Here is a 57671-nt window from a genome sequence, read left to right on the forward strand (position 1 = left end):
TGGCACCCAAACCTTATCGACAAGTAAGCGAGCCATTCGTTAAAACCGGGCGCTGACGCCTAACTCCTGACTTAACTCCTTCAGTTCCTCTATCATCGATAGCGGATATTGAATCCCTTCCTCCATTTGCTTTTTTGCTTTCAGCGCTTCGGGTTCTCCCGGAACATAAATCCGCTCGACTCCTTTTGCTTTCGGAGAATTGTGCATATACTCGATGGCTTCATCTATTTGTCTTTTGAACAGCTCAGGATCAATAAAGCTCGCAATATCGATTGCCTGCATATAATGTCCGATATTTTGCGGGATTGTAAACTCTTCATATAAATCTGAATCGGTCAAGTGCTGGCCAAATGCCGCTCCTGACAATATCGAAGAAAGAATTCCTGTAATAAACGTCAGTCCATAGCCTTTATAGCCCCCAACCGGCTGAACCGTGCCATTGTATCCATCGGTAGCGTCCGTCGTCGGTGTGCCATCTGGCGCAAACGCCCAGTCATCCGGAATCGGTTGATTTGTTTTCTTGGCGAGAACAATCTTTCCCCTTGCCACGACACTATTCGCCATATCGAGCACGATCGGCTCTTTTGTCAATGCCGGTATCGCGATCGCAAAAGGATTATTGCCGAGACGCCGATCCGTCCCACCCCATGGAGCCATAATGTTTCCGCCAATTGTTCCCGTCATTCCGATCATATCCTCTGATAAAACCATTTGCGCAAAATGAGCTGAAGCACCGTAATGATTACTTCCCCTCACGGCGACATAGCCGACGCCGTATTCCTTTGCCTTTTTAGCGGCCAGATCCATAGCGTGCTTCCCTACAACCTGACCCATCGCGTTATGTCCTTCAATCAGAGCTGTCGCTTTTGAGTCGCGAATCACCTCATATTTTGCCGTCGGACTCGTCACATTCACTTGTAAGCGCTTAACATAAATGGGAACACGCATGACACCATGAGAATAAACGCCACGTAAATCAGCGGTCACTAAATTATCGGCCGTTATTTCTGCATCTTCTTCATCCATGCCGACAGCCTGAAACAATGCTTGCGACCATTCTTTCATATCAGAAAAAGGAACCTTTACATTTTCCACATTTTCAACAAAATTTTCTGCTTTCATTGCAAAACCTCCCGCTTAAGATTGGACAAACACGAACATATAATTCTAAATATTACTAATAATCAGTCTTTAAATGCTATAAAAAAGTGCTTATTTCCAGCTGTTCGCCTATTCCCTTAAAGAGTCACTCCGGCATCGATTGTTGCCACCGTACCGGTTATCGTATCGGCTTCAATAAAAGTACGCACTTGCTTGACACAATCCTCAAGCTTAGGAAGCGCTTTCAATTGTGAATTCGCTACATACTGTTCAATGACAGCATCACTGTGCCCTTTCGTCCACCTTGTATCGAGGATTCCGGGAGCAATAGCATTAACCCGGATTTCAGGGCCAAGCGCCTTCGCCAGACCTTTTGCTAAATGAATGGCTGCTGCTTTTGAAACAGCGTATGGCAAAGAGCTTCCACTAGGGCTTAATCCGGCAATGGAAGACGTAATGACAACACTTCCTTTCCCTTGGCTTTTCATATAAGGAGCGGCCGCTTTCACCGTCAGCCAAATCCCCTTCACATTCACATTCATAATCCGATCCCAATCTGCTTCGCTGACACCTTCAAGATCTTCAAACGGACGAAACACCGTCGTCCCCGCATTCGCAATGACAACATCAAGCCTGTTAAACCGCTCAACCGTTGACTGTACCATCAAGTCTACCTCGTCCTTTGACGAAACATCGGCTTTCAAGGCGATCGCCTCGACACCAAGGGCCGTTAGCTCTTCAACAGTAGTCTTTGCCTCATCTTCAGATCGTGAATAATTCACCCCCACATTCATCCCGGCGCGGGCCAGCTCAAGACTGATTGCCTTTCCAAGTCCTGTTGCTCCCCCTGTCACTAAGGCAACATGTTTTTCATTCTTTCCTGCATCAACCATCGAACCATCCCTTCTGATCATTGTTTTTCTTCCAGTAATTCAATAATCACCCCTTCAGGAGACTTTAAAAACTGCATTCGCAAGTCGTTATTGACAAGATTGTCTATCACCTCCCAGCCTTCTTCCCTGAACTCCTCAGAGACCTTATCAAATTCCTGACTTGAGATCCCGAGATGATTGATCCCCGGCGGTCTCTCTCCGTTTGTTGGTGATAATAACAAGCTGACCCCGTCAAACTTGAGGTGAAGAATCTCCTTTGATCCCACGACCGTTCTCTTGATAAATTTTGCTGACCCGACTTTTTCAAATAGATTCGCCATGCTGTTAATATCATCAACATGTAAATGAATATGATGAAATAAAGCGCTTACATTATTGTCCTTCATCTGCTAGCTCACTCCTTAAGCCGGGGAGCATACTTTCCATCTCCCCAGCATTCATTTTATTTATCAGCCTTGATACTATATATTTGCTTTCGCGTTAATTAAATGAGTTTTTAATTCCTTAATTGCTAATTCTTCATCTCTTGCTTTAATAGCTTCGACGATCCGGGCGTGCTCTTCAATCCGCTTTTGTGTCGTTTCCGGATATTTTTGACGCGAAATATCAAAGAAAAAACGTGTCCTAATATACGACATCGTATCAATGAACAGCTTATTATCATTGATTTTAATTAAATGCTCATGAAATTCCCCGTCAAGCATTAGAAATTTCACGAAGTCCTGGTCCTTTAAAAACCCTTCTCTTTGCTGCTCAACATTTCGCTCCAAATAGTGAATTTGCTGATCGGTAATGGAACGAAAAATTTGCCTTAAAGAAAAGGTTTCAATCGCCAGCCGCATATCAAACATATTGTTCAGTTCCTTCAGAGAAAGCTCCTGAATCGCAATGCCCTGATTCGGGATGATCTTGACGATTCCATCGTGCTGAAGTCGTTGCAAAGCTTCCCTTATCGGCGTCCTGCTCATTTGCAGCAATTCTACCAACTGATTCTCTGACGTATGATTATCAGTAAAATAATCCCCCTGCAGAATCATTTCAATAATTTTTTTATATGCCACATCTTTAAGGAGAATACGAGGGCCCACCACAACCACATCCTTTTCCACAAAAAACACGACCTGTAGGCAACTTAAAGCATTCTATCTGTCGAAAACCTCCTTTCGCATCTTCCTCCTTTCACAAATAAAATAAATATACAAGTTTACATACAAGTTGTATACAAGTGATTATATTCTGACTTTTTCGAAATGTCAAATGGATTTCGCAAAAAAAAAAATGCGTCGATTGTTATCAACGCATCTTTCCAATTAAGTCTTCCCCATTCATTTTCTCTGCGGCGGGACGGTGCCCTCCTTCAGCCCCCTGAACAGAATGCACGGATAGCCGGTGTCCCTTTTCTGTTACCTTTTTTTAACTGCCTATATGGACGTCGGCCTGAGAAAGCTGCTTTTTGTATGCCGGCAGATATTGATAACCGGCCCAATAAAGAAATCCTCCAACCGGTAACGCGACCATCCACGAAATCTCCAAGAAAATAATTCCAATTATCCCACCAATGACTAAAGAGCCGAGTCCTAATATATTGTATTTTACATTATCGCTATATAATTCATCGATATTTAACTTCTGCTTTCGGACAAGATAAAAGTCTGCCAGTAATATTCCGAGGAGTGGTCCGAGGAACGCTGAATAGAATGCAATAAATGTATTAAATGCCGTACTCGAAATTAGCAACCATGGGAATGTGATAATACTGAGGATACCTACGATAATAACCGAGGTGCTCCATTTCAAGTTAAATACTTCCATCAATACGATTGCAGGCGGTTCGATATTAATCGTAAGGTTACTCGTAAACTGGGCCATGACGATAAAAATCATTAATGCGACGGCAACTATTGGATTTGGAATAACGGAAACCAATGCCTGTACCGGATCCCAAATCCCCGTTGCTGCCGCAGAAAGAACTCCAATGGCGAGCATAAGGACAAACATTGGAACAACACCAACGATATGACCAATCCAGTTATTTTTTGGTTCATTTTTTAAATAGCGACTTAAGTCTCCGTTATTAATCGTCGCGGTAATTAAAACTCCTACGGATGCGGTGATCGCTGCATAAAAAGGCATGCCCCATGTACCGGTAGTCTGAAAGCTGCTGAGCATATTATCGCTTCCCACCCGAAATAACTGCGCCACGATATAGATTAAAAATCCAAGGATAACAACAGAAAGCGCAGAGTCAAACCATTTAATTGATTGAATACCATAATAAGCAATCAATGTTTGTAATACTTGGAACAGAATAAAATAAAGCCAAATATTTCCCCATCCCCAAATCGTAACTGTAATAAAATCCATTGCACTGGCACCAATCCATGAACCAATTCCATACCAAAATACGGCAGGAAGGACACGGATTAACGAAGCAATCCTTGCACCGTTATAGCCAAATGCTGTTCGGGCCTGGACAATGAACGGAATCCCGTACTCCATTCCCGGTTTTGAGTTTAGAACAAAGAACAGACCTATTAAAAGAGCCGCAATAACCATTACAACGACGGCCTGGGTGATGTTAAGCTGCCCGGCAGGAGGAAGGAATGACTGTCCGACCATAAAGATTTGAATAACAACCATAGAAGAAATCCACAATGCAATATAACTTGGTAGGCCAAAGATTCTGCCACTGTTTGGTACAGGATTTAATGATTCGCGCCTTGAGTCTTTGTTAAGCTCAGTACTCATAGTAACCACTCCTAATAATTGAATTTTCCGAATTTTTATTTTGCAGATAAGGGTGCAGTTTTAAGGAAACCGCACCCTCTCTTCCTTAAATATGTTGAAGAACAGCCTCTAATAATAATTCAGTGCCTATTGCAATATCCTCTTCTGTAGCAAACTCATTAGGCTGATGGCTGATACCGTCTTTACATCGTACAAACACCATTCCAATATCGGTTATAGCAGCCATTAACATGGCGTCATGTCCTGCACCACTTATCATGATCGGAGCATTAATGCCCTTTGCTTTACTGACGTCGAGAAACGTTTTGACTAATTTTTCAGAGCAGGGAACCGGGTCGATTTCCATATTCGTTTCTATCGAGTAGCTGAGTTTTCTCGCAGCGCAAACGTTTTTGATTTTTTCTTTGATTTCATCATATCGGTTTTGTCTTCTTTCTCTATCGATATCACGCAAGTCGAGCGAAAATTCTACCTTAGCCGGGATAATATTGCTACCACCGGGGAAGGATTGAATCCTTCCAACCGTGGCGACGGTATCCGCCTCTGGATCCTGCTTGCATATCTTCTCAATTTCGGTGATGATTTCAGCGGCACCGACCATTGGGTCTTGACGCATTCCCATCGGAACTGTCCCCGCATGACCTGCAACACCTTCAAGTGAAATCGTGTACCAAGCAGGACCGGCTATACCTTTGACGATTCCGACCGGTTGATTCGTTTCATCTAAATAAGGTCCCTGTTCAATGTGCATTTCAAGAAATAATTTAATTTCATTTTTTTTTCGTACAGATTCATTTATTTTATCGGGGTCAATCCCAAAACCAAATGTCTTAAGAGCTTCGTATCGGGAAATTCCATTATCATCGACCCGCTTTTTTAAACTCCCTACGTCAATTTGCCCAATCATCCCTCTGCTCCCAAATAGACCATCATTAAATCTTGAACCTTCTTCCTCACAGAAAGCTACAACTTCAATTGGATGATCATGGGAAATGTTTTCATCAGTAATCGTTTGAACAACCTCGATGGCACCAATGACGCCAATGATACCGTCAAATCGTCCACCATTTAGCACAGAGTCAATATGAGAGCCGAGCATCACTGAGGGGAGGGAAGGATCCTTCCCTTCTTTTCTTCCGATTACATTTCCGAAATGGTCATGGGAAACGGTTAAACCGGCTTCTTCCATCCACTTCGTCGCAAGTAGTTGTCCTTCTTTATCCTCTTTTGTTAGGGCAGGCCGCTTAACCCCCGTGTCGCCAACTTTTCCAATCTCAGCCAGTTCCATAATTCGTGAATAGACTCTTTTGCTGTTAATCTTATAAAACGTCTGCATGTCCAGCCTCCTTCGTTTCCCTTACTTCCCTCTCTTTTCGGCAGTTTTGCCAAAATCAATTTCATTGGCATCCGTGATAAAAACGCCATAATCTTCGTAGGCTTTCTCTTTTGTAATATAGCCATCTAACATATCACTTAAGACTTTCTCTGGATCACGCTCTAATGGATCTCCATAGCCTCCCCCGCAAGGACCAACTAATTGAAGTACACTTCCCGCTCTAACTGGTGTATTTGCTAGTTTAGAAGGTAACTTTTTTAAAGCGCCCTCTTCAGAATCGCGAATCGAAAGACCACCAACCGCTCCGCTTTTTCCACCCTTAAATCCCCAAGGCTCGTATTTATGTCCATCTCCTTCGACGGAAACACTACCGCCTGAGATAAAACTAATTTCGCGAATAGAACCGATTCCGCCGCGCCACTTTCCAGGAGCACAGTCGTTATCGCGAAGTTCGTATCGGTTCACCCTAAGTGGATAATGGGATTCTATATCTTCAATAGGGTTGTTCCTTGTATTCGCATATAATGTATCGACCGCATCCATTCCGTCTTTTCCATATCGACCACCATAGCTCCCCTCCATAATATCCATATAGACCCAATAGTCTTCATTCTCTGTTTTTCCACTGAAAGCAACCACTTGTAAATTTCCAACACCCGCACTAATTTGCTGTGGTACAACGTTCCCTAGGGCTTTCATTAAAGTGTCTGCAATAATATTACCAGAACAAAAACGTGCAATTGTCGGTGCCGGGAATGTAGGGTTAGCCAGCGTCCCTTTTGGCGCAATAATATTGACCGGACGCGTTAAACCAGAGTTTTGTGGAAAGTTGCCATATGTCTCTGAATCGAGCAGGATTGATCTTAGTGTTAAATAGATCGCAATGTCGACTGTACCCATTAACGGCATATTGATCGGTCTGTCTGGAACCTGTGGGGATGTTCCCGTTAAGTCTATTGTGATGTCGCTGTCTTTGACTTTTACCGTCACAACGATTTTCAAGTCTTTTCGGGCTGGGTCGTCACTGTCCTGATAGCCATCCAAATATCCTTCAGCCGTATATTCACCATCAGGCAGTTTTTTAATAGCATTTCTCAACATCGTTTCTGAATAATTCATTAGCTCTTCTGTCACTGCTTCAATGACATCTATCCCGTATTTTTCAACGATTTCAAGGTAGCGCTGTGCTCCAATTTTGGCAGAGGCGATCTGCGCCTCCATATCCCCTACAACCATGTCTGCCGCACGGATGTTATCGCGAAGCATATTCCAGATGTATTGATTTTTTACGCCTTTTTCATAAACTTTAATTGCTTTAAATTGCAGACCTTCTGCATAGGCATCGACCGCATCAACAATTCCGCAACTTCCTGGTGTAGAGGCACCGATGTCTAAATGATGGGCAGTTGTCACCGAGAAGCCTATTAATTCATTCTTATAAAATACAGGTATGCAAAAGCCAACGTCAGGCCCATGGGAACCTCCATGATAAGGAGAGTTGTGCATAATAATATCCCCTGGATTAATGGAATCCCCTCTTTCCTCCATAATTTGCAGAATCCCTTTCACATATCCTGGGATAGGGCCGGATTGAAGAGGTGTACTATGGGTAGACTCACATAATTGCTGCCCTTTAATATCAACTAAGGCACAACCGAAATCTTCGGATTCGCGAATAATACTGGAGTAGGACATCCTAGCTAATTTATGGCCCATTTCGACAGCGACATTTTCCAGTGCTCCCAGTACAACTTGAACTGTAATAGGATCCATTTTCTTTGTGTCAGTGTATGCCATTTTTACACACCTACCTTAATGATGATATTACCGAATTTTTCCACATGCGCAGTACAATTAGGAGGAATCACAGTTGTCGTATCTTTTTGAAGGACGATACTAGGCCCGCTAAATTCAACTCCAACAGGGAGTTTGCTACGTTGATAGAAGGTTGTTTCGAGTTTTTCAAGACTTCCGCCTATATTAAAGGTTGCTTCGCCCTTTTTCACAATCGCGTCGTCTAATTTATACGGGTGACTCACGTCCTTCTTTTCAATTTTCGGCATTTCACCAACACCTGTCACGCGGATATTAACAATCTCAATTGGACTCTCCAAAAAATGGTGTCCATACTCTACTTTATGACTCTCATGGAAGGCTTCAAATGCTTCCTGAATCGTCTCTTCATTAATCTCTCCAGTCGGAATATCCACACGAAGCTCATATCCTTGTCCTACATAACGACAATCTGCACTGCGGTTTATTTGGATGTGTTCTTTCTTAATTCCGTCTTCAATTAACTGCAGAACCAACTGAGCGGAAAGAGCATCATAGTCGGCATTAAGCTGTAGAAAATCAAGTTCTGTACTTAACATGAATTCAGTCTTAATCACATCGTATTTCAGGTCTGTTGTCAGTAATCCAGCTCCTGAGTTAATGCCAGGATAAAGTGGCACAAGAACTTCAGGAATACTTAAGATTTGCGCGACTTCTACTGCATGAAGAGGACCTGCTCCACCGAATGCTACTAAAGTAAATTCACGAGGATCCTCGCCTTTTTGTATCGTTTTTTCTCGAATCGCATTCGCCATATTGTTATTCATGATTTGCAGCACACCCTCGGCTGTTTTTTCGGTACTCATGCCAAGTTGCTGAGCTAACTCTTCAATCACTTTATATGCTGCGTTTGTAAATATTTGCATTTCGCCACCAAGGAAGTTTTCACTATCAATCCGGCCCAGAACCACATTCGCATCGCTAACTGTAGGCTTTAAGCCACCATGGCCATAACAAGCGGGTCCAGGGCGGGATCCGGCACTTCTTGGTCCAACTTTAAAGGCTCCTCCTTCATCAATATGAGCGATACTTCCACCCCCTGCCCCAATTGTATGGATATCAATCATCGGCACCATTACGGGGTAACCGGCAATCCATGTGTCGCGGGCGGAAGATTCTGCATAGCCACTATCCGTGATAATTCCAATATCTGCGCTAGTACCACCGACATCAAAGGTAATAAGCTTGCTACGGTTCGATAATTGACCAGACCAAGCTCCTCCAAGAATCCCTGCTGCCGGCCCCGATAATAACGTATTTACCGGTTTTTCTGAAACTGTTGTTGGCGTTGCGACGCCACCGTTTGAACACATGATATGTAACTCAGCTTCTATTCCACATTCCTTTAAATTCGCTTCAAGGTTTTTAATGTAGTTCTTAACTTTAGGGCCAACAAATCCGTTCACCGCTGCCGTTGTAAAACGCTCAAACTCTCTAAACTGTGGAGAGACATCTGATGAAATCGTTACAAACGCCTCCGGATATTCCTCATTAATAATTTCTTTTACTCGTTGCTCATGCTGCGGGTTAATATAAGAGAACAAGAAATTGACAATGATCGATTCTACGCCTGCTTTTTTCAATGTCGCTACCGAACTCCGCACTTCCTGCTCATCTAATGTGGTGATGACCTCCCCTTTTGCCGGCCCTTGCCTCTCAGTCACAGGAAGACGATTTCTTCTTTGAACTAACGGTCTGTCCTGCCAAGGAATTTCCTGCATGATTGAATAGTTATGAGGTCTTTGATGGCGTCCGATGTGGATAATATCCCGGTACCCTTTTGTTGTTAGCATCCCAGTTTTCGCCCCGTCATACTCTAAAATTGCATTTGTAGCAATTGTGGTTCCATGAAAGATATGATCGATTGTTGTCTTATCAATACTTTGTTGCTCGCATAATTCCAATATTCCACGTACTACACCTTTTGACGGGTCTTCTAAAGTGGTAGGAACTTTATGAATTTCTGTTAACTTGCTTTCCGTATCATTGAAAATGACATCAGTAAAAGTGCCTCCTACATCTACACCGAATAATTTCATATCCTTCCTCCTTATACTAGTAGTAAAAGTAGTAACGCAAGTATCGTGCCAACTTAACAATCCCTCTCTAACGAAGCTGCTGAAAAAGGACGATTTTCACTTTTTCAGCAGCTTTTTCGTAATGAGCGTATCCGTTTCCTGATTTCAAAAGCCTTGCTACGAGTGGGCTTCTCGAAGCGAGGCGCGCAACGTGCGAAACTATTACTCTTCTTCGCTTTACGAAAAAGGGTGTTTTTCAGCGGCCTCTCTATAACAAGCTTTTACAAAAAAACAGCTAGTACCCTCCTTGCAATATTGCAACCCATAAAATAACAAAACATTATAAATAATCAGAAACAACCGAAAAATAAACATTCTACTAAAATTGCGAAATCACAATATATGTTGCAATTTCGCAATTTCAATAGAATGCTTTTTTATTTTTCTTCCAATTGTTGACGGATCAATGCCTAGTTTTTCGCTAGCTTCTTTTAAAGTTGACGAGGATTTTAATGCTTCAATAATTAGTGATTTTTCATATTCATCCATGGCTGACTTTAAATTCAGATTTCTTGTAGAAAAGCGCATTGGTTTTTCTCCTGCAAGATTCTCGGGCAGATGATGAATTTGTATCCGATTTTCCGGAACGGTTACGACCAATCGCTCAACCGTGTTCTGTAATTCGCGGACGTTCCCTTTCCAATCCAACTCCATAAAAAACTCAATCACATCTTTATCAAAGCTCTTCGCTTGCTTGTATTTCTGATTATATCGTTCAATAAAATGATTTAATAAAAAAGGGATATCCTGCTTTCTTTCTGCCAAAGGAGGGATTGTAATCGGAATGACGAACAGACGATAATATAGATCTTCACGAAAGGTTCCTTCCTTCACCATTTCTTCTAATTTCCGATTGGTAGCAGTGATAAACCGAACATCGACGTTTATATTCTTAGTTGTTCCTAATGGAGTAAATTGTTTTTCCTGTAAAACTTGAAGTAACTTTGCTTGAAGGTTAAATGGAAGTTCCCCGATTTCATCAAAAAATAACGTTCCGTGATTAGCAGCCTGGACGAGCCCTACCTTCCCATTACTGTTTCCACCTGTAAATGTCCCTTTTGCATAACCAAACAACTCCGACTCTATTAACGTTTCAGGGATAGCCCCACAGTTCACCTTTACAAACGGCTTGTCCCGTCTTGAACTTAAATTATGAATGGTCCGGGCCAATACTTCTTTCCCCACACCGGTTTCCCCTTGAATTAGAACCGTCGCATCGACGTTAGCGATCCTGCTGGCTAATCCGTATACTTCTTCCATGGATTTTGATTTAAAGATTAAATCATTTCCCTTATGCTGAAGTTTTAGCAACTCCTCCTGATAATAGGTTAATGTACGATTCGTTTCTTCCAGCTTGGCTTTCAAGTCACCAATTTCAGTTATATCCTTTGATATATTAATCACTTTGCTTAGTTCACCGTCATTATGAAAAATCGGATAGCCATTAACCAAAAGCCGTCGCCCTGATTTTGTCACTTGCTGAAGCGTTACCTTTTGATTTGTTTCTAACACTTTGGCCGTTGATGATAAATTAACCACCCCTGATTTCTGTAAATCAAGAACAGACCTTCCCACAAAATCGTATTCTTTTATCCCCATGATTTTTTCACATGTATTATTAACGCGAAGTACGATTCCGTTATGGTCGGTAATGGTCACCAATTCTCCTGACAAATTCATAATTGATTCCGTTTCTTGTAAAAGGGACGTATACGCGGGTGACTTTTCAATAATATTCTGGAAGATATTCTCAGGCACGAGAATAATAACTCCCCTATCACCTTTTTCCAGTGGGAACTCTAAAAGATAATAAGAATCGTCCAATTCAAGCTGGTTCACCTCGTGTCTCCCATTTTTTATGACACGAATAATATTGCTAGTTGGTAGTAGGTGTTGAATCGTCAACATTGAAGGGTTTTCTACCTTCATTAACCTTATTTGTGCAAACTTATTAGCAAATAAAATAGTACCTTTACAATCAACCACTAGTACGCCTAAAGGAAAATCCAGATCTAATTCTTTCCATTTCATTGGATCAACTCCCCTGCACAAGTAAGATTATTAAGAATATTAATACCATAATATACTTTATTTTTTTCTATCACCATTGCTCTGCAAAAATCATGTAGAGACTTTCCTAAAATTATTTTTACCTATTAATTGCCTCCGCTCCATCAAGATAAGAATCCTTTACATCTTACGCTATAACTATCACCAGCACCCTGCCTCATTAAAATCGCTCTATCCCCATTCATTTGCTCTTTTTGACTCATACTGCTTTTGCAACGTCTCTTTTAAACTCGCTGACAAAGCATCAACCGCTAAGACGGTCTCAAGCTTGGCTTTATTAAAGCGGTCAAAGAATTTCACATCATTTACGGCTGCCACGGAAACCTTCGCACGATCTGGCTCGACAAGCACGAGATCATCCTGCGGCGTGACGGTTCCCTCCTGCAGCACCCGGAACAGAAAACCCGTATAGCCGGTGTCCCGCATACGCTTCACCATATCGGGCACTTCATACTTTGCCGCCAGCTTGTAGCAGGGATTTCGCGGCTCTGACACTTGGATCAGCGCTTCACCAAATGCGAAGACATCCCCGATATGAGCGTTTTGCTCTGTTAATCCTTCAACCGTGATATTCTCTCCGAATAAGGCAGTCTCGCTGAAATGCTGAACAATGCCGCGCCAATACGGGTAATAATCATAAGGATATAAGCATAGCGCCTTATCAACTCCACCGTGATGCTCATATGCCTGCTCATCAGCTAGTAATCCTGTTTTGCTCACATAAATCGGCTCCTGAATGGCTTTTTTCCTGATTGCCGATTGAAATGTTCTTTTGCCATAGGTGAGTGTTTCAATCTTTCCAGCATTCAATGATTGTACTTTAAAGCTGTGCACTTGCATGAAAAAACCTCCATTATACATCATATCATCAGATGTTTCAGAATAGAATTTGGAGTTATTTTCGCTCCAAATTGGTTCTTGCACATGTTTCAGCTTCGTCCGGATCCTGCTCTAAAATAGCACGGAAAAGCCGAAGGTGGATCTCTGTATTATCCTGATAGCGATCCGTTTTTAAAATAAGTCCGCTTAAAATATTCCGCAGCTTCGGCGTGATCGTTTGATAGAGCTCGTATAGAAGGGTATTTTGACTTGCTTTGGCAATCGCTGCATGAAACTCGATATCAAAATCGATATAGGCTGAATAGTTTCCTTCCTGTAGAGCCTGATTCCTTTTATCCAGATAGCCCTTCAGCTGCAAAAGATCTTCTTCCGTTCGTCTTTTGGCCGCCAAACGGACGACTTCAAGGTCAAGCATTTTCCTTACTTCAAAAATATCCTCCTGCTTTGCTTCATTCAGCCGCTGTTCAAATTGATTGGACGAAAAATGAAGCGAGCGGATGTAAGTGCCAGCCCCTTGCTTCACTTCGAGCACGCCAGCATAGACTAATATTTTAATGCCTTCCCGTAATGTTGAACGGCCAATACCCAATTCCTCCATCAGCTTCGGCTCTGTCGGAATCTTATCGTTCACTTGGAATTCCCCTGAAAGCAAATATTGCTTTAATTGCTCTAACACTTGATCAACCAGCTTTCGGTGCTGAACCTTGGACAAAGATTGCTTTTCTCCTGAATTCATCAGATCATCTCCTGTTTATATTTTAACGGGAGAATGATCGGATGTAAACTACTCTTTCCCCATGGAACATGCCTATAAGGGGAATCGCCTGTCCCAAAGGGTGCACATCCCGGGGTGGATTCAAAGTGAAAAAACATTTCCTCTTTTTGAGCATTTATGTTAATTTATATTTAACAAATATTAAATTATATTTTTTATTCATTTCATGACGTGGCGAGGAGTGAGAATTCTTTCCGTTTTTACTGTTGACTTTATTTATCGTCTTGAGTCCCGGGATTGATACAGCGCTTATAACAAAAAGAACCATTGCCGACGGCAGACAACATGGCTACAAAATGGCGTTAGGAATAACGACAGGCACATTAGTTCACACATGTGCCGCTGCTTTTGGCCTTTCTGTTGTTTTGATGCAGTCAGCCCTTGCCTTTGAAATTGTGAAATATATTGGAGCAGTCTATTTAATTTATCTAGGGGCTTCTTCATTTTTCCAGGCAAACAAACAGGGGCATACAGGTCAGGAGTCCAAGCAGGATGGTCGAACGAGACGCCGCAAATCCGCCTTTAAGCAAGGGCTGATGTCCAACGTTCTCAATCCTAAAGTGGCGCTGTTTTATCTTACTTTCCTTCCGCAGTTTGTCAGCAGCGGCAGCGCGATTCCAGTGCCTGCTCAGCTCATGATTATGGGGATCATCCACACCGTCTTATCGATCACGTGGTTTCTTCTCTATGTATTTTTTATAAACTATTTACGCAATTGGCTGATGTCTGTCAAAGTTCAGCGTCTAATGGATAAAGTAACAGGTGTTATTTTAATCGGGTTCGGAATTAAATTAGCACTGGAAAAACAGCAATAGCAAATTCCCCCGAAAAGGATGCGCGGGAAACAGGAGAAACCCTACTCGGAACAGAATTCCGTCATTCCTCTCTTTTGCTGCCAATTTGGATGACATACGGAACGACTGGACCTCTGTCTACTTTTGACAGAGGTCCAGTCGTTCGCTCATGGGCTTACCTACTTTTCAATGCTTCATACTGGCGAATCACCTCTTGCGCCACTTCGCTCTTTTCATCCAGCCCGCTTACCGTGTTCAGTACATAGGCAGGTCCATTCTCCTGAATCATTTTCTGAAGCTCCTGCGCTTCCTGATCTCCGGGATCATCAAACAACAACGCGGCAGCGATCGCCTTAGCGAGATTATGATAAGGCAAGCCGGCTTTTTGCGCCTGCGTTGCCGGGCGAATCAGCCTGTCTTCAGGGCCCAGCTTGCGGATTGGCGCTCTTCCAACTCGCGTTACGCCGTCATTCAAGTATGGATTTTTAAATCGTTCGATGATCTTGTGAATATAGGCAAGATGCTCCTTTTCATCAAGACGATACTCTTTTACGAGATAAGCCCCTGTCTCCTTCAATGTCTCCTCAACCTGCGCCTCGATCTTTTCATCAGCCAATGTTTGATCAATTGTCGCTTTTCCTTCGAGATAGCCGAAGTAGGCGATCACCGCATGGCCGGTATTGACCGTAAATAATTTGCGCTCAATAAAAGGGGCCAGCGAATCGACGATTTTCATTCCATCAACAGCGGGAATTTGCTCGTTCGTTTCGACTACCCATTCAAAATAAGGTTCAACGAGCACATCAAGAGAATCTTGCACCTGAATCGGCACGATCCGGTCTACGGCAGAATTGAAGAAGAACACTCTTCCTTCGAGCCTGCTCTTCGTTTTCCCATCAAGCTGGTCAATAATATGCTGCTTTAATAGATCTGTCGCCCCGATTTGATTTTCACAGGCGATCACATATAATTTTTCATCGGTGGTAGCGACTCGCTTTGCAATTCCGCGGGCGATTAACGGCGCGATTCTTGGTAAAATCGTCGGACCAATCGCGGTAGTTAAATAGGTGGCGTTCCCAATCGCCTCGATGACTTCCTTTTCCTGACTTAGATTATTTAATCCAGATACCTTGTCAATCGTTACCGTTTCTTTCTGTTCCGTCGCCAGCATGACGTCGTAATGCTTTTTTTCATTTAACTGGTTAATAATTTGTTCCGCAATATCGACAAAGATCACATCGTAGCCGGATTGCGAAAATAAGGCACCGATAAATCCTCTGCCAATGTTTCCGGCTCCAAAATGGACAGTTTGCTTCAAACTAAATCAGTCCTTTATCAATTGATTTTGTAAATAGTCTAAAAATAGATCTTCCAGCTTTTGGCGGATCATCGTTTCATTCGCGGACGAGAAGATCATCATCGCCCGGTCACTCTCAATTAAGCTCGTACTAATCATGCTCAGTATTTCCTGCTCTCGTTTATTCATATTCTCCGGCGCAAGCATTAACAGCAAGTTCTTAACCGGCATCTCTTCCCCATCCATTCCTTTCATCCGACACGGCTGGCCAAAATGGGCGACTTGAAAAATCAGCTCACGGACCCCGTCCGCCCGGCAATGGTAAAGAGCCATCGTCGTTTGCGGGATGCCAAGACCTCCCGTGTGCTCCCGCTCCTTCAGCCGCTCGATAACATCCGCCGGATTCGTGAGGAGTCCGTCCTGCTCCGCCCGTTCCACCATCTCTGTTAACACACTCCAATAATCGTTGCCGGCATGATGAAAGACGTTAAAATGATCGAGGATCGAATCCATGCTGGAATAGACATCTTTGATTTCCTGCAAAAGAATCCGGATAGCGGGCAGCCGGGTAGCCTGATGCGCCGCAACAGGCTGATTGACAGGAGCCAAATACTGCTTGTTTCTCGTTACACGCTCTACATTACGCTGCAAATGCTGCTGAATGATTTCAATGTCATGATCATCAAGCAACGGGCTCACCAAAATGTAATCAATATTAGTAAAAGGCAGCCTCACCGTGGAAATAACAAGGTCATATTCTTCAAGATCCTCCGTCTGAAAATCCTTAATCGACAATATATCAACCGTTTTAATTTCAGCTACTTCGTTTTTGATCCGGCTTGCCAGCATTTTCGAGGTACCGATGCCCGTCGGACAGACAACAACTGCTTTTATGCTGACCTTTTCTTCTCTCATCAGTAACGCCGAACCAAAGTGGAGGACGATAAAAGCAACTTCATCTTCGGGAAAGGGAATATCTTTAAAATGTGTCTCCAGGCTTTGTTTGACGACCATAAAAAGGACGGGGTATTTTCTTTTAATGTCCTCAGTCAGCGGATTAAAGGATTCGAGCTGCTGCTTCAGCCGATAGATGGCAGGAGCCATATGGGCAAGCAAGCCGCGATACAGGGAGAAGTCGTCCGATAAATTAACATGCAGCTTAGCTGACACCTCGTTAATAACAGCTTTTATCAGCTTTCCGAGCACGATGCTATCATAATAGACCGACTCATCCGTCTGTACTTTCGAGCCTCTTAAAATCACTGTTAAAAAATGAATGTCGCTTTGTGTAATCGGAATCGACAGCTGCTCCTTCAGCTCCCGGCATATTTTTGCCACCCATTGAAATTCGGCTGTCTTTTCACTTTCAGCAGGATAATCAAGCTCTAACAGGAAACGCTGCTCCGTCCGTTGCATCGTCAGGCAAATATGGACAATCAAACCGATATAATCACTGTCTGCCAGACTGATTTGCGCTTTCTTAATTTCCTGCTGGAGCAGCTCGTCAATCGCCCCGAAATACTCAGGAACAAAATAGCCGAGAATGTGATCCGTTTTAGTCTTTCCTTGCTGGAGCAAATACAAACTTTCCAGCAAATCCTCATAAAAATAAATGAGGACATAACTGGCTAAAGCATGGCGCTTGTTCTCTTCATGCGCCACCAGTTCAATTCCAACTCCTCTTTTTCTCGTTACCGTGATCGAAAATTTACTTAGCCAGTCCGCTATATCGTCGAGGTAAGAGGTTAACGTCGCCCCGCTGACCCCAAGCTGTTGAGCGAGAACCTGTTTTTTAAAAGAAGGTCCTTCGTGCAGCAGGGTAACGAGCAATCTCAACTTGCGCTCCTCAGGTGTCTCATCGGTTGGATCGACGTTCGCCAAATGCTGAATCAACCTGTAAATCTGTTCATTTTTCCCCTTAATAAACAAACCTTCATTTCCTGTACGGTCTAACCCTAATTCAAATTGCCGTAACATTTTCTCTATTGATTTCAGATCCCTTTGAATTGTGCGCACACTAACATTTAAAAATGTCGACAAAGAATGAACGGTATGTTTTCCTGATGTTTTGACGATGAGATCAATAATCGACTTTTCCCTTGAGGTAATAAACATTCTTCTCACTCATTTCACTTATTAGATGTTTCTTCCAAGAGAAAAAAAGTAACAGTGGAGTGGAATTTGCGTGCTTAAGCGCGCCGTTGCCTTCCTCCTCCCGTCCGGCCCCGGCGCACAAACGCATTTATTTGCGGTTAATTATTTCCATTAATTCTTTAGCTGATTTCGCTTCAACCATTTGATCGACATTTTCCTGCTCTGCACAAATGACAGCAATGCCTGAAAGGATCTCTAAATGCGTCCCGTCTTTCCCGGCGATACCGAAAATCAGCTTAGCCTGCTCACCATTAAAGTCAACGCCGTCCGGCACTTGGACGATCGTGAAACCGGATTTAATGACCGCCTTCTTCGCTTCTTCCGTTCCATGAGGGATCGCGACATTATTACCCATGTACGTCGAGGTAATCTCTTCCCGCTCCAACATCGCTTCTACATAGTTGTCTTCCACATATCCGGCTTTCACCAGCGCTTCACCGGCAAAGCGAATCGCTTCTTCCTTCGTCGCGAACTTCTGCCCGATAAAAATGTTCTCTTCAAGCAACAGATCATCATCTTGATCGAGATTCGGCTCGACGTCCGCCGCTTCTTTCTCAGCCTGTTCGATTAGCTCCGCCTGCTCTCCGCTAATGCCATTTTGCAGGCCGGCGATCAGCTTATCGTACTCCGGACTTGATAAGAAGTTATCAACTGAAATATGGTAAGCGTCAGGGACCTTATTGCGCGCACGCGGCGTTAATTCTTCCTGCGTGATCACGACCTCGGCGTCGGCCGGAATATTGCTGATCGCCGTATTCGTAACCGTCACGTCAAGCTCTGCTTCTTTTACTTTCTTCTTGAGCAGCGAGGCGCCCATCGCGCTTGATCCCATTCCGGCATCGCAGGCAAAAACAATCTTACTGACCTCTTTCGGCAAAGTTTTGTTATTTCCTGCTCCACCTGTCACCTGTCCAGCAACAGAGCTCTTCTTGCCCTTCATTTCCTCCATTTTCTTTGTTGCTTCGTCCAGATCCTCTTCTGTCTGCTTGCCCGACTTCAGAACAATCGCCGAAATGACGAACGACACGACAGTTGAGACAAGGACAGCGGCATAGTTTGCGACATATACCATCCCTTCTGGAGCCGTGACCAGTGTAATCGCAATAATACTACCCGGCGAGGCCGGTGAAACAAGTCCCCCTCCTAAAAGGACGAGGGTGAAAACCCCACTCATACCACCAAGAATGACCGATACTAATAACATCGGCTTCATTAATACATAAGGGAAGTAAATTTCATGAATCCCGCCGACAAAATGAATCAGCGCCGCACCCGGTGCAGACTGTCTGGCCATCCCTCTGCCAAACAGCATGAACGCGAGCAGCACCCCTAAACCAGGCCCCGGGTTCGCTTCGAGCAGGAACATCACCGAGCGGCCCGCTTCCCGCACCTGCTCCAGCCCGATCGGAGACAGCACACCGTGGTTGATCGCATTGTTTAAGAATAAAATTTTCGCCGGTTCAATCAGAATACTCGTTAATGGCAAGAGCCCGGCATCGATCAGCCAGTCAACACCAGCCACCAGAATTTGCGTAAAGCCGTTTACGGCTGGACCTACCCCAAGAAAGGCGAGAATCGCTAAAATCCCCCCGAGAATACCAGCAGAGAAATTATTGACGAGCATTTCAAAGCCTGCCCGGACCTTTCCATCAATCGCCTGATCAAATTTCTTAATGACATAACTCGCGAGCGGTCCCATCACCATTGCTCCTAAGAACATCGGTGTATCCGGCGCGCCGACGATCACACCCATCGTCGCAATCGCCCCGACAACCCCTCCTCGATGATCGTGAATCAGCTTTCCTCCCGTGTAACCGATTAAAAGCGGCAGCAGGTAGGAAACCATCGGATCTACCAAACTGGAAAGGCTTTCATTTGGAAAGAAACCAGTTGGTATGAATAGAGCTGTAATCAATCCCCATGCAATAAAAGCACCAATATTCGGCAATACCATTGAACTGAGGAAGTTACCAAACTTCTGCACTCTAACCTTCATATTTGATTGTGCCATTTCATTCTTCCTTTCAAAAAATAATCATAACTGCTAACTCAATCATAGAGCAGCCTCAAACAGGGATTCAACGACAATGAAAACTAACTTTGTCGTCCTGCTTATGACAAACCTGTTGTTTCTCAAGTTATAAGTGTCTCCTTATAGTGGAATAACTATCCTTCTTTTCAGAAGAAGATCTCCCAGCTGCCATGACAAAAAATGAGCTTGAGGTTTCTCAAGCTCAAAGCAGTACTACATACAGCACCAACGTAGTGAAGTCTAATTAAGAAGTGGTATTTAGTTATTCCCCTCCCGATAAAGCAATTCCCCATCAGTGGAATAAGCAAAAACCGTGTCTACTCCTTCATTACCGTCATCTTGTTCCGAAACAAGATACCAATAGGTTCTCCCGTTATTTCGTATTAGACTTGCATCACGTTTCCTATCGTTATATTCAATCGTCATTTTATTAATTTCAGCGTCACTCACTTCCCCGAAAAATACAGTTGTATAGGAGCTTTCACCTTCCATGGAAACTTCCCCTTTATGCCACGTCGACTGCCCAAAAGAAAAAGGCTTTCTTTCCTCATCAGTAGCGTAGCCTGAACTCCCTTGATAATCCCAACCGTCTTCTTTCAATGAAAAGTGCAGAATTCCATACCCCTCCGGAGACTGGTAAAAAGCAAATGCCGTTTCATTTAATTCTTCAGTATGAAAAACATCAGCTGCTGCAAGCTCACTTTCTAATGCCGCTTCCTGTACCGTTTTAAATTGAGTAGTTGTATCCTCCTCAACGATAGGGCTACAACCTGAAACTATCGTGATAAAGATGGAAAGTATCACAAATAACAGGAACTCTCCTTGCTTGATTGCCTTCATTACATCAGCCTTTCTTTTTTATTGCATGCTAAACAGCTGGAGTCACAGCTTAGCTTTTCCCCACCCTTTTGTTGAAGAAAGCTTTATTCGGAAAGTCCTAATATGTCTGTATTTTTAGGTATGTAACCAAATAGACGTAGCATTGCTACAATTTGTCCTTTATGATGAAATTCATGCGTAATAGAATGGGTCAGTAATTGATGTGGTGTTTTTCTAACAGTTCCACTTCCTTCTTTCCAAGAAAGTTCTTTTTCGATATTATCGTCAAATGTTACAGTAAATCGTTCAAATACAGCATTTACATATTTGTCTGCTTGTTGAAAATAGAGTTGAATATCACCTATCTGCATCTTTTCTATTGCTTCTTTTGTTAATAGTGGTGATGTTGTTTCTGAAAGTACGAAGGAACCAAGCCAAGCATGATAACAACCAGCCACATGGACTAATGTATCCCTTATACTCTGAAAACCAAACCCACTTTCTCTTGTGAAATCATTTTCCTTTATTTCTGTACACTGTTCTAATAAAATCTGCCTTGTTTGTTTTACCCACTCATATTCATTTTTTTCCACTAAATTCCCCCCACCCTCTTAAAAATAGCAACTAACAGAATATTCCTCCGATTATACACTAATTCATACCCTTATCAACACTCTGTGCTAATCATTTTGGTTAAACTATTCTGCTTCGTTAGTGCTAGAATGCTTAAACAACTTTATTATACTTGCACATTTACCTCAAGCACTATGCATATGAAAAGGGTCCTGCAAAAGGTGAAAACAACCTTTTGCAGGGCCCCTAGTATAGCTGCCGGTTTTGTTTCAGTCTTCCTCAAATAAGCAGCCTATTTCCGGAATTTGACTAAGCTCTTGTTCAATTCCTTCGTATTCAAATAGACAGCCTGATAAAGCCGGAATAGCTCCTTGTACTGGGCAACGTTGTCTTGGACAGGCTGAAATTCCTTTTCGACCTTCAAGAATGCATCTGCACATTGGCGCAGGCTCGTAAACCAGCCGCAGCCGACAGCGGCCAGCATCGCCGCCCCCATCCCCGGTCCCTGCTCGCTTGAGAGCTTAACGATGGTCGCTTCAAAAATATCGGCCTGCATTTGCAGCCATGTTTCGTTCTGCGCGCCCCCGCCGATGGAGACAATCGTATCAATCCTCTTGCCCTGCTCACGGAAAATTTGCACCGATTCATGCAAGGAAAATGTAATTCCCTCCACGATCGCGCGAACGAAGTCCTTCCGTTCATGCGAGCTGTCAATGCCGATAAAGCTGCCGCGGATCACCGAATCAGCATGGGGTGTTCGTTCCCCGGCCAAATACGGGGTAAACAGCAGTCCATTGGCGCCAGGCGGAACCGTATCCACTCCTTCGAGCAGTTCGGAGTAGCTTTCATCCTTCGCAAACACCTCTTTAAACCAGCTGAGGCTGAAGCCGGCGGCCAGCGTCACACCCATCGTATAAAAGCAGTCAGGGGCGCCATGATTAAAATAATGAACGACTCCCTGAAAATCTTTATCCCCGCTTGATTCATAGGAAAGCACAACGCCGGACGTTCCGATACTCGCCAGCGTCTTTCCTTCCTCAAGAATGCCTGAGCCAATCGCTCCGCACGCATTATCGGCCCCGCCGGCAAATACGCGCGTTTGCGCAGATAACCCGGTACGTTCAGCCACCTCTGGCAAAACGGTGCCCACCTCTTCATGCGAACCGATCAGCGGCGGGCAAAAGTCAGGCGCCAGCCTGAACAGGCGGCAAAGCTCGGGACTCCATTCTTTTTTGGCGATGTCGAGCAATAGCGTCCCGGCCGCATCGGAATAATCGATATGAAGCTGTCCGCTCAGCTTTAGCCGGACGTAATCCTTTGGCAGGACAAATGTTTTCGCTTTTTGAAAAAGCGCAGGCTCATGCTTTTTCACCCATAAAATTTTCGGCAGAGTAAATCCTTCCAACGCCGGGTTTTTCGTTACCTGGAGAAGCCGCTCCTTGCCGGCCGTCTCATAAATTTCCCGGCATTCCGCCGTAGTCCGCGTATCATTCCAGAGAATTGCATTGCGCAAAGGCTTCTGCTTCTCATCCAACAGCACAAGCCCGTGCATCTGGCCGGAGAAGCTGAGTCCCACAATTTGTGAGCGGTCTCCGGTAAACTGATCGAGCAGCTCGCTCAATCCGGCAATCGTCTGCTTTACCCATATGTCCGGCTCCTGTTCGCTGTAGCCTGCTTTCTGCTGGATCAAAGGATAAGCTTTGGAAACCTCTGCCGCCACTGCCCCTTGCTGATTGACGAGCAGCAGTTTGACGGCGCTCGTTCCTAAATCAATTCCGATTACATAGTTCATCACATTCCCTCCCCCTTTGTTTGTTTATTAAACGAATAAAGCATTATATAATAGATTCTGTATCTTCATTGCAGGGAGGCCGATTATGGGGCGCGCATTATACAGTATCCTTGAATGGATCACACGTTTTGCCTATTTAAATGTGCTGTGGATTTTCTTTACGTTAACCGGTGGGATCGTGCTAGGATTATTCCCGGCTACCGTGGCGATGTTTTCTGTTATTCGCCAATGGCTAAAAGGGAAGAGCGACCAGCCTGTCTTTCCTGCATTTTGGAAGCTTTACAAGCAGGAATTTTGGAAAAGCAACCGGCTGGGCATCATCATCTATCTCATTTCGTTTATCTTCGTCTTCAATCTCTTTTTTCTGCAGGCTAATATCGGCGAGCTGCTGATCTGGACAGCCGCTCCGTTGCTTGGCGGGATGCTATTATTTGTTCTTATACTATTTTATCTTTTCCCGGCCTATGCGCATTTCGACTTACCTGTTTTTCAGTTGTTCAGGCATGCCTTCTTAACGATGCTCGTCAGCCCTCTTCATACATTGTGTATCATCCTCGGCCTCGGCGGCTTTTATTTGCTCGCCACCGTCATTCCGGCGTTGGCTGTCGTATTCGGTGCCAGCTTCTATAGCTTCATCACGATGTGGGTCGCCCTTGATGCGTTTCAACGAATACATAAGAAAAACGCATAGCAGTTTTTATTAGAAGCGGTGTGCGAAGCCGACGCCCCGCCCCGAATCACCTCGAAAATTTTTATACTTTCTTATCTTTATCAGAAAAACGCGTAGGGGTTTTTCTTAGCTCACCCTTTTACGGCGCTGGACGAAATTCCCTCGACGATTTTGTTGCTGAAAAACAGAAAGGCAATCAAAATCGGCAGCACGCTAATGACAAGCGTCGCTCCGATCGCGCCCCAGTCCGTCATATATTGGCCGACGAAGTTTTGAATGCCGACGGTCAATGTTTTGTAAGCATCAGAACTGATAAACGTATTTACAAAAACAAACTCATTCCAGTTATAAATCATATTAATAATCGCCGTCGTCGCCAGCACCGGACTGGAAATCGGTAAAATAATCGTAAAAAACAGGCGGTGCAGGGACGCTCCGTCAATGATCGCCGCTTCTTCGATTTCTTTAGGAATCGTATAATAAAAGCTAAGCAAAATCATGATCGTGATCGGCAAGTTGTAAGCCGTATACGTTAACACAATCGACAGCGGATTATTGATTAAATTCACACTTAAAAACATACTGAAAAGCGGAATTAACGCGGAATGAATCGGAATCATCAACCCTACCATAAACAGCCCTAATACGAGCTTACTCAGCTTCCATCTCATTCTCGTAATCACAAAAACAGCCATACTCGCAATTAACAGCGTCAAAATAATCGAAACTCCGGTAATCCAAATGCTGTTCCAAAAGTAATTGCCGATTCCGCCTTCCCAGACAGCTAAATAGTTTTCCCATCTGATTTCCTGCGGAAGCGCAAATGGTGAGCCGGCGAAAATTTCACGATTGCTCTTTAAGGAAAAGAGAAACAGCCAGATAATCGGGAAAATTTGAAAGACAGCTACAACACTTAAACAAAGGTACAGAAAAAAATAACCAATACGCCCCATCGCCTAAACCTCCTTTAATATTGGATCTCTTCTTTGTCAGCGGTCAGCTTGCGGATAATGATCGTCACGATCAAGGTGATCAGAAGCAGCATAAAGCCGACTGCGCTTCCGTAGCCGAAGTTATAGTTACCAAAAGCAAGTTTGTACATATAAGAGGCCATCACTTCACTCGCTCCATTTGGCCCGCCGCCGGTCATGACGTAAATCAAATCAAAGTATTTCAGCGAGCCGACAATCGCCAGCACAATCGTCACTTTGATCACGCCCATAATTAAAGGCAGCTTAATCCGGGTCGCTATCTGAAATGGCGTCGCCCCATCAATTTTCGCCGCCTCGATGATTGATTCAGGGATACTTTTCAGCGCCGCATAATAAATCAGAATATAAAACCCGGCATATTGCCACAAAATCGGAATGAAGATCGAATAAAGGACAATGTTCGGATCAGCGAGCCATAGCGGCGGGTTTTGCACACCGAATGCCGCGAGTATCGTATTCAGCATTCCGTTTGAAGGATTATAGATTTTAATCCACAGCTGGGCAATCGCAACTGACGAGAGCAGCATCGGAATTAAGTAAATCTTTCTTAACAGATCTGCCCCTTTGATTTTGGAAGCTAAAATCATCGAAACAGCTAAATAAATAACAAGACTGACAGTCGAAAATAGAGCTAATAAAAACGAGTGTCCGGCACTTTGCCAGAAGTTTGTATCCTGGAGGACATTCATATAATTTTCCAGGCCGATAAACTGCATTGCGCCAATTCCGTCCCAATTCATCAAACCATAATAACCGGTTAACACTAAAGGAATGAAGATTAATAGACCAACGAGTAACAATGCAGGGAGAATATAGAAAGAGATAAACCATTTATTGGACATCACTTTGTTCATATCAATACCCCCTTATTTGCGAAATAGAAAAGAGCCTGGATAAAAAGGTTGATTTTCCCCTTTTTCCAGGCTTGAAGCAGCGAGCGAGGTCTGCGCCTGGTTTTTACACGTCCGTACGGAAGAGGCCACTGAAAAGTCATACTGTTTCAGCAGCTTCCTGGTGACTGTATGGAAGCTGCTGTTTTTAGTGAGGCCATTATTTCGTTGCCAGATTACGAGAGTAAAGCTGTATTACTGTGCCGAAAGAGCTTCTTCATGTTGTCTGGCAAATTCTTCAGGGGTGATCTCCCCGCCGAATAAAGATTGAATTAAATCCAAATGCGTTTGCGCTACGGCAGCCGTCATTTGAACATCTGCATAAAGAGTCAGATTCGTAGCATCATTCAAATCTTCCAATACCTCGACATACATCTCTGGTAAATCGAGTCCTTCACCATCGACAATCGTCGCTGGAATCACGCCCGCTTCCGCTACAGCTCTCGAGCCCCATTCCTCAACAAAATAAGCGGCAAACTGCTTCGCTTCTTCCTGCACATCAGAGTCTTCCGCGACAAATAATCCGACACCAGGCCCACCGACAAAGCTGTTGACATCTCCTGCTCCGTTCACACTCGGGAACTTGAAATAGCCTACATTGTCCCTGAATTCCTGCGGAACATCCTCATTCGTTGTATAGTTTGGCAAATCCCATGTCGCGATCATATACATCGCCGCCTGCTCATTCATAAACATGCTTTTTGCTTCCTCATCAGCCAATCCGTTGAATCCGCTTACAAACGAGTCGTTATCGACCATCTCCTGAACCTTTGCCGCCGCTTCGACTAAAGCTGGATCTTCAAATGATCCAGAGCGGTTAATCGCATTTGTCAGCACATCGGTTCCGCCAATCCGGTCTGCAAAGTACATGAACCACATTGAACCTGTCCAACGGTCTCTGTTGCCGAGCGCGATCGGCTGCACGTTATTTTCATTTAAGGTCGCGATCACTTGCTCAAATTCCTCATACGTTGTTGGTGCTTCAAGATTATACTCATCAAAAATCGCTTTATTATAGTAAACATAAACCGTATTTAATTCTAAAGGCAGTCCGTACGTCTGGCCATCTTTTTCATACGCTTCGAGCGTACCTGCTACAAATTCATCACGCAGGCCGCCTTCCAGCATATCGTCCAACGGGGTGAACTTGTTCCCTTCAACAAATGGATCCAAGTATCCGGCCGCCCACGTCATCCCGACATCCGGAAGCTCATTCGCTGCGGACAAAACCGTAATTTGATCTTTATACTGCTCATTGCTTAACACTTGAAGATCAATCGAAATCCCATGCTCCTCTTCAAAATCGGCAATGATTTCATTGACAATCCGGTAATGTTCTGCCGAGCTTCCCTGTGGCCATAAATGCATGAACTCTACCGTTGCGCCTCCTTCTGCTCCGTTATCGTCCACTGCAGCATCTTCATTTGTGTTTGAGCATCCTGTAGCAATCAGCACCCCTGCCAGCAACATAAAAAACGATGTAACCGCTTTCCTTTTCAACATTGCGGAATCCCCCTTACTTATTATTTGGAAGAAGTTAGGTATTCGCTAACTCAAGGCTAGAATAGCATGAAAAACATCGTTTGTCTAGTGGATAAACTAAGTGATAAATTGAATAATACATGTTATAATAGTGCTCAAGGAAGCGGTTGCATTCCATATGATGACCGGCGGACTGTAATGAACTCAGCCTAAATCTAAACTCAAGAAAGCGTGGACCAATCATGAAAATGACTCAAACGTTCAACCAACATGTCGTCAAAAAACGAAATAAGTCCTTGATCCTTCATGCGATTAAACAATTTTTTCCCGTTTCCAGAGCGGCCCTCGCCACAAAAACCGGCCTTAATAAAGGAACCGTTTCCTCGCTCGTTAATGAGCTGCTGGAGGAACAATTAATTCTCGAATCCGGACCTGGTGTTTCAAGTGGCGGAAGAAGACCGGTCATGCTGCTGTTTAATCAAACCGCCGGCTACTCAATTGGCATTGATATTGGCGTCAACTATGTTCTCGCTGTCCTTACCGACCTTCAAGGCGTAATTTGCTATGAGAAGCAGATTAAAGTGAACCACCCGACCTTCAGGGAGATTAGTGACATCCTTTATGAGGTAATCGACGAATTAATGGCCAACATGCCTGACAGCCCCTACGGCGTCGTCGGCATCGGGATTGGCGTGCCCGGGACAGTAAGCACCGCTGAGGAGATTTTGCTCGCTCCTAACCTGAACTGGAGAAATGTTGATCTGAAGAGCCTTCTTGAAAAAAAATATCATGTGCCCGTAAAGGTGGAAAACGAAGCAAATGCCGGGGCTTATGGGGAAAAGAAATTCGGCATCGGCCAAAAATGCAATGACATCATTTATATTAGCGGCGGAATTGGCATCGGGGTCGGGCTTATTTTGAACGGCGAGCTTTATAAAGGGCATAACGGTTTATCCGGTGAACTCGGCCATATGACGATCAATCTTGATGGACCGCTCTGCAACTGTGGCAACAAAGGCTGCTGGGAGCTCTACGCCTCTGAAAAAGCGCTGCTGCAAATGGCCGAACAGCAGGGGATCTTTGCAACGGGGGAAGAAGCAACCTTGGAGGCCGTTGTTCAGCTGGCAAGCTCTGGGGATGAAAGAACCTTGCAGTTAATCGGAAAGCTCGGCGAAAATCTGGCAATCGGCATTAACAACATTATTAATACGTTTAATCCTGAACAAATTATTATCGGCAACCGGCTCGCCGCCTTGCAAACATGGCTTGAAGAGATACTGAGGGACAGCTTGAAAAAACATGCATTGGCCACGCATCAGAAAAACTTGCAAATTGATTTTTCTAAATTGGAAAAGCGCTCAGCCGCCCTGGGGGTTGCCGCCTCCTCTACCGAGCATTTTCTGGCGATTAATTTAGAGGAAAATTAAAAGGCTGAAAGTCCGGCCTTTTGGCACAGCGATCTGTAAGCGCTTTACTAAAATACATGCAGAGGTGATAAACATGTCGATCATTCGAAACCCGATTTTACCAGGCTTCAACCCGGACCCTTCTATTTGCCGCGCCGGTGAAGATTATTACATTGCCGTTTCGACCTTCGAGTGGTTTCCCGGTGTAGGCATCTACCATTCAAAGGACTTAAAAAACTGGCGGCTCGTTTCCCGGCCGTTAAACCGTCTCAGCCAGCTGCAGATGATCGGAAACCCGGACTCCGGCGGAGTATGGGCGCCGGCCCTCTCCTATCATGACGGGATGTTTTGGCTCATCTATACGGACGTAAAAGTGACCGAGGGCCAATGGAAGGATTGTCATAACTACCTCGTTACATGTGAGACGATTGACGGTGAATGGTCAGAGCCAATCCATATGAACAGTTCGGGATTCGACCCTTCCTTATTCCATGATGACGACGGAAAAAAATACTTCGTAAACATGGTTTGGGATCACCGCGTCTCTCATCATAATTTTTACGGGATCGTTCTTCAGGAATATGACGTCGAACAGCAGAAGCTGGTCGGCAAAAAGGAAATCATTTTCAAAGGAACCGACATTAAGCTGACCGAGGCGCCGCATGTATATAAAGCCAACGGCTATTATTATTTGCTGACGGCTGAAGGCGGTACAAAATATGACCACCAGGCGACAATCGCCCGTTCGAAAAATATATGGGGACCTTATGACGTTCATCCGGAAAACCCGCTTATTACATCGTTTCCTTATCCGAGAAACCCGCTGCAAAAGGCCGGCCACGCTTCAATCGTTCAGACGCATACCGATGAATGGTTTCTCGTTCATTTAACAGGCAGACCGTTACCAAGAGAAAATCAACCGTTACTCGACCCGCGCGGCTTCTGCCCGCTCGGAAGAGAAACGGCGATTCAGCGGCTTGAATGGAAAAACGACTGGCCTTATGTCGTCGGCGGCAATGAACCGGCCCTTGAAATCGAAGGACCGGCCATCGACGAAGTAAAATGGGACGACGTTGCCGAAAAGGATGATTTTGACCAGGATACATTGAGCCTCCATTTCCAGACGCTGCGGATTCCGCTTGATGAGAGCATTGCTTCACTCAAGGAACGCCCCGGCCATCTGCGGCTCTACGGAAGGGAATCACTGACATCGAAGTTTACCCAGGCCTATGTGGCAAGGCGCTGGCAACATTTCACCTTCACCGCCGAAACAAAGGTGGCCTTCCACCCTGAGACATTCCAGCAGGCGGCCGGACTAGTAAACTATTACAATACGCAAAACTGGACCGCGCTCCAGCTAACATGGAATGAAGAAAAAGGCAGAGTGCTTGAACTGACGACATGCGATCATTTTACATTTGATCAGCCGTTGCGGGACCGCCCGATTGTCATCCCGGAGAATATCGACTACGTTTATTTGCGCGTTAACGTAGACACTCACCTTTACCGTTATTCCTACTCCTTTACCGGCAAAGAGTGGACAGAAATCCCGATCGACTTTCACTCCTATAAACTGTCGGATGACTATATCCAGGGAGGCGGTTTTTTCACCGGTGCCTTTGTCGGGATGCAGTGTCAGGACACGTCCGGCCAGCGCTTACACGCCGACTTCGATTACTTTATCTATAAAGAGCGGCATCATTAAGAAAACCGCGTAGCGGCTTTTCTTAGAAGCGGCGTGCGGAGCCGTTACAATCGTTTAAGGATGGCTGAAAACGGGCTTTTTTCAGCCATCCGCGTAACGCGCGAAGCCGACGCCCTGTCAGGAACCATTCTCCCGGCAGGGCCATTCTTATGTAACCGCAAAGCGGTACGTCGTCGCCGTCCGGTACTCCTCATCTTTTTCCAAAAGGATAGACGGAAAATCAGCGTGATGGACAGCGTCAGGATGATGCTGTGTCTCCAGGCAAACGCCCCTATGCTTTTTCCAACGGTCTTCTTCAATCGTATTGGCTGTATAAACGACAACGCAAGGCTCATCTGTTTCGACGATTAGCTCCCTCCCACTTTCTTCATCAACTAAACGGATTTCTTCCTGATGGTTCGCGCTTAAAATGAATGGATGATCGTAGCCGCCTCCGGCCAATTGATTCTGCGGATGATGTGACGCGATCCCGTCCTGCAGACGTCTGCCTGTCCGGAAATCAAATGGGGTATTCGCCACGTCAAGCTTTTCCCCTGTCGGCAGCAAACTCTCATTCAGTGGCAAAAAGCGGTCGCTTTTTAACGTAAGCTTATGTTGAAGCACATCCCTTTGTCCATTGCCGCTCAAGTTAAAATAAGAATGGTTCGTCAGATTAACAATCGTTTTCTGATCCGTCACCGCCCGATAAGAGATCATCAGCTCGTTTTTATTGTTTACGTGATAGGTCACCTTGATGCTTACACGACCCGGATAGCCTTCTGTCTGATTAGGGCTTTCATGGGTAAAGATTACTTTCAGCTCATCAGCGTTTTCTTCGGTCCGGGCCTCCCACACGACTTTATCAAAACCGGTCTTCCCGCCATGAAGATGGTGCTCCCCTTCATTTTTCGCCAGGCGGTGCACGATGCCGTCCAATTCAAACTCGGCATTGCCAATCCGTCCTGCCACCCGGCCGATGACGCAGCCAAAAAAAGCAGTCTGATCGAGATATTTCTCCAGCGTTTCATAGCCTATGACGACATTTTCAAGCCTGCCGTGCTTATCCGGAACAACAATCTTTGTTATCGTGCAGCCATAGTTGATACAGCCGACTTCCATTCCGTTGTCGTTTTTCAGCAAAAAGGCTTTCACTGTCTGCCCGTTGATTTTGCCAAAAATCCGTTCACTGACATTCATCATTGCCTCCCCTTCCCTGCCTCATATAAAAATGTACTGAATGCCTTAAGCAATCAGTACATGTTAATCTATGAATCTATGATGAGTGAACACTCGCGAAAGTTTCTACTAGGTACTTGTTCACAGTCGCCTTCAGCTGCTCCAGTCTGCCGGACTGATTATTGTCGATGCTGTCGATCCGTAACGCATATTGCTCCAGCTTATGAAAATCTGTTTTCCCTTCGACGATCTCACGGCCGATTCCCGTCGTGTAGCTGCGGTAACGCTCCGCGATAAAATCGTCCAGTACACGGTCATCAATTAATCGTTGCGCTACCTTGGCCCCGATCGCAAAAGCGTCCATTCCGGCAATATGAGAATAAAACAGATCATCGACATCAAACGATCCACGTCTGACCTTCGCATCAAAGTTCAGTCCACCTGAACCAAGACCACAGTTTTTAATAATTTCATACATTCCCAATGTCGTTGAATACAAATCCGTCGGAAACTCATCCGTATCCCAGCCAAGCAGCGGATCTCCCTGGTTTGCATCGACTGAGCCGAGCATCCCGTTAATACGCGCCGTCCGCAGCTCATGCTCAAACGTGTGCCCCGCCAATGTCGCATGGTTCGCTTCCACATTGAATTTAAAAATATCCTGCAAATCGTATTTTTGTAAAAAGGCCAAACCGGTGGCGACGTCAAAATCATATTGATGCTTTGTCGGCTCCTTCGGCTTCGGCTCAATCAAAAACTGGCCGTCAAAGCCAATTTCCTTTGCATAGTCTTTCGCCATGTGAAAGAAGCGCGCCAGATTATCAAGCTCCAGTCCCATATCGGTGTTAAGCAGTGTTTCATAGCCTTCACGTCCGCCCCAGAACACGAAATTTTCAGCCCCTAAACGCTTGCCGATTTCCAGTCCCTTCTTCACCTTCGCGGCGGCATAAGCAAAAACATCAGCATTCGGCGATGTGGCCGCTCCATGTAACCAGCGTGGATGAGTGAACATATTCGCTGTGTTCCAAAGCAATTTCACTTTGCTCGTTTTCAAGTGTTCTTCGATTCTGTCAACGATCACATCTACGTTTTTCAATGTTTCGCTCAAAGAATCCGCTTCCGGTGCAATATCAAAGTCATGGAAGCAGAAATACGGCACGCCAAGCTTTTCAAAGAACTCAAATGACGCTTCAACACGCGCTTTTGCCAGTTCCATTCCTGATAAATGATCGTATGGACGTACAGCTGTCCCAACCCCGAACGGATCGTTTCCTTCCCCGGTAAACGTATGCCAATAGGACACGGCAAAGCGAAGAAGCTGCTCCATCGATTGCCCGTTAATCTGCTCAGCCGGATTATAGTATTTATACGCAAATGGATTGTCTGAACTTGCCCCTTCAAACTTGATTTGCTTCACATTGCCAAAGTAGCTCATCTTCCCATCTCCCCTTATCCATTTTAGAAAACGCTTTCAGCAATTGCATTATATCACCGTTAACTTAGTTTGTCTATCGGACGTACAAAGTAATTTTTGTTTTTTTAAGCAGGGCAAAAAATCACCTACAGAAGGTCGATGTCTTCCATAGGTGATTTTCGTTTTATTTATGATGTTCGCAACGTCTTTAACGCCCCGCTCCAGGCAATGACTTGATCAAGCATTTCATTCACATTTTTTTGATGCAATTCAGCAGGCTTAAATACCGTAAAGTTCTCAAAATCAGTAAACAGCGACAAAGTTGGATGAGTTCTGACATCAGCGACGAGCAGCTCGCCCAAAATTCCGCGTAAATGCTCTGCGGCACGCGCCCCGCCTGTCGAGCCGTAGCTGACAATCCCGGCCGCCTTGTTAAACCATGCTTCACGGGCAAAATCAACCGCATTTTTCAACGCTCCCGTAATGCTGTGATTGTACTCCTGAACGATGAAGACAAACCCATCTAGACCGGCAAGCTTCTCGTTCCACGCCGCAATCCCCGGCTCTGTTCCATCTGTCGTTCCTAAAAACGGCAATTGAAACTCAGCGATATCAACAATTTCGTAGTTGGCATCGCCACGCTGCTCGGCGATTGCTTTGACCCACTCTCCCACTTGCGGACTCACTCGACCATCACGTGTACTACCAAGAATAATCCCGATATTCAACTTCTCTGTTGCCACTGCTTCTTCCTCCTTTGTTTACCACCTTAATTAGTACCCACCTGTAAAACTCCCCACCTCTTTTTATAAGAGTGTGAATATTTACCAGCTTATTATAAGCGACAAAGCAATATCTATACAAAGAATACGACTTAAACAAACGTTTCATTAACTGCCTCGGTCCCACTTATTTGCTTCTTGGACGGTCGCCGCCTGGCGTCATCGGCAATTGAATTGGCGTTATTTGTTAGTTACAGAGGAACAAGAGATCGTTAGTATAATAAGTGACAATAAAAAGCGAAACGAGTACTGTGCAGATGGAGAAAACCGCACAGCTGCTTTTCTTTTTATACAAAGGAGGGACTGTATGAATGACATCTCATACACGAATTAAAATCCCAGAAGGATTTTGGTCGGGACTGCGACAATTGGGGATTGCTCCTCATGACGTCATTCGGAAAGCGCAACTACCACTTACGATTATTTCAGAACCCGCTGTCAACACAGCTCAATATTTTGCGATTTGGCAAAGTTACTCGGATCTCATTGGCGACACAGCTAAAGGAATCATCCAGCTGGCAACCTCCTTTGAAACATCGAAATATCCGCCGCCGATCTTGGCGACTTACCATGCGCGCAACTATCGCGACGCCTTATACAGGATGGCGCGCTACAAACAGCTATGTCCCCCCGAATCTTTACACATTACAGAGGAAGATGGACACTGCACAATCGAACTGAAATGGCTCCGTCCAGAGCAATCTGGACCACCAATGCTCGTTGGGATCACACTGGCCTTTCTTCTTGAACTAGGCCGCCGTGGTACAGGGCAACCATTGAAAGCAAGGGCAGTTGAATTTTCCCATCCAATGGGAGACAGTGAAACACTTGAAGCATACTTTGGCTGTCAGATCCAGAACAATGCAGCCTGCAACCGTCTGACCTTGGAGCGAAGTGAGTTGGACCTCCCTTTTGTCTCCTACAACGCAGAATTACTGGAAATTCTTACTCCGGTTTTAGACCAGTCGTGTGACGAGCTACACGATAGCTTTTCAGTCACCAGGAAGGTCAAGTGGATTATGAAACGCAGCCTGACAGGGGGGCGTCCTTCTATTCATTCTGTTGCGGGCGAATTAGGGATAAGCGACCGCACATTGCAACGCCGGCTTATAGCTGAGGGAACGAGTTTCAAACAACTGTTGATACAAGCCCGGCATGAACAGGCAAGGGAATACCTGGCAAACCCTACACTCGACATTAAGGAAATAGCTTTTTTAATTGGCTATGAAGACGAGAGTTCGTTCTACCGGGCTTTCCGCCATTGGGAAGGCGATACACCTTCTCAATGGCGTATACAGCATTTAGATATCCGTGCAAAAGAGCGCTTTCTGAAGCGTGATAAGTAAAACAAGGAAAGAGGGATATAAATGGAAATGAACCTACACACTAAAACAGCTTTAGTTACAGGGTCAACAAAAGGTATCGGGAAAGCAATTGCTTTTGAACTTGCCAAAGAAGGCGTGAATGTAGTGATCAATGGCCGAAAGGAGGACGAAGTAGAACGAATGCCTCAGTATTGTATGACCAAATCAATGCTATTATCCTTAGCCAAGAGCCTGTCTAAATTAACAAAAGGGACAGAAGTTACAGTCAATACGATTATGCCGGGACCAACCCTGTCGGAAAACGTACAACAGATCATTGACAGCTTGTATCCAAATAAGATGACATTCTCAGAAAAGGAGGAAGCATTTATGCTGGCAAACCTCCCTCAATCTGAGATACAGCGTTTTATTAGACCAGTTGAAATCGGTCGACTCGCTGCCTTTCTATGCAGCCCTTATGCCTCCGCATTTAAAGGCTCTCCTATCCGTATGGATGGCGGGATGGTACCGACTATTTTTTAGATCAACTCATCTATCAAAAAAATAAGAACTTGCCATCAGGCGCAAGTTCTTATTTTTCAATTGACCTCTTCGCAGTCAACCCGGTTCATTTAATGCAATAGCCATAAGAGAAGCGAGATCGTTCCCGCCGACACAATCGTACTGAACAGCGTAATTCCGGCGACCATTTCCGGCTCTCGTCCGTATTGATTCGCCAATAAAACGGGGACGATCGCGGCCGGCATCGCCGCCTGAAGAAGAATGACGTTGCTTGCCACCTCATCAAACGAAAAGAAAGGCAACAAAAGAAAAGCGAGTACGGGGGAAAGCACGAGGCGAATCGTTACACCGAGCGCAATCCCCTTCGCAAAGCTGAAGCGTTTAATCGTTGCCAGCTGCATTCCGAGCAACAGCATAAGCATCGGAATCATCGCCTGACTGAGCATCTCGATTGGATGGTAAACAATCGGATGAAGCTCAATGGTTAACGACTGGCACAGAAAGCCCAGTAATCCGGCATAGAGGACGGGCATTTTTAAAAGCTTCTTCAGCGTATCACCAATCCCGCCTTTGTCCTGGGCGGCAAATAACACCCCGAGAGAATTCATCATCATGGATTGAATAACGAAAAAAGCGATTGCCCACTGAAAGCCCTCCTGGCCATACGCCAGTAAAATAATCGAGCTCCCGTAATTCCCCGCATTCGGAAAGGAGGCGACGAGAAGCAGGCCCGTTTCCCTCTCTTTATTAAAACGGAAGCATCTTGCCAAAATGATACTGATCACAATGATCGCAAGGAGGAGCACCACTTCAAACAATACGAGCCAGCCAATATCGCCGCTGATGGTGGAACTGTAGAAATTTTTAAAGACAAGTGCCGGCAATAAGCAGTTGAAGCTAATATTTGACAATGTCCGGATATCACCATTAAATTTTTTCTTTAGAAAAAAGCCACATGCAAAGATGATGAAAATCGGTAAAACAATCGATAAAATGTCCACTACTTCTTCATATCCCAATTTGTCATCTTGTCCTACTCACCTTTCATTCCGGTGCTTCTCCCACTCCCTGCACAAACAGTCGTTGCTATTCAGAAAACTGTAGATCTTCCAAATGCTTTAAGAGCGTATCTCTCGCCACTGTTAAATGATCGTACATGAGCTGGCCGGCACGCTCAGCATCTCTAGCAGCTACCGCCTCCAATATGTCCACATGCTCCTCTAATGCCTTTAAAGCGCGGCCCGGAATCGAAAATGTCGATACCCGAATAATTCCTCCCACTTGATAGAGCTGATCAATGATGGAAAGGAGCCGATCATTCTCTCCTTTGCATCTCAATAAAGAATGAAATTTTTTATTGAGCGCATCGACCTCGCTCCAAGAGCTTCTCGCCGTCGCTTCCAGCAGCTCCTGTTGGATGGCATGAAGCCCTTCAATATCCGCCTCAGTCAAATGGGGAACTGACTTCCTCGTCGCCATCGCTTCCAGCTCAATTCGCAGCTCAAACAAATTGACAACATCCTTTGTTGTCATCACCTTCACCCGTGAGCCCCGGTTTGGGATGCTTTCCACTAATCCTTCCACTTCTAAATTGCGAATCGCTTCACGCAAAGGCGTGCGGCTGACTCCTAATTTCTCGCATAGCTCTTTTTCTAGTAACTTTTGACCGGGCTTTAAATTTCTTGATAAAATTTCTTCTCTTAATATCGCCGCAATCCGATCTTTAGCTAACTGTGAAACTACCTTTTTCATGCCTTTTCAATCACCACCTGTATCACCTAAATAGTATACTAATAGTATAATGTATACATTTTTCAAAGACAATGATTTTTGTCTTTTTTTGACTTTTTAGGTTGGCTTTACTTTCAGAAGGCAATCGACTGCATAGGGCAGCAGGGCTACTTTAGGAACAGAGGCACACATTTGCTTTGCATTGTGATAAGCAGCTTCAATTGTTTCCGAAGGAACAAAAAACATTTTCTTCAACTCGATCGGGTCCAAATGACCGGAGATAAAGTAAATATGATATTTCGCCAGCGCCCTGGCATACATATAGGCTTTTGAGGAATGATTCTGACTGCTGAAGCCGTCTTCCTTAAAGCGTCTAATCACTTCCTGCGGATCCCTCGATTCTGCCATCAGCTTACTGAAAGAACCGATTCCATCCTGGCATTCCGCCACTAAAATAATCGATCCGCCCGGCTTCGTGATGATCTCCGCCGAAGCGAGTGCCTTTTGCGATTGATGCATATCAAAGTCTTTCGGATATCCACCCGGCGATACAATCGTAATGTCATAAAGCTCAGGTACCTCCAGCTCCCAGGCGTGCCTGCAAATTTGTACCCCGGCTTCATGTGCTTCTTCTAAATCCCCGGCCACTACTCCGACGATGTGGCCTTCATTATTTTTGACAACATTGACGATGAAATCAACACCGACCTTCCGCGCCGCTTCTACAGCTTCTTCGTGAAAGCGATTATGTTCCATCTTCCCCATCACCGGTTCTTCGGAACGAATTGGAAAGGAGTGGTGCTGCATTAAGCTTTTCACCCCAGCCACGCCCGGGACAATACTTTTGCGGCCGCCGCTAAATCCGGCCGTCTGATGAGGCGTAATGATCCCGGTCGTAATCGTCACATCCGCTTCGACGACGAGCCGGTTGACCTCAACATCCAACCCATGCTTCGTCTTTCCTAAATACACCAATTGCTCAGGATCGGAAGCATTGTGGTTGACGATCAGAAAGCGGGAAAAATTAGCTTCGCCAACCATTCCCTTTAATTCCTCTTCCGTATTCGGCCGATGATTGCCGGTAGCGACAAGCAATGTAATCGCCGAGTCTGGCATGCCGGCCGCATTCAATTCATTGGCCAGCTCTTCTACAAGCAACGCCGAAGGAGCCGGCCTTGTAATATCATTGATCACAATGACTGCATTCTTCTTTCCAGCCGCAAGATCGCCGAGCTTTTCAGCGCCGATCGGGTGACGCAGGGCATCTTGTACCGCTTCTCTTTCATTAGAGAGCCGCTCTAACGGCTTGACGACAAGCTCATCAACGGGGGTATCCAATTCAAACTTCAGCATTTCTTTTCCATACGGAATTTGATAGATCATAAGTATCAACCTCTCCGTATCTATTTTTTTAAAAACAGCGGCTTTTTCAAAACATGAAGCAACACATCTGAGTCGAGATAATCGACATAGTGCAAAATCAATGCTTCGACTGTTTGCGGCATCACCTTCGATAGACCTGTATGGGTGACAATTAAATGCTGGATCGATAACGGCAGTTTGTGCTCGATTGCTTTTTGCACAGCATAGAAGCCATGCTGCATCAGCTTTCCATATTCTGTTTTGCCGCTTTGCTCATATTCAAAAAACTTACTGACATCATGCAAAAGCGCTGCCGTAATCAGCACATCGCGATCGACAGATATATTGTGAATCTGCTCAATCACGTCCGCGCAAGCAAGCGCCTGCTGGGTGACGCTGCGCGTATGCTGAAGATTGCTATATTCGGTCACGTCACCGCTTTTCGGTACGCTGTTAAGATCGTCCCAGCTGCTGACATTAAGCGTTTCCTCCCAAATGTCGACCACCGCTTTTCGGTACGCTTCATTTCCGATTTGCTCAAGCTCCGGTAAAGCTGCAATAATTGCTTCCCTGTTGTTGATTATTTGTTCCATCGTGTTACCTCCCTGATCTCAATGTTTTCAAGCTGTCTGACCAGTTCGTCGCCAAATTGACCAGTGGTGGCGCTCCCACCCAAATCGCCTGTTTTGACTCCTTTCAAAAGCGTTCTCTCCACAGCCATCTCAATAAGAGCGGCGGCGGTTATAGCCTGCTCATCCTTATTGCGAATCCCGAGCCATTCCAGCATCAGCTTCGCGGAGAGAATCTCAGCAATCGGGTTGGCGATGTTCTTACCGGCAATATCCGGAGCTGAACCATGCGTCGCTTGAGCAAGCATAAAATGATCGCCTAAATTTAAACCTGGTGCCAGCCCTAATCCACCGACGAGGCCGGCAGCAAGGTCGGAGAGAATGTCTCCGAACATATTCGTCGTCACGACAACATCATACTGTTCTGGCTTCTGCACCATAAACATCGAAAACGCATCTATATGATAGTCAGACACTGCGACATCCTCATATTGCTTGGCAATCTGACGGCAGCTGTCCACAAATAAGCCGCAGCCCCGGCGCAGGACATTCATTTTGTGAATCACTGCCACCGAGCGTCTTCTATGCTCAGCAAGCTCAAAGCCAACTTTCGCCAGACGCTCACTCGCCTTTCTCGTCACGACGCGAAAGGACATCACCGTATCAGGAGTCGGCATCACCTCACCGTCTCCTTCGTACAGGCTGCGGTCGGCGTACATCCCTTCCGTGTTTTCCCTCACAATAACCATATCGACATTATCATAGCGGCCGGGAACGCCGGGGAAGTTTCTTGACGGACGAATATTGGCGTAGAGATCGAGCTGTTTCCGCAGCTTCCCGCTTGGATTGACCATATTTGGATCATGGACCTCGTAAATATGAGTCGTCACCGGTCCGAGCACACCAGCGTCGCACTGCTTTAAGCTCTCAAGCGTTTCTTTTGGCAGCGTCGAGCCGTGCTGTTCATACGCCGACAATCCAACCGGGAGCGGTTTGAACGATAGCGACAGTGCCGGGCACTTCCGCTGGACAGCCTCTAAAACTTTAACTGTTTCTCTGACAATTTCAGGGCCGATTCCGTCGCCTTCCATAATGGCAATTTGATAGTTTTTCACTTTTCTCCACTCCTTTTTTTCTTAATCCGGAATTTCAACGTTTACGAGCGGCGCATGATATTGCCCGCCAAACACATCCTTATCTTCAAAATCACCAGCTGCATGCGGGCGCGGGAATGAAAATTTTATCGCCTTCGCCTCCTCGCAAAGGTACGACTCGACCTGCGCTTCAGGAACATGATAAACGTTGGAAATAAATGCAGCTGATAGAATACCTGAGTTATGAACATGCTGCAAAGCTTCCTCAGTTTCAAATAAAATATCAATCGTCAGCATAAACGGACCGGCGTTTTTAGCCCTGATTAAGCTTGCCCACTCATATAACTTCATCATCTTCCCTCCCTATAACTCCTCATAATGAATCGGAAATAATTCAAGCGGATCATCAACCTCAACAATATGGTTCAAACAAAATTGATAGACAATCCCGGCATTGATGTTCGGGGGTGAATATGGGAAAGCGATTTGGCTCACCAAGCCAGACCATTCTTTAACCGGATGATGAAGAACCGTATGCCAGACGATTGCCATAATCGACTCAGCCTGTTCCTCTGTTTCCCCTAACACCTCGAGGACAACGCCAACCTCACGCTCACTGCCTGGCTCTCCGTACACACGAAATTGAAGCTGATAGTCCGTCTCCTCTACTCCTGTGCTCACCAATACTTTTTGTTTAATCCGTCCTTTGACATCCTCTAAAAAAGCAGGAAGCTGCTTTAACACGACAGGATCACTGACGCTGCCGATCGCCACTTGTCGATAACCGGCCTTTTTGACTCCTTCTATTCGGATCGTATACGTGTCGGCATGGTGATAGCGACTGCCTTTCACGACCACTCCCCGCTCACCGTCAGGCTCATACGCTGCTTGACTCGTCACGAGCATCCCCGTAGGCTCAACCAGCTCATACGGATTCGTATTTTCATATAATGAATGAGATAACACACTGACAGGCGTGCAGCGCATCTGCGGATTAGGTGGCTCGACTTTAAAGGAGTCCTCCTTAATCCAGGCCATCATGCAGTCGGGATACAACCGCTGCTCGACACAGCCGGCGCCGCATTCCAATACTTTTGCGGCATGCCAGGTTGAGCCGGTATCGAGTCCCTTCATGATCGGTACAGCCGCATAAATTGACGTATCACTGGAGCGGCCGGCAAGGACGACGTCGGCTCCCTGTTCGATTGCTTTTATATAAGGCTCTGGGCCCATCGCACCGACGACGCGCTCCAGTTCATCAACCATGCTTTCATCAAACTCTGGTGCCGGATAGAGCTCTTTCATTTTTCCCGCCTGCATATAACGAAGCAGTGTCTCCTTTGATAGTTCCGCTTCAATTGTGGCGACTTTAAAATGCAGGTTATCCTCCCGCGCGATTTCGCGGACAATCTCCAGCGTCCATTGTAAATGTGGATTTCCGCCTGCCGTTCCCGCCGACCCGACCAAAACAGGTATCCTCTTTTGTAATCCGCCACGAATCATCAGACGCAGATCACGCTTGACCGCCTCCCTCGACGACATTGGCATACCGGCTCCTAAATAATATGGACCCGGATCAGTAGAACCCGCATCACAACCGATCACATCAGGGTTTTGCGAAAGGGCCTTCTGTAAACTTTCCTCGGAAAATCCGGAGCCAAGCATTCCTGTTGCAGCAACGACCCGTACTTCTTTCACACTCCCACTTCCTCTCTTAGTTACTTTTAATCGACTTCTCCAATGAGACGAGTTCATCGATTGAAATAATGTCCATAATTTCCTTTGACAGCCGCGATGTCTGCTCGGCTGTAAAACCTGATTTCCCTGTCTCCATCAAGGTTTGATACGTTTCCTTTATTTGAGTAAATGCAGACAGTACCGGAGTAAGCGGGTAAATAACCATTTTATAGCCTAAGGCGCGCGCTTCCTCAGGTGTTGGAATTGGTCGTCCCAGTCCTTCTGAAGCGACGTAAACCAATGGATAATCAATCTCTTTTGGAGCGAGCTTCATTTCCTCCTCGTTCCTTGGAAAAACCATCACCATATCAGCGCCGGAAGAAGCATACAGATTGGCCCGCTCGATCGCTTTAGAAAACGGTTCTTCCTTGTTCCTGCCGGCGTCAGTCCGGGCAATAATGACGAAATCCTTTGTTTTACGCACTTCTACAGCGCGTTCAAGCTTTTGCATCATTTCATCGGTTGAAATGAGATCAATTTCGCCTTTATGGTAGTGCATTCTCTTTGGCACAACCTGATCCTCAAGCTGAATCGCCGCGACATTGGCCTGTTCAAAGCCGGAAACCGTACGGTCAACCATCGGTAAATGCCCGAACGCCGATCCAGCGTCGACGACCAATGGAATCGTTGTCGCGCTCGTAATCCTTCTGGAAACATCGACCATCTCCGTCAATGTCGTCAAAGGCTCTGTCACCGCAAGATGAGCGCCGACCGCCCAGCCGCCAAGATAGGCTGACTTAAAGCCGATCGCCTCAATAATTTTGGCTGACAGCGGATCAAAGCAGCCGGGTGCGACAATAATCTCTTCCTTAATAAGCAACTCTTTCAAATTCAACAATTGAATTCCTCCTTATTTTACAGCGTTCATTAGCTTCTCCTCCGCTTGACGTCTCTTTCCAATGATCAGATGAATCGCCAACGTTATTCCGCCAACGATGAGGCCGATAACTGAATAAAGGGGATGCGGCACGACTAGTAATAGCCCGGAAATCGCCAGCACAATCCGGAACAGAATCGGCAGCTGTCGCGACAAATATCCGATCGAAGCAATCGTCAGCAGAACGACACCCGCGGCTGCGGTCACGGTCGAGAGAATTCTTTCCGGGATCGGCCCCATCCATAGCAACGATTCTGAGTAAACAAACGCAAACGGAACAACAAATGCAGCCAATCCAAGCTTGAGCGCGTCAACCGCCGTTTTCCACCAGTGGGCTTTCGCTAAGCCGGCCGCCAAGAAGACCGCAGCACATACTGGAGGGGTAATCGTGGAAATAACAGCAAAATAAAAGATAAACAGATGAGCGACAAGCGGCTCCAGTCCGAGTTGAATCAGCGCCGGACCGAGGACAGATGCAGCAATGACATAAGCAGCTGTCGTCGGAAGCCCCATCCCGAGCACGATACAAACGATCGCTGTTAAGAGCAGCCCTAAAAAGAGATTTTGCTGGGCAAATTCAATAATAAAGGCCGACAGCTTCACTCCAACCCCTGTCATCGAAATCAATGAAACGACAATTTGGGCACAAGCGAGCAAGGCAGCAATTTGCAGCACTGTCCGCGCAGAGGCAATCGCGACGCCAAGCCCCATTTGGGTTGGGCTCTTCTGCTTTTCACCCGATCTGAAGCGCAGAATGAAAAACAGGACTACTCCTACAACAATCGCCCATACGCCACCTAATGACGGTGTGTAGCCAGCAAAAAGGAAGTAGGCAAATACACCAATCGGTCCGATGAAGAGCAGGATACTGCTCCAAGAAAAATCGTCCTTCCAGTTACCTTTCGCCTGGGCCTTAATCCCGCGCTTTCTCGCCTCGAGATCGACACCGACATATGCCCCTAAATAATAGAGAGCCGCCGGGATAATCGTCGCGATTGCAATCGTCGAATAGTCAATGCCTAAAATTTGCGCCATAATAAAGGCGGCTGCACCGAGAATCGGTGGCACGAGCTGTCCTCCTGTCGAAGCGACTGCTTCCGTCGCGCCGGAAAAGGAATTGCTGAAGCCCGTTCGTTTCATCGCTGGAATTGTAAAGTTTCCTGTCGTCACAACATTGGAAACCGCACTTCCAGAAATCATTCCAAACAGTCCGCTTGAGACGATTGACACTTTCGCCGTTCCACCCCGGCTGTTTCTCGTAAGCATTTGCGAGATTTTAAAGAAGCTTTCTCCGGCGCCAATCGCAATCAGCGTCGCCCCGAATATCGCAAAGATCGATAGAATCGTCGCTGAAATGCCGAGCATCATTCCCCAAATTCCGTTGGAGCTATGATACAGAGACTGGAGAATCACGGAGAGACTGAAGCCCTGATGTCCCCAAATCCCTGGAAAGTAGGGACCGAAATAGGCATAAGCAATAAAGAAAACGACCATCAGCGGAAATGTCCAGCCGACTGCTCTCCGCCCCGCTTCAACAATGAGCAGCAGCAAAATGACCGAGAACACTTGGTCAACCGGGCTCACCCACAGGAGCGGATTTTCAAGAACCTGATCGTGAACATACGGAATATATAAAGTTGTCAACAGTGAAAGCACAATCAGAATCGCATCATACCAGGGAACTTTCGTCCGTGATGAAGAACGGACGGCAGGCGTTAACGCAAAACATAAAGACAAAGCAAAAGCGAGATGGATACTGCGCTGAATAAGCGCCGGGAAGATACCAAAAATCGTTGTGTAAAGATGAAATCCGACCAACCCAATCGCGATCACGATAATGATTGTGCGCCAGAGTGATTGTTTGATTTCCAAATTCGTTTCTGCCTCTACGGCATCGACGGCTTTTGATAAATCAATCTGAGTAGCCGGACTGTTTTTGTTTGTTGCCATAGGAATGCCTCCTTTTCAAGTCTCCCTCCGTTACAAAGCCAACGGAGGGAGATTGCCGCTTATTCTTCCTCATATTCAGGCGGAATCAATTCATCCGGAACGTCCATTCCAATCTCTTTAAGATATTGGACAGCTCCTGCATGTAATGGAATTCTCGACTCCAATGTTAAAGCTGGAACGTCATTTTCTGCTCCTACCGGATAAGCCGCCGCCCATTCGTCTTTTCCGTCTTCCCAAATCGCTTTGAACATTTTATAGCCGACTTCTTGAGGCAGTTCGCTGGTCGCCTGTGCTCCCATCAGCACAGTTACCGTATTGACATCATAATCAATGCCTTCATAAGTACCGGCCGGAATCGTATGAGGGACAAGGTATTGATACTTTTCAGTAATCTGATCGATCTTATCTTCCGGAATGCTTAACATCTCAATATCCAATGAACCTTGAATTTGCTGGACAAAGCTGTCCGGTGTCGGACCGGCCTTACTTGTGCCGATAATTTGACGGTTTACAACTGCATCGGCCGCATCAGCCTGAACGGCGGTAAAATAATCCGGTTCGATTCCCAGCTCTTCAAACACAACCTGCGTAATCGCTTCAGCGGAAGAATTCGTCGATCCCGGATTAAATCGTTCGCCGTTTAAATCACTCAACTCCGTAATGCCCGAATCCTTCGTGACAATCCATTGCATCGGTGTCGATTCAAAATACCAAATCATCCGCAAGTCCTCAAAAGGTTCCCCTTCAAAGCTTCCTTCCCCGTAATAATTGTCATAATCGGTGTTACTAACCGAGTTTCCAACCGGCACAAGCCCGTCACGAACCCGCTTTGAAATATCAACCGCGCCTTGTGATTCCGTCACTGTAAAATTAAATTCAGGGTAAACGCTTTCAATCGATTTAGCAGCTGCCACCCAATAACCGTAAAGTGCTGAACTAGCCGGCGGTGCCCCGATTGTCATATAGACTGATTCCCCTTCACCAGAAGCGCCCCCTCCATCAGAGCTGCTGTTACATCCTGCTATCCCTGCCATCAATGCTAATATTCCTACCATTACGATCCATTTTTTCATCGTACTCCTCCTTAATGCATCATGTCTGCAAAAGTCTATTATTCTCGTCTTCGTGAAAATCCCCAATAAGCAATAAGTTTCAGTTCAATAATGAAGACGGACCCAGTCCGATGTTTCCGCTTTCAATTTGTGCCACTTCTCTCTTTTTTTCCTCCTCTCTCCTTAATGGATCTTTTGTATAAATAATAATGTATACATTATTACACGTCAACCCAAATCCATTAATTATTTAAAAAATCTACTAATCCGTGGCTTGTTTCGTATGTTCCTAGGAAAGGTTTCAAGTAAAAAAACCAGAATAAAAGGGAGACATCCCCCTCTTATTCCAGCTTTTCATTGCAATGAGCTTACCACCAAAAAGTAGGATAGCGACGTCCATGGTCAAGATTGTTGATCAGCAATGCGGCAAGGACAATGATGACCGAACCGACGAACACAGGCATCAATAGAAATGACCAGCCGCTGCCGGCTGCAATCACGACTAACGGATCAGCTCCCGCAGGTGGATGGGTCGTTTTTGTCAGCATCATCATCGCAATTGCCAGACCGACTCCTGTTGCCATGACCCACATGCTTTGACCAAACAGATGCAACAACGCCAAACCGACAAAAGTGGAGATAAAATGCCCGCCGATAATGTTGCGCGGCTGGGAAAGCGGTGCCTCCCAAAGCCCGAATGCCAGAACACAGCTTGCCCCGAAAGGCGCCATAATCCATAAGTTCGATGTCCAGTTTGTCAGCATAGCCAAAACGCCGATTGCAAAAAAACCGCCAATCCCTCCAATGATTGCGTTGCGCGGAACGACTTTAAGCGGACTTCTGCCTTGTCCTTTCATTTTCGTAAAAAATTCTGTTGCGTCCATAAAACAACCCCTAAATTTATAGTTAACTAGTTATTTAGTTATATTATAGTTCCTTTATTGTGTCAATCACTATTTTACAGGGATTACGTTTGATTAAATGAAAGTTCCACATTATAATATAACTAGTCAACTATGATAATAGGAGCTGGGTGTAGTGGAAGAAAAACAATTGCCTTTACGAGTGAACCCTGAGTTAACGTTTAATGTGAACACTCAAATCCGTGAGCAGTTAAAATGCCTGATTGGCATCGGACTTATTAGAACAGGAGATATGCTTCCTGCCGCAAGTCAATTGGCGGATCAATTAGGAATGAACCGCAACACTGTCAATTGGGTATATAATCAGTTGCGGGAGGAAGGACTCGTCACGATGAGCAAAGGCCGCGGAACGCAGGTGACCGCCCAAGCCAACCGGCTTTATAAAGAACAGGCTTCTCTCTTTGATCTCATCAAACAGACAATCGATCAAGCCGAGGCCAAAGAACTGGATCTGCGCCAGTTTTTCACCACCGGCCTCGCCTACACTTTGCTCCTCCATCCTTCCTCCTCTGCAGAGGCCCGGATTGTACTGATCGAATGCAAAGGACATGACCACCCTTTTTATCGAAAGGCCATTGAACGTGAGACCGGAGAAAAAGTGGAAACGGCATTTCTCGAAGACTTACAGGAAAAAAACGAATTATGCAGCCAGCTCGCTCAACAATATCAAGTTATTGTGACGACACTCAATCATGCTGAGGAAGTGAAAACATGCTTCTCACGCTTCAATAGCAGGATTTTAGTCATCGGCGCCACCGTTGAAACGTCCTTTCTACTGGACCTGGCCAAGCTGAAGCAAAATACCCGGGTCGCTTTTGTATGTCTCGGCCAAGCTGGCGGAAATTGGATGGCGAATCGGGTCCGAGAAGCAGGGCTGGAGCAAATCCGTTCGGAAACGCTCGGCTGGGAAGAAAGCGGAAGGCCTTCAGATTCACTGGCAAAATGGGACAGGATTTACGCCTCGGCCGCTGTCTATCCTGAATTGAAAAAGCTCGCCCCAAACAAAGTGGAGCTATATCCGATGAAACTCGAACCAAGCAGTGAAAACCTGTTGCATGAGCTTCCCGGTTCTCAGGCAGGACTCGATTAATTGGAAATTCTCTCCGATAATAAAAGGGCTGTGCCAAAGGAAAAACCTTTTCGCACAACCCTTTTTATATTTTATGCTCCTCCAGCAAGCTCCTTAATCAAGTAAGCCAGCAAAGCCGCGCGCGTGCCGAGGTGATCAATTAAAATATGCTCATGCTCGGCGTGCGGTCCCGCTCCGGCAGCTCCCAGACCATCTAAAGTCGGAATTCCGAGAGCAGAAGCAAAGCTTCCGTCACTGCCCCCGCCAACTGCGGCTGCTTTTACCTCGTAGCCAATTTTCTCTCCATAATCGCGGACGAGCGAGAACAGCTTTTTTGATTCGTTCGTTTGTTCAAGCGTTGGTCTGACAATCCCTCCTTGGATCTCTAAGGAAGCTTCCGAATTCCGAACTTGTAATGAATTCATCAGCCCTTCCATCCGCTTTGCTTCTTCCATTGTCTTTACGCGGATATCGATCGCAGCTTCAGCCGTTTGTGGGACGACATTGACACCAGTTCCGCCCTTGACCTGCCCGACGTTAACCGTCGTGCCGCTCGAATAATCGGTCCAGGATGAAATTCGTTGAATGATGTCCGCCAATTCGACAATGGCATTAATCCCCTCTTCATGACTATTGCCGGCATGCGCCGAGCGGCCGGTCACAGTCAACGTGTAGCGCAGGATTCCTTTTCTCTCGAGCTTTAAGGCGTGTGTATTGGCTTCAGCCGCTTCAGGAACGAGCACGGCGACGCTTTTTTTCGCTTCTTCCTCAATTAATGTCCGAGAATCAGGCGAGGCGACACCCTCGTGGTCACTGTTAAATAGGAAGACGACCCGTTTCTGTAAAGGAAGCCCCAGTTCTTTCAAGGCTTTCAATGCCCAAATGGCGATTACTAGTCCACCCTTCATATCAATGATTCCCGGTCCATAGGCGCGATTGCCTTCAACTCGGTAAGTCAGCTTCCCTTCAGGCCAGACCGTATCAAAATGCCCCAAAATTAAAATTTGCTGCTCTCCTTGACCGAATGTATATTTGAAATGATCGCCGAAGCGTGTGCGCGGAAAGATTTCCGGCTCATTGTCAAAATAGGTGCGGAATAACGAGCGAATTTCTTCTCCACAGGCATCCACGAGCTCTTTGTTTAACGTCGGCGACTCCCTTTCAACGATTTTTTTAATATCTGTTAAAATCGCTTCATTCTGGCCTTTCAGCCACGTATATATATTCTCCTCCATCCATTACACCTCATCATTCAAAAAGTATTTGATTCCGTTTATAAATATCCTCCACTTTTGATAACCGTTCTTTCACGTGATCTGCTACGTTTTTCCGCACAGCTACGACAAGCATGTTTAACAGGCTAATGACCGGCGCAATCCCGTTGTAGCCGCTTTGATCCCTGTTGGTCTTCGCAAATAAAGAAAGAGATGCCAGCTTACAAATCGGCGAAAGCTCCGAATCTGTGATCGCAATGACCTGTGCCCCCGCCTCGCGGGCGAGTTCTGCCAGACGATATGTGTCTTTATGGTAGCGCGGAAATGAGATTGCTATCAAAACCGAATTTTCCGTCATATTCAACAGCTCTTGCTCAAATGTTTTTTCTTCCATAAGCCGGATGTTGGCAAGCATGAAGCCAAGCGTATAGGAAAACCAATAGGCAGAAGCATAGGACGTCCTTTGCCCTGTCACAAAGACCCGGTCGGCATTGATGATTTTTTGCGCTGCCGCTTCCAATTGATGATGATCGACATGCTCACGCATATGACTGAGAATCGCCATATCCTGCTCCAGCACTTGTAAATATTCATCCGCTATCACATGGTCTCCTTCCACTTCAGCCTGAGAACGTGCTGACATCAACTCCTGTCGGATGAACTTTTGCATCGCTGAAAAACCGCCGAAGCCGAGTGAATAAGCGAGGCGGATGATCGTCGTTTCACTGACGCCGATCTTCTGCTGCAGCTCGACCATCGTGCTGTAGCTCGCTTCCTCTAAATGCTCCGCTATATATTTAGCAGCCTTTTTTTTCCCGGCTGACAATGTGTCGTAATGCTCTTTCACTAATTGGTTAAATTCCTGATTGGCCATCTCCATCACCCTTATTCATGAATTGTCTCTTCCTCTTTCATGATAACGGAATAGCCAGTCAAAGTCATCGTCATTAGAAAGGACCGTAATCGATGAAAACAGCGAGAATGACAAACAGCATCCCTACGACCGTCCAATAGAAGACGAGCGGCATCACAAAACGGATCCATCTCGTAAACGGCACGCCGCCAATCGCCAGAACGGCCATCAGCACCCCGGAAATCGGAGTAACCATATTTGTAATGCCGTCCCCTAATTTAAAGGCGATGACAGCTGTCTGCCTCGTCACCCCGAGCATATCAGCCAGAGGCGTCATCATCGGCATAACAACAGCGGCCTGCCCACTGCCTGAAGGGACAAGAATATTGAAGAAGATATTAAAGAAAAACATCGCCAGTGCCCCCATGATCGTGCCAAGCTCACTCATCGGGATGAAGATTGCATTGACGACCGTATCGAGGATGAACGCGTTTTCCATTAAGACGACAACCGCCCGCGCAATTCCGATAATTAGAGCACCATACAAAATGTTTTTCGCCCCGCCCATAAAGGAACGGACGAATTGATTCGGACTCTGTCTTGAGATGAGGGCGCTCCCAATCGCGTTAATCAGAAAAATGGCAGCCAGTTCATTAATCCCCCACCCCCACGTTAGGGAACCATAAACAAAGGTACCGATGCACAGAAAGAAATATAGGATTAATATTTTATGAGCCGTCGTGAACGCCCCCATATCCTCTTCCTTCATATCTTTGTCGGCAAATTTCTGCTCTCCCATCAAGCTCTGCCCGGGGTCATCAGAGATCCGTTTCACATAGCGAATCACAAATAAAATGGTCACAATACTTAATGCAACAAAAATAAAAACTCTAAACAAAGCGCCTGAAAACAATGGCAGTCCGGCAATTTCCTGCGCCACTCCAAGCGTAATCGGGTCAAAGACAGCGGCAGCCGACCCGGAAAAATAACCTAGATAAATGATCGAGACACCCGCTATTGCATCCAGTTTTAATGCCCGCGCTAAAATGATTCCGAGTGGAATAAAAGCAATTACCGCGTTGGAGCCGACTCCAACCGCTGAAATAATGCCGAACAGCAGACTGACCGAAGCAATCAGCACATATTTTCGATGCCTCGTTTTATCAACCAGCACTTTAACACCCGCATTAATCGTGCCAGGTTGCTCAATGACAGCAATCGCTCCTCCCATAATGAGCACTAAAAAGATTAAATTAGACGAGGCGATAAGCCCTTGCTGAATTGCAAGAAACAAATCCAAAAAGCCCAGGGCCGGCGCCTCTGTAGGCGTGAAGCTGCCCGGAATCACCATTTCAATGTCTCCATCCGAGCGTTCAAACTGCCCGGACGGGATAATAAAGCTGCAAATCCACGCTAAGAGCAATAGCGCGAACAAAATAACCATCGCGTCAGGCATGACGATTTTCCTTCGTTTCTCCATATATCTCTCCCCTTTATAGAATTTTTTACTACTTTTTATAAAAAGAGAATTTTTTACTTCAAAAAGAGTGTATCACAACTTCTCCAGAATGAAAACGTTTTATTTTGAAATGATGGAACATTTGCTCATCATAAGAAAAGTCACGGCGTCCCGTCCCCGCCAACCCTATTTCCTATTTTTCTAACGATAAATTCTTCATCAGACGACAAAAGCATCGTAAAAAAGATCTGTTTTCGACAAACAGAGTTGACATTCCCTTCAAAAGAAATCATCTTTAATTTAAGATCGTTCATTTACAATGGAGTCTAAATACATAAAAAAGGAGAAGAAATATGTGGAAAGAATTTAAGGAATTTATTATGAGAGGCAATGTGTTGGATTTAGCAGTGGCGGTCGTCATAGCGGGAGCGTTTACAAGCATTGTCAACGCCCTGGTGGAAAACATCATTATGCCGTCAATCGCCTTGATTTTCGGCAATACGGATTTCACTTCAGAATGGGCCTATCACGGAATTACGTACGGCGTTTTCATTCAGGCTATTATCGATTTTCTCATTATTGCAGCGGCCCTGTTTATTTTCGTGAAAGCTTTTAACAAAATCACAAGAGACCGCTTTGTGAAAAAAGCCGCCGAGGAAGTAATTGAAAAAGAAGACGAGCAGGTCGTCCTCCTGCGTGAAATCAGAGACGCCTTACAAAAGCAATCAAACTAAAAAAACCGCACAGCGGCTTTTCTTAGAAGCGTTGTGCGGAGCTGTTACAATCGTTTAAGAATGGCTGAAAACGGGCTTTTTTCAGCCATCCGCGTAACGCGCGAAGCCGACGCCCTTCCTCAACAAGCCGAAAAATTTCTACTTTCTTATCTTTTAAAAACGTTTTTTACCTTCTATCCCCTCCTCCTTTTTACGAGTAAAAGGTCACTTCGCTCTCACCCGATTCGCCGTATGAAACGCACACATCCGAATATGGTCATCAACGAGGCCAATCGCCTGCATAAACGAGTAGATCGTGACAGGGCCGACGAATTTGAAATTCCGCTTCTTTAAGTCCGTGCTAATCTGTTTTGATAATGGGGTTTGGGCGGGGATCTCATCCTCGCTTTCCCAATTGTTGATGATCGGCTGCCCGTCAACATAGCGCCATAAAAAATCAGAAAAGCTGCCAAATTCCTGTTGTATGGTCAAAATCGCCCGCGCGTTAGTCCGCACCGACTCAAGCTTGGCAAGATGCTTAATCACATGATACCGCTCTTTAATTGTCTGCAAATCGGCGTCCGTCAGCTCTGCACAATAAGCAAGATCAAAGTGCTGAAAGGCTTCCTGATAGCCGGCACGCTTTGAAAGCACAATCTGCCACGACAATCCGGCCTGCGCCCCTTCAAGTGTCAAAAGCTCAAAAATATAACGGTCATCATAGGAGGGGACGCACCACTCCTCATCGTGGTACGCCTGCATCAACGGATTGCCGTTCGGCCATGAGCATGTCTTCTTCATCATTTATCGCCGTCCTATCCTCTTTTTACTCTTACTATAGCACGACCAGACAGGCAAACAGCAAGCCGTTAGTCCGTGCTTCCCTCATTCTTCCCTTCTGCTTCGAGCGCCTTGGCTGCCTCGTGCAAAAATGCCTCCTCCTCTTGCGTAAAAACATTCGGAAAGCGGAAATGATCCATGTCGTTCAGGATTCTTTCCTGTTGCTCGATTAGCTGCTTTGAAAACTCCTCTTCGTCGGCATACTTGAAAACGAGCTCCGTTAGCCCGATCAGTGCCGCTTTCGCTTCCTTCGATTCCGGTGAGATCTTTCGCTGAACAAGCACTTTAATTTTCTGTAACAGCTGCATCCATTCATGGTCGAGATGAAGCCATTCCTCCTTCGTCAGATCGTACATCTGCGCGACCAATTCCTCGGAAAAGTATTCCTTCATCCATTCCTTATGCTCTTCTTCATGCTTAATACTGTACAAAAACGAGCTGATCATCGCCCAGTTTGGCGCATGGCCCTGCTTTAATAAATGCTGTACCCTTTCTATCGCCTCAATCGCCCTCTCCAGTTCTGTCCGCTTTTCCGTTAACAGCCGGTGCTGAAGTGATAATGAGCTTTCAAACGAGTGCGGCGCCGGAGCTTCCTCCTTCAGGAGCCGTTGAATCTCCTGCAGCGAATAGCCAATGAACTTTAACGTCTGAATATGCTGAAGCGTCGCCAGCTCATCCAAGCCGTAAAGACGGTAGCCGGCCTGATTGTACTTATTCGGCACCAATAGCTCCATTTCCTCATAGAAACGCAGCGTCCTGACCGTCAGCCCTGTACGCTGAGCAAATTCACTGATCGTATAAGTCGCATCATTCATGTCCTTCCCCCTTTCTTCTTGACTATCTTTATCATAATGGATCACGTTACGGGAGGCGCAAGTGGTAATCCGGTAGAAAACCTCGAGATGACAGCCTGTTTTCTTCCCGCTATAATGAGGCAAAGAACGTATCAATTGCCTAAAAGGAGGCCGCGGAAATGTCCATTATTGAAAAGCTCAGTTTACATAAATATAACCATTTAGCGGTGATTAACGAGCCGGCGGATTACGAGCTGTTTCCTCATCAGCCCTCGACGTTAGCTGAACATCATGACGCGATTTTCATTTTTATCGAAACGCTGGCTGAAATGATCTCCTATACGGAGCAGGTGATCGCCAGACAAGCGTTAGCCGAAAAAGGCTATCTGTTTTTCGCTTATCCGAAAAAAGGAAATAAACGCTACAGTACTTCAATTCACCGGGATGAGATTTTCCCGGCGATGAACGTTGACGAAGACGGGTATGTCGCCGGGAGCGACTTGAAGTTTTCGCGCATGGTCAGCATGGATGAGACGTTCACCGTCATCGGATTAAAGCGCGAGAAAAAGAAGGCTAAAAAAACAACGGCGCCAAGCCAGCAAGTCGCCGATTATGAGCAGCATGTAAAAGACGTGGAAGCCTTATTAGCCGCTCACCCAAAGGAGCTTGCTTTCTACCAAAGTTTAACTCCTGGCTACCAAAAAGACTGGGCCCGTCACATCTTTTCGGCCAGACAGCAAAAAACGCGCGACAAACGCCAGCAGGAAATGATTGAGATTCTTTCGCAAAACTACAAATCAATTGCATTGTATCGACAAAGAGAAAAATAGCTCATTGCTTTTTTCCAGCGGGGCAGCAGGGAACCACCTGCCGTTATTTTGCAAGCGGGCTCCCGTCTCTCCTTTTAATCGCCGGTCTTTTCACGAAACGAAAACAAAACGAGAAGCGCCGTACACGAAAGCATCAGCAGCGCACTGAACAAAAATGGCGCGCCAAACTGTTCCCGCGCGAAGCCGGACAGAAGTGAACCGGCAACGACGCCAAGTGAAAAGAACGCATAAAAAATCCCGTATGCCTTCCCGCGGTTGACCGCCGTCGAGGCATCGGCCACCATTTGGTTCATCGACGGAAAAACGAGGGAAAAGCCTGTCCCATAAATGAGCATCGCGAGCACGAGCCACTCGATCTGAAGAACGAAATGAATGATGGTCAACGAGAGCGCAATTAGAACGAGACCTGTAACTACAAGCTTCCAGGCGCGAAACCACTCATAGATTCTGTTAAGCGGTGTAACAAACACAACGAGCGCCGTTATGCCATATAGACTGAGCAGCATTCCGGTTGTCGCCGTCGTAAAATCAATTTCCCCGACTTTTAATGGCAAGGCATAGGCAAGCGTCCCGTTACTGACCATCAGCGCGAACGCGGCCATAGACGCCTGCAGCAAAGGAAGCTGCTTCATCAGCAGCCATACGTCCTGCCACTTCACCTTACTGCGCTCAGCAGCCGTGGCCTGCTGCGGAATAGACGGAAAACAAACCAATAAAGCGACAAAAAACAAACCTGCCGTAAAAAAGAAAACCGCGCTATATTCGCCCCGTGAAGCAAGCGCCCCGCCAATCGCCGGCCCGGTAATCGCCGCAATGCCGATGGCCGCGCCGGCAAAGGCCATCGTTTTCCCTTTCCGTCCAGCGCCGGAACGTTCTCCAATCAACGCGAACGCGGCCGGAATCAGAACCCCGCCGGCGAGGCCATGGAGAAAGCGGATGACAAACAGCTGCTCTCCGGTTTGCGCCAGAGGATAAAGCAGCAGCACAAGCCCGACAGTGACCATCCCGAAGGCGAGCATTTTTTTGTAGCCGAGCCGGTCAATCCAATGACCGCCGATCACATTGCCGGCCATATTCGCCAATGAATAAACAGCGACAATGGCTCCCACCAGCACATCCCCCGCTCCCACGCTGACGGCATAAGGAGAGATGATCGGAAGCTGAATAAATGTATCAATAAACACAACAACAATCAGGACATAAATCAAACGCGACATTACAAGATCTCCTTTATGAGCAAGACACCATGCCTTTTTCGTCCAGTTTACAATACATCCGCTTCTTGAAACCAGCCAAAGGCGCTGAGCATGAACGACTAGAAAGAAACAGGCAGCATACAATAAGGCAACAGCGCACTAAGAATGCGGCCACAACCTGGTCATACCCCGGACCTTTTACCATCAAAGTGGAGGATATTCATTGCCGCCACTGCAAAAGCCTGGGCGACTCTAATTTTTTAAGCAAGAGGTGATCGATTTTTCCTTCAACTAGCAAGTATACCGATGATTAAAGCAAACGGTTTCAAATGCCGATATTAGATGTACTGATGTTTCACAAAGAGCAAACGCCAAAGGCAGCTTTTCTCTTGCCACCAACCATCTCGAAACATTTTATACTTTCTTATCAATGCAAAACGCCGTTATTACGAAATGACGAGGAGGTCACTGAAATGAAAGTAAGTAACCAGCACACCCCATATCCGACGCTATTTGATCACCGCGGCCAGCAAAAACAGACGGCCTTGCACACTGGAAAAACATTACCGGTATTAAGAGAACCCCACGACTTGCTGGACATTAGCCATGAGGGACGACAGCTCGACGTGATCATGCGGGATGCGGAGAAAGTCTCGATTCCATCAAGCCCGAAGGACGATATCAATGAAATCATGAAAATGTTTAGACCGGAAGACTATGAAACGATGAAAAATCACTTCGCTCAAAATAATCGTAAGGAGGGCTTCGAATTGCTTCATTCCTTCACGAAACTACTACCTCGTCATCCGGAATGGCTGCAAGCATACAGAGAGTCGGCACAGCGCTAACGCCATTCGGATCAGAAATCGCTCAATCAAATGAGACCGCATAAACGCTCGAATATCACGATTTATGCGGTCCCCAATTATAATTTCTCTTTACCCTTGTGCAGATTTCTAGCGCCGCTCGCTTTTTATTCTACCAACATCGTCGCCGCTTCATCCGGACAAAATATCCTACCCGAAGAGCCTTTACTACATGCCCACGCCTTTTCTTCCTATTCACGCCCATGCTCTGTCCAGTCCTGAAGGCTCTTCCCTTATTTGAACGTGTTCATTTTGGTACTGCTTGTGAGGCCCAATGTTAAAGCTTGGTTAAAGAATGAGCCAAGCGTGTAGCAAACGTTCTGAAACGAGTATAATGAAAAAAAGCACAGCAGAACGGAGGTGCGTCGTCCATGACATCTCAAAACATATTGGTCGTCGATAACGAAGAGGAAATCAGGGACATTCTGAAGCTTCATTTGGAAAATGCCGGTATGCAGGTTATTGAGGCCGAATCGGGTCAGCAGGCCCTGTCCGTTCTGGAGCGCTCATCCATCGACTTGATCGTATTGGACCTGATGATGGAGCATATGGATGGCTGGGAGGTCCTGAATCATTTGACGCAACACGGCCTGAAAACCCCGGTGATCGTGCTGAGTGCCAGGCAGCTGGAAGCGGACAAGATCGAAACTCTCGGTCTCGGTGCGGATGATTACGTCACGAAGCCATTCAGTCCCGGCGAATTAATCGCACGTATCCAGGCCATTTTGCGCAGAAGCAATCCCGCCTTACGAATCAAGCGGTTCAAGCTTGGGGAGGCGATATTTGATGTAGAAGGTTCGTACATTCAGAAGCGGGCGAAGAAAACCTATCTTTCTCCCATAGAAGCAGCACTTCTGGAGCTTTTCCTGCAAAATCCGGGCAAAGTATTCACGCCCCGGGAAATTCTTCGCCAAGTTTGGAAGCTCGATCACGGTGACAATAACCCGGTCAAAGTTTATGTGAATTATTTAAGGAAAAAGATAGAAGATAATCCGGCAGAACCGCAGTATATTCAAACCATTCGCGGCCTAGGCTACCGCTTCATGGAAGAGCCGTCATGAACCTCAGGGGTAAACTGTGGCTGC

The 57671-nt window shown here is 45.8% G+C and carries 52 protein-coding genes (1 of these 52 only partly in view); 12 read left to right on the top strand and 40 right to left on the bottom strand.

From position 1 onward, the window contains the following. Nucleotides 1-39 precede the first annotated feature (39 nt). The 11 genes from ABMB67_RS11120 to ABMB67_RS11170 form a co-directional block, all read right to left on the bottom strand. Nucleotides 40-1122: an Ldh family oxidoreductase gene (locus ABMB67_RS11120; RefSeq protein WP_251224440.1), complete on the bottom strand. Its 1083-nt coding sequence runs from the start codon at nucleotides 1120-1122 to the stop codon at nucleotides 40-42. A gap of 116 nt (nucleotides 1123-1238) precedes the next feature. After that, on the bottom strand, nucleotides 1239-2015 hold the full coding sequence (locus ABMB67_RS11125) for an SDR family NAD(P)-dependent oxidoreductase (RefSeq protein ID WP_354572096.1): 777 nt from the start codon (nucleotides 2013-2015) through the stop codon (nucleotides 1239-1241). Further along, on the bottom strand, nucleotides 2012-2380 hold the full coding sequence (locus tag ABMB67_RS11130; protein ID WP_251224438.1) for a VOC family protein: 369 nt from the start codon (nucleotides 2378-2380) through the stop codon (nucleotides 2012-2014). The genes ABMB67_RS11125 and ABMB67_RS11130 overlap by 4 nt, the downstream gene beginning before the upstream one ends. Nucleotides 2381-2455: 75 nt before the next feature. Beyond that, a complete protein-coding gene (locus ABMB67_RS11135) occupies nucleotides 2456-3082 on the bottom strand; it encodes a GntR family transcriptional regulator (protein ID WP_251224437.1) in 627 nt (208 codons plus the stop codon). Between the two features lie 325 nt (nucleotides 3083-3407). Next, the gene (locus ABMB67_RS11140) at nucleotides 3408-4742 is read right to left on the bottom strand and encodes an NCS1 family transporter (protein WP_354572097.1); all 1335 of its coding nucleotides are present in this window, start codon (nucleotides 4740-4742) and stop codon (nucleotides 3408-3410) included. 85 nt (nucleotides 4743-4827) lie between these two features. Further along, nucleotides 4828-6078, bottom strand: a complete 1251-nt coding sequence (locus ABMB67_RS11145) for a M20 family metallo-hydrolase (RefSeq protein ID WP_354572098.1) — start codon at nucleotides 6076-6078, stop codon at nucleotides 4828-4830. Nucleotides 6079-6099: 21 nt separating this feature from the next. Continuing rightward, a complete protein-coding gene (locus ABMB67_RS11150; protein WP_251224434.1) occupies nucleotides 6100-7875 on the bottom strand; it encodes a hydantoinase B/oxoprolinase family protein in 1776 nt (591 codons plus the stop codon). Nucleotides 7876-7877: 2 nt separating this feature from the next. After that, nucleotides 7878-9950 (bottom strand): hydantoinase/oxoprolinase family protein, encoded by a 2073-nt coding sequence (locus ABMB67_RS11155; RefSeq protein ID WP_251224433.1) that lies wholly within the window; start codon nucleotides 9948-9950, stop codon nucleotides 7878-7880. A 372-nt stretch (nucleotides 9951-10322) separates the two neighbouring features. Next, entirely contained in the window at nucleotides 10323-12020 is a 1698-nt protein-coding gene (locus ABMB67_RS11160; RefSeq protein WP_354572099.1) for a sigma-54 interaction domain-containing protein, read from the bottom strand. 210 nt (nucleotides 12021-12230) lie between these two features. After that, entirely contained in the window at nucleotides 12231-12899 is a 669-nt protein-coding gene (locus tag ABMB67_RS11165) for an MOSC domain-containing protein (RefSeq protein WP_354572100.1), read from the bottom strand. A gap of 55 nt (nucleotides 12900-12954) precedes the next feature. Continuing rightward, the gene (locus ABMB67_RS11170; protein WP_354572101.1) at nucleotides 12955-13635 is read right to left on the bottom strand and encodes a FadR/GntR family transcriptional regulator; all 681 of its coding nucleotides are present in this window, start codon (nucleotides 13633-13635) and stop codon (nucleotides 12955-12957) included. Between the two features lie 242 nt (nucleotides 13636-13877). On the opposite strand from ABMB67_RS11170, the gene ABMB67_RS11175 reads away from it, so the two are divergent. Beyond that, the gene (locus ABMB67_RS11175) at nucleotides 13878-14489 is read left to right on the top strand and encodes a LysE family translocator (RefSeq protein ID WP_354572139.1); all 612 of its coding nucleotides are present in this window, start codon (nucleotides 13878-13880) and stop codon (nucleotides 14487-14489) included. A 154-nt stretch (nucleotides 14490-14643) separates the two neighbouring features. On the opposite strand, the gene ABMB67_RS11180 is transcribed toward ABMB67_RS11175, so the two are convergent. From ABMB67_RS11180 to xylB, 6 genes are all read right to left on the bottom strand, one after another. After that, entirely contained in the window at nucleotides 14644-15786 is a 1143-nt protein-coding gene (locus tag ABMB67_RS11180) for a mannitol-1-phosphate 5-dehydrogenase (protein ID WP_354572102.1), read from the bottom strand. A gap of 6 nt (nucleotides 15787-15792) precedes the next feature. Beyond that, nucleotides 15793-17880 (bottom strand): BglG family transcription antiterminator, encoded by a 2088-nt coding sequence (locus tag ABMB67_RS11185; protein ID WP_354572103.1) that lies wholly within the window; start codon nucleotides 17878-17880, stop codon nucleotides 15793-15795. A 127-nt stretch (nucleotides 17881-18007) separates the two neighbouring features. Continuing rightward, entirely contained in the window at nucleotides 18008-19930 is a 1923-nt protein-coding gene (locus ABMB67_RS11190; RefSeq protein WP_354572104.1) for a PTS mannitol transporter subunit IICBA, read from the bottom strand. A 279-nt stretch (nucleotides 19931-20209) separates the two neighbouring features. Further along, nucleotides 20210-20791: a hypothetical protein gene (locus tag ABMB67_RS11195; protein WP_354572105.1), complete on the bottom strand. Its 582-nt coding sequence runs from the start codon at nucleotides 20789-20791 to the stop codon at nucleotides 20210-20212. A gap of 83 nt (nucleotides 20792-20874) precedes the next feature. Beyond that, nucleotides 20875-21363: a DinB family protein gene (locus ABMB67_RS11200; protein WP_354572106.1), complete on the bottom strand. Its 489-nt coding sequence runs from the start codon at nucleotides 21361-21363 to the stop codon at nucleotides 20875-20877. 272 nt (nucleotides 21364-21635) lie between these two features. Then, nucleotides 21636-23135: a xylulokinase gene (gene xylB, locus ABMB67_RS11205; protein WP_354572107.1), complete on the bottom strand. Its 1500-nt coding sequence runs from the start codon at nucleotides 23133-23135 to the stop codon at nucleotides 21636-21638. Nucleotides 23136-23220: 85 nt separating this feature from the next. Between xylB and ABMB67_RS11210 the strand changes: the two genes are divergently transcribed. Beyond that, entirely contained in the window at nucleotides 23221-23826 is a 606-nt protein-coding gene (locus ABMB67_RS11210; RefSeq protein ID WP_354572108.1) for a YesL family protein, read from the top strand. A 110-nt stretch (nucleotides 23827-23936) separates the two neighbouring features. On the opposite strand, the gene ABMB67_RS11215 is transcribed toward ABMB67_RS11210, so the two are convergent. The 3 genes from ABMB67_RS11215 to ABMB67_RS11225 form a co-directional block, all read right to left on the bottom strand. Next, the gene (locus tag ABMB67_RS11215; RefSeq protein ID WP_251225045.1) at nucleotides 23937-24758 is read right to left on the bottom strand and encodes a carbohydrate ABC transporter permease; all 822 of its coding nucleotides are present in this window, start codon (nucleotides 24756-24758) and stop codon (nucleotides 23937-23939) included. 14 nt (nucleotides 24759-24772) lie between these two features. Beyond that, nucleotides 24773-25651, bottom strand: coding sequence for a carbohydrate ABC transporter permease (locus ABMB67_RS11220; protein ID WP_251225044.1), 879 nt, complete (start codon nucleotides 25649-25651; stop codon nucleotides 24773-24775). Between the two features lie 231 nt (nucleotides 25652-25882). Next, nucleotides 25883-27190 carry an extracellular solute-binding protein gene (locus ABMB67_RS11225; protein WP_354572109.1) on the bottom strand — a complete coding sequence of 436 codons (1308 nt, stop codon included), beginning with the start codon at nucleotides 27188-27190 and terminating at the stop codon, nucleotides 25883-25885. A gap of 221 nt (nucleotides 27191-27411) precedes the next feature. Here ABMB67_RS11225 and ABMB67_RS11230 point away from each other — a divergent pair, with 221 nt between their 5' ends. Beyond that, on the top strand, nucleotides 27412-28596 hold the full coding sequence (locus ABMB67_RS11230; RefSeq protein ID WP_251225042.1) for an ROK family protein: 1185 nt from the start codon (nucleotides 27412-27414) through the stop codon (nucleotides 28594-28596). A gap of 73 nt (nucleotides 28597-28669) precedes the next feature. Next, the gene (locus tag ABMB67_RS11235; protein ID WP_251225041.1) at nucleotides 28670-30280 is read left to right on the top strand and encodes a glycoside hydrolase family 43 protein; all 1611 of its coding nucleotides are present in this window, start codon (nucleotides 28670-28672) and stop codon (nucleotides 30278-30280) included. Between the two features lie 147 nt (nucleotides 30281-30427). Here the strand turns inward: ABMB67_RS11235 and ABMB67_RS11240 are convergent, their stop codons facing one another. From ABMB67_RS11240 to ABMB67_RS11250, 3 genes are all read right to left on the bottom strand, one after another. Then, on the bottom strand, nucleotides 30428-31456 hold the full coding sequence (locus ABMB67_RS11240; protein WP_354572140.1) for an aldose epimerase family protein: 1029 nt from the start codon (nucleotides 31454-31456) through the stop codon (nucleotides 30428-30430). A gap of 76 nt (nucleotides 31457-31532) precedes the next feature. Then, nucleotides 31533-32870, bottom strand: coding sequence for a xylose isomerase (gene xylA, locus ABMB67_RS11245; protein ID WP_354572110.1), 1338 nt, complete (start codon nucleotides 32868-32870; stop codon nucleotides 31533-31535). A gap of 167 nt (nucleotides 32871-33037) precedes the next feature. Then, nucleotides 33038-33592 (bottom strand): NADPH-dependent FMN reductase, encoded by a 555-nt coding sequence (locus tag ABMB67_RS11250; RefSeq protein ID WP_251225039.1) that lies wholly within the window; start codon nucleotides 33590-33592, stop codon nucleotides 33038-33040. 350 nt (nucleotides 33593-33942) lie between these two features. Here ABMB67_RS11250 and ABMB67_RS11255 point away from each other — a divergent pair, with 350 nt between their 5' ends. Next, complete coding sequence (locus ABMB67_RS11255) at nucleotides 33943-34977, top strand: AraC family transcriptional regulator (RefSeq protein ID WP_251225038.1); 1035 nt, start codon at nucleotides 33943-33945, stop codon at nucleotides 34975-34977. A gap of 21 nt (nucleotides 34978-34998) precedes the next feature. Beyond that, the gene (locus ABMB67_RS11260; protein ID WP_354572111.1) at nucleotides 34999-35478 is read left to right on the top strand and encodes an SDR family NAD(P)-dependent oxidoreductase; all 480 of its coding nucleotides are present in this window, start codon (nucleotides 34999-35001) and stop codon (nucleotides 35476-35478) included. Nucleotides 35479-35567: 89 nt separating this feature from the next. Here the strand turns inward: ABMB67_RS11260 and ABMB67_RS11265 are convergent, their stop codons facing one another. From ABMB67_RS11265 to ABMB67_RS11315, 11 genes are all read right to left on the bottom strand, one after another. After that, on the bottom strand, nucleotides 35568-36476 hold the full coding sequence (locus tag ABMB67_RS11265; RefSeq protein WP_354572112.1) for an AEC family transporter: 909 nt from the start codon (nucleotides 36474-36476) through the stop codon (nucleotides 35568-35570). A gap of 67 nt (nucleotides 36477-36543) precedes the next feature. Continuing rightward, on the bottom strand, nucleotides 36544-37209 hold the full coding sequence (locus ABMB67_RS11270; protein WP_251225035.1) for a GntR family transcriptional regulator: 666 nt from the start codon (nucleotides 37207-37209) through the stop codon (nucleotides 36544-36546). Nucleotides 37210-37305: 96 nt separating this feature from the next. Then, on the bottom strand, nucleotides 37306-38571 hold the full coding sequence (locus ABMB67_RS11275; protein ID WP_354572113.1) for a nickel-dependent lactate racemase family protein: 1266 nt from the start codon (nucleotides 38569-38571) through the stop codon (nucleotides 37306-37308). Between the two features lie 20 nt (nucleotides 38572-38591). Further along, nucleotides 38592-39143, bottom strand: coding sequence for an HD domain-containing protein (locus tag ABMB67_RS11280; RefSeq protein ID WP_354572114.1), 552 nt, complete (start codon nucleotides 39141-39143; stop codon nucleotides 38592-38594). Next, on the bottom strand, nucleotides 39131-40234 hold the full coding sequence (locus ABMB67_RS11285) for an isocitrate/isopropylmalate dehydrogenase family protein (RefSeq protein WP_354572115.1): 1104 nt from the start codon (nucleotides 40232-40234) through the stop codon (nucleotides 39131-39133). Before ABMB67_RS11285 ends, ABMB67_RS11280 begins: the two co-directional genes overlap by 13 nt. A 21-nt stretch (nucleotides 40235-40255) precedes the next feature. Further along, complete coding sequence (locus ABMB67_RS11290) at nucleotides 40256-40564, bottom strand: DUF4387 domain-containing protein (protein ID WP_354572116.1); 309 nt, start codon at nucleotides 40562-40564, stop codon at nucleotides 40256-40258. A gap of 12 nt (nucleotides 40565-40576) precedes the next feature. Beyond that, on the bottom strand, nucleotides 40577-41911 hold the full coding sequence (locus tag ABMB67_RS11295) for an acyclic terpene utilization AtuA family protein (RefSeq protein WP_354572117.1): 1335 nt from the start codon (nucleotides 41909-41911) through the stop codon (nucleotides 40577-40579). A 16-nt stretch (nucleotides 41912-41927) separates the two neighbouring features. Continuing rightward, nucleotides 41928-42788 (bottom strand): isocitrate lyase/PEP mutase family protein, encoded by an 861-nt coding sequence (locus ABMB67_RS11300; protein ID WP_354572118.1) that lies wholly within the window; start codon nucleotides 42786-42788, stop codon nucleotides 41928-41930. A 12-nt stretch (nucleotides 42789-42800) separates the two neighbouring features. After that, a complete protein-coding gene (locus ABMB67_RS11305) occupies nucleotides 42801-44777 on the bottom strand; it encodes a TRAP transporter permease (protein WP_354572119.1) in 1977 nt (658 codons plus the stop codon). Nucleotides 44778-44836: 59 nt separating this feature from the next. Then, nucleotides 44837-45850, bottom strand: a complete 1014-nt coding sequence (locus ABMB67_RS11310) for a TAXI family TRAP transporter solute-binding subunit (RefSeq protein WP_354572120.1) — start codon at nucleotides 45848-45850, stop codon at nucleotides 44837-44839. A 347-nt stretch (nucleotides 45851-46197) separates the two neighbouring features. Further along, on the bottom strand, nucleotides 46198-46713 hold the full coding sequence (locus ABMB67_RS11315) for an HPP family protein (RefSeq protein WP_354572121.1): 516 nt from the start codon (nucleotides 46711-46713) through the stop codon (nucleotides 46198-46200). 154 nt (nucleotides 46714-46867) lie between these two features. Between ABMB67_RS11315 and ABMB67_RS11320 the strand changes: the two genes are divergently transcribed. Then, entirely contained in the window at nucleotides 46868-47842 is a 975-nt protein-coding gene (locus ABMB67_RS11320; RefSeq protein WP_354572122.1) for a GntR family transcriptional regulator, read from the top strand. 71 nt (nucleotides 47843-47913) lie between these two features. On the opposite strand, the gene ABMB67_RS11325 is transcribed toward ABMB67_RS11320, so the two are convergent. From ABMB67_RS11325 to ABMB67_RS11335, 3 genes are all read right to left on the bottom strand, one after another. After that, on the bottom strand, nucleotides 47914-49056 hold the full coding sequence (locus ABMB67_RS11325) for a M20 family metallopeptidase (protein WP_354572123.1): 1143 nt from the start codon (nucleotides 49054-49056) through the stop codon (nucleotides 47914-47916). Between the two features lie 13 nt (nucleotides 49057-49069). Further along, complete coding sequence (locus ABMB67_RS11330) at nucleotides 49070-49909, bottom strand: MurR/RpiR family transcriptional regulator (protein WP_354572124.1); 840 nt, start codon at nucleotides 49907-49909, stop codon at nucleotides 49070-49072. Between the two features lie 73 nt (nucleotides 49910-49982). Next, nucleotides 49983-51368, bottom strand: coding sequence for a YfcC family protein (locus ABMB67_RS11335; RefSeq protein ID WP_354572125.1), 1386 nt, complete (start codon nucleotides 51366-51368; stop codon nucleotides 49983-49985). Nucleotides 51369-51700: 332 nt separating this feature from the next. Between ABMB67_RS11335 and mscL the strand changes: the two genes are divergently transcribed. Continuing rightward, nucleotides 51701-52081 carry a large conductance mechanosensitive channel protein MscL gene (gene mscL / locus ABMB67_RS11340; protein ID WP_251225031.1) on the top strand — a complete coding sequence of 127 codons (381 nt, stop codon included), beginning with the start codon at nucleotides 51701-51703 and terminating at the stop codon, nucleotides 52079-52081. Between the two features lie 204 nt (nucleotides 52082-52285). Here the strand turns inward: mscL and ABMB67_RS11345 are convergent, their stop codons facing one another. Continuing rightward, nucleotides 52286-52861, bottom strand: a complete 576-nt coding sequence (locus ABMB67_RS11345; RefSeq protein WP_354572141.1) for a DNA-3-methyladenine glycosylase I — start codon at nucleotides 52859-52861, stop codon at nucleotides 52286-52288. A gap of 68 nt (nucleotides 52862-52929) precedes the next feature. Next, nucleotides 52930-53715, bottom strand: coding sequence for a MerR family transcriptional regulator (locus ABMB67_RS11350; protein ID WP_251225030.1), 786 nt, complete (start codon nucleotides 53713-53715; stop codon nucleotides 52930-52932). Nucleotides 53716-53873: 158 nt separating this feature from the next. Here ABMB67_RS11350 and ABMB67_RS11355 point away from each other — a divergent pair, with 158 nt between their 5' ends. Next, on the top strand, nucleotides 53874-54524 hold the full coding sequence (locus ABMB67_RS11355; RefSeq protein WP_354572126.1) for a YdeI/OmpD-associated family protein: 651 nt from the start codon (nucleotides 53874-53876) through the stop codon (nucleotides 54522-54524). A 74-nt stretch (nucleotides 54525-54598) separates the two neighbouring features. Here the strand turns inward: ABMB67_RS11355 and ABMB67_RS11360 are convergent, their stop codons facing one another. Next, nucleotides 54599-55741, bottom strand: coding sequence for an MFS transporter (locus tag ABMB67_RS11360; RefSeq protein WP_354572127.1), 1143 nt, complete (start codon nucleotides 55739-55741; stop codon nucleotides 54599-54601). 452 nt (nucleotides 55742-56193) lie between these two features. On the opposite strand from ABMB67_RS11360, the gene ABMB67_RS11365 reads away from it, so the two are divergent. The 3 genes from ABMB67_RS11365 to ABMB67_RS11375 form a co-directional block, all read left to right on the top strand. Next, nucleotides 56194-56568 carry a hypothetical protein gene (locus ABMB67_RS11365; RefSeq protein WP_251225027.1) on the top strand — a complete coding sequence of 125 codons (375 nt, stop codon included), beginning with the start codon at nucleotides 56194-56196 and terminating at the stop codon, nucleotides 56566-56568. Between the two features lie 389 nt (nucleotides 56569-56957). Further along, a complete protein-coding gene (locus tag ABMB67_RS11370; protein ID WP_251225026.1) occupies nucleotides 56958-57647 on the top strand; it encodes a response regulator transcription factor in 690 nt (229 codons plus the stop codon). Continuing rightward, a protein-coding gene (locus ABMB67_RS11375; protein ID WP_354572128.1) for a HAMP domain-containing sensor histidine kinase crosses the window boundary here: on the top strand, nucleotides 57644-57671 show its 5' end (the start). Its footprint extends 1385 nt past the window's final position; only the first 28 of its 1413 coding nucleotides appear in the window; the start codon lies at nucleotides 57644-57646; the stop codon falls past the right edge of the window. Before ABMB67_RS11370 ends, ABMB67_RS11375 begins: the two co-directional genes overlap by 4 nt.

The organism is Halalkalibacter oceani, assembly GCF_040544555.1.
GTDB classification, from domain to species: Bacteria; Bacillota; Bacilli; order Bacillales; family Bacillaceae_D; genus Halalkalibacter; species Halalkalibacter oceani.

Coding starts and splice junctions, on each gene's coding strand:
- ABMB67_RS11360 (WP_354572127.1), bottom strand. CDS start 55,741: ATGTCGCGTTTGATTTATGTCCTGATTGTTGTTGTGTTTATTGATACA.
- ABMB67_RS11275 (WP_354572113.1), bottom strand. CDS start 38,571: ATGATCTATCAAATTCCGTATGGAAAAGAAATGCTGAAGTTTGAATTG.
- xylA (WP_354572110.1), bottom strand. CDS start 32,870: ATGAGCTACTTTGGCAATGTGAAGCAAATCAAGTTTGAAGGGGCAAGT.
- ABMB67_RS11365 (WP_251225027.1), top strand. CDS start 56,194: ATGAAAGTAAGTAACCAGCACACCCCATATCCGACGCTATTTGATCAC.
- ABMB67_RS11190 (WP_354572104.1), bottom strand. CDS start 19,930: ATGGCACAATCAAATATGAAGGTTAGAGTGCAGAAGTTTGGTAACTTC.
- ABMB67_RS11325 (WP_354572123.1), bottom strand. CDS start 49,056: ATGGAGGAGAATATATATACGTGGCTGAAAGGCCAGAATGAAGCGATT.
- ABMB67_RS11125 (WP_354572096.1), bottom strand. CDS start 2,015: ATGATCAGAAGGGATGGTTCGATGGTTGATGCAGGAAAGAATGAAAAA.
- ABMB67_RS11215 (WP_251225045.1), bottom strand. CDS start 24,758: ATGGGGCGTATTGGTTATTTTTTTCTGTACCTTTGTTTAAGTGTTGTA.
- ABMB67_RS11305 (WP_354572119.1), bottom strand. CDS start 44,777: ATGGCAACAAACAAAAACAGTCCGGCTACTCAGATTGATTTATCAAAA.
- ABMB67_RS11235 (WP_251225041.1), top strand. CDS start 28,670: ATGTCGATCATTCGAAACCCGATTTTACCAGGCTTCAACCCGGACCCT.
- ABMB67_RS11355 (WP_354572126.1), top strand. CDS start 53,874: ATGTCCATTATTGAAAAGCTCAGTTTACATAAATATAACCATTTAGCG.
- ABMB67_RS11160 (WP_354572099.1), bottom strand. CDS start 12,020: ATGAAATGGAAAGAATTAGATCTGGATTTTCCTTTAGGCGTACTAGTG.
- ABMB67_RS11230 (WP_251225042.1), top strand. CDS start 27,412: ATGAAAATGACTCAAACGTTCAACCAACATGTCGTCAAAAAACGAAAT.
- ABMB67_RS11140 (WP_354572097.1), bottom strand. CDS start 4,742: ATGAGTACTGAGCTTAACAAAGACTCAAGGCGCGAATCATTAAATCCT.
- ABMB67_RS11225 (WP_354572109.1), bottom strand. CDS start 27,190: ATGTTGAAAAGGAAAGCGGTTACATCGTTTTTTATGTTGCTGGCAGGG.
- ABMB67_RS11280 (WP_354572114.1), bottom strand. CDS start 39,143: ATGGAACAAATAATCAACAACAGGGAAGCAATTATTGCAGCTTTACCG.
- ABMB67_RS11170 (WP_354572101.1), bottom strand. CDS start 13,635: ATGAATTCAGGAGAAAAGCAATCTTTGTCCAAGGTTCAGCACCGAAAG.
- ABMB67_RS11120 (WP_251224440.1), bottom strand. CDS start 1,122: ATGAAAGCAGAAAATTTTGTTGAAAATGTGGAAAATGTAAAGGTTCCT.
- ABMB67_RS11290 (WP_354572116.1), bottom strand. CDS start 40,564: ATGAAGTTATATGAGTGGGCAAGCTTAATCAGGGCTAAAAACGCCGGT.
- ABMB67_RS11330 (WP_354572124.1), bottom strand. CDS start 49,909: ATGGCCAATCAGGAATTTAACCAATTAGTGAAAGAGCATTACGACACA.
- ABMB67_RS11195 (WP_354572105.1), bottom strand. CDS start 20,791: ATGAAGGCAATCAAGCAAGGAGAGTTCCTGTTATTTGTGATACTTTCC.
- ABMB67_RS11315 (WP_354572121.1), bottom strand. CDS start 46,713: ATGGACGCAACAGAATTTTTTACGAAAATGAAAGGACAAGGCAGAAGT.
- ABMB67_RS11210 (WP_354572108.1), top strand. CDS start 23,221: ATGGGGCGCGCATTATACAGTATCCTTGAATGGATCACACGTTTTGCC.
- mscL (WP_251225031.1), top strand. CDS start 51,701: ATGTGGAAAGAATTTAAGGAATTTATTATGAGAGGCAATGTGTTGGAT.
- xylB (WP_354572107.1), bottom strand. CDS start 23,135: ATGAACTATGTAATCGGAATTGATTTAGGAACGAGCGCCGTCAAACTG.
- ABMB67_RS11350 (WP_251225030.1), bottom strand. CDS start 53,715: ATGAATGATGCGACTTATACGATCAGTGAATTTGCTCAGCGTACAGGG.
- ABMB67_RS11165 (WP_354572100.1), bottom strand. CDS start 12,899: ATGCAAGTGCACAGCTTTAAAGTACAATCATTGAATGCTGGAAAGATT.
- ABMB67_RS11310 (WP_354572120.1), bottom strand. CDS start 45,850: ATGAAAAAATGGATCGTAATGGTAGGAATATTAGCATTGATGGCAGGG.
- ABMB67_RS11150 (WP_251224434.1), bottom strand. CDS start 7,875: ATGGCATACACTGACACAAAGAAAATGGATCCTATTACAGTTCAAGTT.
- ABMB67_RS11270 (WP_251225035.1), bottom strand. CDS start 37,209: ATGAAAAAGGTAGTTTCACAGTTAGCTAAAGATCGGATTGCGGCGATA.
- ABMB67_RS11220 (WP_251225044.1), bottom strand. CDS start 25,651: ATGAACAAAGTGATGTCCAATAAATGGTTTATCTCTTTCTATATTCTC.
- ABMB67_RS11370 (WP_251225026.1), top strand. CDS start 56,958: ATGACATCTCAAAACATATTGGTCGTCGATAACGAAGAGGAAATCAGG.
- ABMB67_RS11185 (WP_354572103.1), bottom strand. CDS start 17,880: ATGTTTATTACCTCAAGGGAAAAGTCGATTATTGATCTCATCGTCAAA.
- ABMB67_RS11345 (WP_354572141.1), bottom strand. CDS start 52,861: ATGAAGAAGACATGCTCATGGCCGAACGGCAATCCGTTGATGCAGGCG.
- ABMB67_RS11255 (WP_251225038.1), top strand. CDS start 33,943: ATGACATCTCATACACGAATTAAAATCCCAGAAGGATTTTGGTCGGGA.
- ABMB67_RS11260 (WP_354572111.1), top strand. CDS start 34,999: ATGGAAATGAACCTACACACTAAAACAGCTTTAGTTACAGGGTCAACA.
- ABMB67_RS11155 (WP_251224433.1), bottom strand. CDS start 9,950: ATGAAATTATTCGGTGTAGATGTAGGAGGCACTTTTACTGATGTCATT.
- ABMB67_RS11130 (WP_251224438.1), bottom strand. CDS start 2,380: ATGAAGGACAATAATGTAAGCGCTTTATTTCATCATATTCATTTACAT.
- ABMB67_RS11240 (WP_354572140.1), bottom strand. CDS start 31,456: ATGAATGTCAGTGAACGGATTTTTGGCAAAATCAACGGGCAGACAGTG.
- ABMB67_RS11335 (WP_354572125.1), bottom strand. CDS start 51,368: ATGGAGAAACGAAGGAAAATCGTCATGCCTGACGCGATGGTTATTTTG.
- ABMB67_RS11145 (WP_354572098.1), bottom strand. CDS start 6,078: ATGCAGACGTTTTATAAGATTAACAGCAAAAGAGTCTATTCACGAATT.